The 56,221-nt window shown below is 50.6% G+C and carries 61 protein-coding genes (1 of these 61 running past the window's edge); 45 read left to right on the plus strand and 16 right to left on the minus strand.

The window, feature by feature from the left end; genetic code table 11:
• Positions 1-539, minus strand: the beginning of a protein-coding gene (locus PGL01S_RS06305) for a low temperature requirement protein A (RefSeq protein WP_127492590.1). 676 nt of this gene lie to the left of the window's left edge; only the first 539 of its 1,215 coding nucleotides appear in the window; the start codon lies at positions 537-539; its stop codon lies beyond the left edge, outside the window.
• A gap of 143 nt (positions 540-682) precedes the next feature.
• On the opposite strand from PGL01S_RS06305, the gene PGL01S_RS06310 reads away from it, so the two are divergent.
• Together PGL01S_RS06310 and PGL01S_RS06315 are read left to right on the plus strand one after the other, a co-directional pair.
• Positions 683-1,102, plus strand: coding sequence for an organic hydroperoxide resistance protein (locus PGL01S_RS06310; RefSeq protein ID WP_127492592.1), 420 nt, complete (start codon positions 683-685; stop codon positions 1,100-1,102).
• 232 nt (positions 1,103-1,334) lie between these two features.
• Positions 1,335-2,072: a hypothetical protein gene (locus PGL01S_RS06315; protein WP_127492594.1), complete on the plus strand. Its 738-nt coding sequence runs from the start codon at positions 1,335-1,337 to the stop codon at positions 2,070-2,072.
• A 4-nt stretch (positions 2,073-2,076) separates the two neighbouring features.
• Here PGL01S_RS06315 and PGL01S_RS31220 read toward each other — a convergent pair whose 3' ends face one another.
• From PGL01S_RS31220 to PGL01S_RS06330, 3 genes are all read right to left on the minus strand, one after another.
• Positions 2,077-2,463 (minus strand): hypothetical protein, encoded by a 387-nt coding sequence (locus PGL01S_RS31220; protein WP_244935525.1) that lies wholly within the window; start codon positions 2,461-2,463, stop codon positions 2,077-2,079.
• Between the two features lie 141 nt (positions 2,464-2,604).
• A complete protein-coding gene (locus PGL01S_RS06325) occupies positions 2,605-3,120 on the minus strand; it encodes an SRPBCC family protein (protein ID WP_127492596.1) in 516 nt (171 codons plus the stop codon).
• Positions 3,117-3,497 (minus strand): ArsR/SmtB family transcription factor, encoded by a 381-nt coding sequence (locus PGL01S_RS06330; RefSeq protein ID WP_127492598.1) that lies wholly within the window; start codon positions 3,495-3,497, stop codon positions 3,117-3,119. The genes PGL01S_RS06325 and PGL01S_RS06330 overlap by 4 nt, the downstream gene beginning before the upstream one ends.
• Positions 3,498-3,656: 159 nt before the next feature.
• Here PGL01S_RS06330 and PGL01S_RS06335 point away from each other — a divergent pair, with 159 nt between their 5' ends.
• Both PGL01S_RS06335 and PGL01S_RS06340 read left to right on the plus strand, forming a co-directional pair.
• Complete coding sequence (locus tag PGL01S_RS06335) at positions 3,657-4,076, plus strand: YhfM domain-containing protein (protein WP_127492600.1); 420 nt, start codon at positions 3,657-3,659, stop codon at positions 4,074-4,076.
• Positions 4,077-4,184: 108 nt separating this feature from the next.
• Positions 4,185-4,892, plus strand: a complete 708-nt coding sequence (locus tag PGL01S_RS06340) for a phosphatase PAP2 family protein (protein ID WP_164775390.1) — start codon at positions 4,185-4,187, stop codon at positions 4,890-4,892.
• A 29-nt stretch (positions 4,893-4,921) separates the two neighbouring features.
• Here the strand turns inward: PGL01S_RS06340 and PGL01S_RS06345 are convergent, their stop codons facing one another.
• Entirely contained in the window at positions 4,922-5,110 is a 189-nt protein-coding gene (locus PGL01S_RS06345; protein WP_127492604.1) for a hypothetical protein, read from the minus strand.
• Between the two features lie 123 nt (positions 5,111-5,233).
• Here PGL01S_RS06345 and PGL01S_RS06350 point away from each other — a divergent pair, with 123 nt between their 5' ends.
• Complete coding sequence (locus PGL01S_RS06350; RefSeq protein WP_244935526.1) at positions 5,234-7,018, plus strand: SgrR family transcriptional regulator; 1,785 nt, start codon at positions 5,234-5,236, stop codon at positions 7,016-7,018.
• Between the two features lie 50 nt (positions 7,019-7,068).
• On the opposite strand, the gene PGL01S_RS06355 is transcribed toward PGL01S_RS06350, so the two are convergent.
• Genes PGL01S_RS06355 through PGL01S_RS06365 form a run of 3 tightly spaced genes read right to left on the minus strand, consistent with a single transcriptional unit; the run spans position 7,069 to position 9,029 of the window.
• A complete protein-coding gene (locus tag PGL01S_RS06355; RefSeq protein WP_127492606.1) occupies positions 7,069-7,527 on the minus strand; it encodes a hypothetical protein in 459 nt (152 codons plus the stop codon).
• Positions 7,524-8,297, minus strand: coding sequence for a hypothetical protein (locus tag PGL01S_RS06360; RefSeq protein ID WP_127492608.1), 774 nt, complete (start codon positions 8,295-8,297; stop codon positions 7,524-7,526). Before PGL01S_RS06360 ends, PGL01S_RS06355 begins: the two co-directional genes overlap by 4 nt.
• A gap of 3 nt (positions 8,298-8,300) precedes the next feature.
• Positions 8,301-9,029 carry a hypothetical protein gene (locus PGL01S_RS06365; protein ID WP_127492610.1) on the minus strand — a complete coding sequence of 243 codons (729 nt, stop codon included), beginning with the start codon at positions 9,027-9,029 and terminating at the stop codon, positions 8,301-8,303.
• Between the two features lie 566 nt (positions 9,030-9,595).
• Here PGL01S_RS06365 and ybaK point away from each other — a divergent pair.
• Both ybaK and PGL01S_RS06375 read left to right on the plus strand, forming a co-directional pair.
• Positions 9,596-10,069 carry a Cys-tRNA(Pro) deacylase gene (gene ybaK / locus PGL01S_RS06370; RefSeq protein WP_127492612.1) on the plus strand — a complete coding sequence of 158 codons (474 nt, stop codon included), beginning with the start codon at positions 9,596-9,598 and terminating at the stop codon, positions 10,067-10,069.
• A gap of 69 nt (positions 10,070-10,138) precedes the next feature.
• Complete coding sequence (locus PGL01S_RS06375; protein ID WP_127492614.1) at positions 10,139-10,600, plus strand: hypothetical protein; 462 nt, start codon at positions 10,139-10,141, stop codon at positions 10,598-10,600.
• A 3-nt stretch (positions 10,601-10,603) separates the two neighbouring features.
• Here the strand turns inward: PGL01S_RS06375 and PGL01S_RS06380 are convergent, their stop codons facing one another.
• Positions 10,604-11,023 (minus strand): GNAT family N-acetyltransferase, encoded by a 420-nt coding sequence (locus tag PGL01S_RS06380; RefSeq protein WP_127492616.1) that lies wholly within the window; start codon positions 11,021-11,023, stop codon positions 10,604-10,606.
• Between the two features lie 151 nt (positions 11,024-11,174).
• Between PGL01S_RS06380 and PGL01S_RS06385 the strand changes: the two genes are divergently transcribed.
• From PGL01S_RS06385 to PGL01S_RS06485, 21 genes are all read left to right on the plus strand, one after another.
• A complete protein-coding gene (locus PGL01S_RS06385; RefSeq protein WP_127492618.1) occupies positions 11,175-11,981 on the plus strand; it encodes an alpha/beta fold hydrolase in 807 nt (268 codons plus the stop codon).
• Positions 11,982-12,052: 71 nt separating this feature from the next.
• Positions 12,053-12,487 (plus strand): YciI family protein, encoded by a 435-nt coding sequence (locus PGL01S_RS06390; protein WP_127492620.1) that lies wholly within the window; start codon positions 12,053-12,055, stop codon positions 12,485-12,487.
• Positions 12,484-13,752: an RNA polymerase sigma factor gene (locus PGL01S_RS06395; protein ID WP_127492622.1), complete on the plus strand. Its 1,269-nt coding sequence runs from the start codon at positions 12,484-12,486 to the stop codon at positions 13,750-13,752. Before PGL01S_RS06390 ends, PGL01S_RS06395 begins: the two co-directional genes overlap by 4 nt.
• Positions 13,752-14,174 (plus strand): YciI family protein, encoded by a 423-nt coding sequence (locus PGL01S_RS06400; RefSeq protein WP_127492624.1) that lies wholly within the window; start codon positions 13,752-13,754, stop codon positions 14,172-14,174. Before PGL01S_RS06395 ends, PGL01S_RS06400 begins: the two co-directional genes overlap by 1 nt.
• An 82-nt stretch (positions 14,175-14,256) precedes the next feature.
• On the plus strand, positions 14,257-14,631 hold the full coding sequence (locus PGL01S_RS06405) for a VOC family protein (protein WP_127492626.1): 375 nt from the start codon (positions 14,257-14,259) through the stop codon (positions 14,629-14,631).
• Between the two features lie 115 nt (positions 14,632-14,746).
• Positions 14,747-15,148 (plus strand): hypothetical protein, encoded by a 402-nt coding sequence (locus PGL01S_RS06410; protein ID WP_127492628.1) that lies wholly within the window; start codon positions 14,747-14,749, stop codon positions 15,146-15,148.
• 42 nt (positions 15,149-15,190) lie between these two features.
• Entirely contained in the window at positions 15,191-15,559 is a 369-nt protein-coding gene (locus PGL01S_RS06415) for a hypothetical protein (RefSeq protein WP_127492630.1), read from the plus strand.
• Positions 15,560-15,726: 167 nt separating this feature from the next.
• Positions 15,727-17,277, plus strand: coding sequence for a spore germination protein (locus PGL01S_RS06420; RefSeq protein ID WP_127492632.1), 1,551 nt, complete (start codon positions 15,727-15,729; stop codon positions 17,275-17,277).
• Positions 17,278-17,289: 12 nt separating this feature from the next.
• Positions 17,290-18,471: a Ger(x)C family spore germination protein gene (locus tag PGL01S_RS06425; RefSeq protein ID WP_127492634.1), complete on the plus strand. Its 1,182-nt coding sequence runs from the start codon at positions 17,290-17,292 to the stop codon at positions 18,469-18,471.
• Positions 18,472-18,489: 18 nt separating this feature from the next.
• Positions 18,490-18,714, plus strand: a complete 225-nt coding sequence (locus PGL01S_RS06430; protein WP_015847063.1) for a hypothetical protein — start codon at positions 18,490-18,492, stop codon at positions 18,712-18,714.
• 28 nt (positions 18,715-18,742) lie between these two features.
• A complete protein-coding gene (locus tag PGL01S_RS06435) occupies positions 18,743-19,915 on the plus strand; it encodes a GerAB/ArcD/ProY family transporter (RefSeq protein WP_127492636.1) in 1,173 nt (390 codons plus the stop codon).
• A gap of 104 nt (positions 19,916-20,019) precedes the next feature.
• Positions 20,020-20,811, plus strand: coding sequence for an NUDIX domain-containing protein (locus PGL01S_RS06440; protein ID WP_127492638.1), 792 nt, complete (start codon positions 20,020-20,022; stop codon positions 20,809-20,811).
• A gap of 81 nt (positions 20,812-20,892) precedes the next feature.
• Positions 20,893-21,819, plus strand: a complete 927-nt coding sequence (locus tag PGL01S_RS06445; RefSeq protein ID WP_127492640.1) for a cysteine hydrolase family protein — start codon at positions 20,893-20,895, stop codon at positions 21,817-21,819.
• A gap of 26 nt (positions 21,820-21,845) precedes the next feature.
• Positions 21,846-23,345 carry a nicotinate phosphoribosyltransferase gene (locus PGL01S_RS06450; RefSeq protein WP_127492642.1) on the plus strand — a complete coding sequence of 500 codons (1,500 nt, stop codon included), beginning with the start codon at positions 21,846-21,848 and terminating at the stop codon, positions 23,343-23,345.
• Entirely contained in the window at positions 23,342-23,968 is a 627-nt protein-coding gene (gene nadD / locus PGL01S_RS06455; RefSeq protein WP_127492644.1) for a nicotinate-nucleotide adenylyltransferase, read from the plus strand. The genes PGL01S_RS06450 and nadD overlap by 4 nt, the downstream gene beginning before the upstream one ends.
• A 22-nt stretch (positions 23,969-23,990) precedes the next feature.
• Entirely contained in the window at positions 23,991-24,830 is an 840-nt protein-coding gene (nadE, locus tag PGL01S_RS06460; protein ID WP_127492646.1) for an NAD(+) synthase, read from the plus strand.
• A gap of 187 nt (positions 24,831-25,017) precedes the next feature.
• A complete protein-coding gene (locus tag PGL01S_RS06465; RefSeq protein WP_127492648.1) occupies positions 25,018-26,100 on the plus strand; it encodes a LacI family DNA-binding transcriptional regulator in 1,083 nt (360 codons plus the stop codon).
• Positions 26,101-26,359: 259 nt separating this feature from the next.
• Positions 26,360-29,137 (plus strand): beta-galactosidase, encoded by a 2,778-nt coding sequence (locus tag PGL01S_RS06470; protein WP_127492650.1) that lies wholly within the window; start codon positions 26,360-26,362, stop codon positions 29,135-29,137.
• Positions 29,138-29,188: 51 nt separating this feature from the next.
• Complete coding sequence (locus PGL01S_RS06475; RefSeq protein WP_127492652.1) at positions 29,189-30,154, plus strand: ABC transporter permease; 966 nt, start codon at positions 29,189-29,191, stop codon at positions 30,152-30,154.
• An 11-nt stretch (positions 30,155-30,165) separates the two neighbouring features.
• Positions 30,166-31,080 (plus strand): carbohydrate ABC transporter permease, encoded by a 915-nt coding sequence (locus PGL01S_RS06480; RefSeq protein WP_127492654.1) that lies wholly within the window; start codon positions 30,166-30,168, stop codon positions 31,078-31,080.
• Positions 31,081-31,153: 73 nt separating this feature from the next.
• Positions 31,154-32,773, plus strand: coding sequence for a DUF3502 domain-containing protein (locus PGL01S_RS06485; protein ID WP_127492656.1), 1,620 nt, complete (start codon positions 31,154-31,156; stop codon positions 32,771-32,773).
• A gap of 59 nt (positions 32,774-32,832) precedes the next feature.
• Here PGL01S_RS06485 and PGL01S_RS06490 read toward each other — a convergent pair whose 3' ends face one another.
• The gene (locus PGL01S_RS06490) at positions 32,833-33,297 is read right to left on the minus strand and encodes a GyrI-like domain-containing protein (RefSeq protein WP_164775391.1); all 465 of its coding nucleotides are present in this window, start codon (positions 33,295-33,297) and stop codon (positions 32,833-32,835) included.
• A 204-nt stretch (positions 33,298-33,501) separates the two neighbouring features.
• Here PGL01S_RS06490 and PGL01S_RS06495 point away from each other — a divergent pair, with 204 nt between their 5' ends.
• Entirely contained in the window at positions 33,502-33,924 is a 423-nt protein-coding gene (locus tag PGL01S_RS06495; RefSeq protein ID WP_127492660.1) for a universal stress protein, read from the plus strand.
• Between the two features lie 270 nt (positions 33,925-34,194).
• Here the strand turns inward: PGL01S_RS06495 and PGL01S_RS06500 are convergent, their stop codons facing one another.
• On the minus strand, positions 34,195-34,989 hold the full coding sequence (locus PGL01S_RS06500) for a Nif3-like dinuclear metal center hexameric protein (RefSeq protein ID WP_127492662.1): 795 nt from the start codon (positions 34,987-34,989) through the stop codon (positions 34,195-34,197).
• A gap of 3 nt (positions 34,990-34,992) precedes the next feature.
• Entirely contained in the window at positions 34,993-35,589 is a 597-nt protein-coding gene (locus tag PGL01S_RS06505; RefSeq protein ID WP_127492665.1) for a YdeI/OmpD-associated family protein, read from the minus strand.
• Positions 35,590-35,736: 147 nt separating this feature from the next.
• On the opposite strand from PGL01S_RS06505, the gene PGL01S_RS06510 reads away from it, so the two are divergent.
• Together PGL01S_RS06510 and PGL01S_RS06515 are read left to right on the plus strand one after the other, a co-directional pair.
• Entirely contained in the window at positions 35,737-36,177 is a 441-nt protein-coding gene (locus PGL01S_RS06510; protein WP_127492667.1) for a GNAT family N-acetyltransferase, read from the plus strand.
• A 22-nt stretch (positions 36,178-36,199) separates the two neighbouring features.
• Positions 36,200-36,724 (plus strand): hypothetical protein, encoded by a 525-nt coding sequence (locus PGL01S_RS06515; protein ID WP_127492669.1) that lies wholly within the window; start codon positions 36,200-36,202, stop codon positions 36,722-36,724.
• Positions 36,725-36,767: 43 nt separating this feature from the next.
• Here PGL01S_RS06515 and PGL01S_RS06520 read toward each other — a convergent pair whose 3' ends face one another.
• Both PGL01S_RS06520 and PGL01S_RS06525 read right to left on the minus strand, forming a co-directional pair.
• A complete protein-coding gene (locus PGL01S_RS06520; protein WP_127492671.1) occupies positions 36,768-38,579 on the minus strand; it encodes a vWA domain-containing protein in 1,812 nt (603 codons plus the stop codon).
• Positions 38,580-38,586: 7 nt separating this feature from the next.
• Positions 38,587-39,645, minus strand: a complete 1,059-nt coding sequence (locus PGL01S_RS06525; protein WP_127492673.1) for an AAA family ATPase — start codon at positions 39,643-39,645, stop codon at positions 38,587-38,589.
• 121 nt (positions 39,646-39,766) lie between these two features.
• Between PGL01S_RS06525 and PGL01S_RS06530 the strand changes: the two genes are divergently transcribed.
• Positions 39,767-40,291, plus strand: a complete 525-nt coding sequence (locus tag PGL01S_RS06530) for a hypothetical protein (protein WP_127492675.1) — start codon at positions 39,767-39,769, stop codon at positions 40,289-40,291.
• A gap of 108 nt (positions 40,292-40,399) precedes the next feature.
• Positions 40,400-41,638 (plus strand): NO-inducible flavohemoprotein, encoded by a 1,239-nt coding sequence (gene hmpA, locus PGL01S_RS06535; protein WP_127492677.1) that lies wholly within the window; start codon positions 40,400-40,402, stop codon positions 41,636-41,638.
• A gap of 14 nt (positions 41,639-41,652) precedes the next feature.
• On the opposite strand, the gene PGL01S_RS06540 is transcribed toward hmpA, so the two are convergent.
• Positions 41,653-42,156 (minus strand): Crp/Fnr family transcriptional regulator, encoded by a 504-nt coding sequence (locus tag PGL01S_RS06540; protein ID WP_127492679.1) that lies wholly within the window; start codon positions 42,154-42,156, stop codon positions 41,653-41,655.
• A gap of 150 nt (positions 42,157-42,306) precedes the next feature.
• Between PGL01S_RS06540 and PGL01S_RS31535 the strand changes: the two genes are divergently transcribed.
• On the plus strand, positions 42,307-43,452 hold the full coding sequence (locus PGL01S_RS31535; protein ID WP_307719631.1) for a nucleotidyltransferase family protein: 1,146 nt from the start codon (positions 42,307-42,309) through the stop codon (positions 43,450-43,452).
• Entirely contained in the window at positions 43,449-43,889 is a 441-nt protein-coding gene (locus tag PGL01S_RS06550; protein ID WP_127492681.1) for an NUDIX hydrolase, read from the plus strand. Before PGL01S_RS31535 ends, PGL01S_RS06550 begins: the two co-directional genes overlap by 4 nt.
• A gap of 66 nt (positions 43,890-43,955) precedes the next feature.
• Here PGL01S_RS06550 and PGL01S_RS06555 read toward each other — a convergent pair whose 3' ends face one another.
• Positions 43,956-44,405, minus strand: coding sequence for a MarR family winged helix-turn-helix transcriptional regulator (locus tag PGL01S_RS06555; protein WP_127492683.1), 450 nt, complete (start codon positions 44,403-44,405; stop codon positions 43,956-43,958).
• Positions 44,406-44,527: 122 nt separating this feature from the next.
• On the opposite strand from PGL01S_RS06555, the gene PGL01S_RS06560 reads away from it, so the two are divergent.
• The 10 genes from PGL01S_RS06560 (at position 44,528) to PGL01S_RS06600 (ending at position 56,197) form a co-directional block, all read left to right on the plus strand.
• A complete protein-coding gene (locus PGL01S_RS06560) occupies positions 44,528-45,886 on the plus strand; it encodes a UDP-glucose dehydrogenase family protein (RefSeq protein WP_127492685.1) in 1,359 nt (452 codons plus the stop codon).
• A complete protein-coding gene (locus PGL01S_RS06565) occupies positions 45,883-46,920 on the plus strand; it encodes a GDP-mannose 4,6-dehydratase (protein WP_127492687.1) in 1,038 nt (345 codons plus the stop codon). Before PGL01S_RS06560 ends, PGL01S_RS06565 begins: the two co-directional genes overlap by 4 nt.
• On the plus strand, positions 46,913-47,620 hold the full coding sequence (locus PGL01S_RS06570; RefSeq protein ID WP_127492689.1) for a glycosyltransferase family 2 protein: 708 nt from the start codon (positions 46,913-46,915) through the stop codon (positions 47,618-47,620). The genes PGL01S_RS06565 and PGL01S_RS06570 overlap by 8 nt, the downstream gene beginning before the upstream one ends.
• Positions 47,621-47,664: 44 nt before the next feature.
• Entirely contained in the window at positions 47,665-47,946 is a 282-nt protein-coding gene (locus tag PGL01S_RS06575; RefSeq protein WP_164775392.1) for a lipid-A-disaccharide synthase N-terminal domain-containing protein, read from the plus strand.
• Between the two features lie 351 nt (positions 47,947-48,297).
• The gene (locus tag PGL01S_RS06580; protein ID WP_127492693.1) at positions 48,298-52,392 is read left to right on the plus strand and encodes a galactose-binding domain-containing protein; all 4,095 of its coding nucleotides are present in this window, start codon (positions 48,298-48,300) and stop codon (positions 52,390-52,392) included.
• Positions 52,393-52,550: 158 nt separating this feature from the next.
• The gene (locus PGL01S_RS06585) at positions 52,551-53,777 is read left to right on the plus strand and encodes a sensor histidine kinase (protein WP_127492695.1); all 1,227 of its coding nucleotides are present in this window, start codon (positions 52,551-52,553) and stop codon (positions 53,775-53,777) included.
• Positions 53,774-54,436, plus strand: coding sequence for a response regulator (locus tag PGL01S_RS06590; protein WP_127492697.1), 663 nt, complete (start codon positions 53,774-53,776; stop codon positions 54,434-54,436). The genes PGL01S_RS06585 and PGL01S_RS06590 overlap by 4 nt, the downstream gene beginning before the upstream one ends.
• Positions 54,437-54,456: 20 nt before the next feature.
• Entirely contained in the window at positions 54,457-54,603 is a 147-nt protein-coding gene (locus PGL01S_RS30765) for a hypothetical protein (protein ID WP_164775393.1), read from the plus strand.
• Positions 54,600-55,712 carry a peptide-methionine (S)-S-oxide reductase MsrA gene (gene msrA, locus PGL01S_RS06595; RefSeq protein ID WP_127492699.1) on the plus strand — a complete coding sequence of 371 codons (1,113 nt, stop codon included), beginning with the start codon at positions 54,600-54,602 and terminating at the stop codon, positions 55,710-55,712. Before PGL01S_RS30765 ends, msrA begins: the two co-directional genes overlap by 4 nt.
• Before the next feature lie 29 nt (positions 55,713-55,741).
• Complete coding sequence (locus PGL01S_RS06600; protein WP_127492701.1) at positions 55,742-56,197, plus strand: DinB family protein; 456 nt, start codon at positions 55,742-55,744, stop codon at positions 56,195-56,197.
• Positions 56,198-56,221 lie beyond the last annotated feature (24 nt).

The raw sequence follows: 56,221 nt of genomic DNA on the forward strand, positions 1-56,221 counted from the left end.
TATTCAATGAATAACGCGATGCACCACAAAGCAAGTCGGTTCTCTTCATGCGCAATTCCTCCGGCAACCCAGAAAATTCCCGAAAAAGCCAGCCAACTGAATATCCGGATAAAATTAATCCGAAGCTCGGTTGAGCCATGCCGGAGAACCCAGACGGTATAAGCGGTTCTTCCCACCTGGAACAAGGTATAGGCACATGCAAAATAAATTCCCGTTTTCTCAAAAGCTTCCGGCAGCGATGACGACATAATAAGTCCCACCAGCATAAGCGCAATAAGCATAAACCGGACGCGTTTCGTTTCTGGATTAAGCCAGTTCAAGACCCAAGCTGTAAAAATCCAGACCCACCAGATCGCCATCGTCAGAATACCGAGATGAATGGCTCCTTCCAGAGTGAAATTTTTCAGAAAGGAATGGGATAACTGGGTAACGGCGAAGACAAAAATCAAGTCAAAAAACAATTCGATAAAAGATACTTTCCCGGAATCAATACTGCCCCTGCTTCGGAACAGCATCGAATCTGCTGCCAACCTCTTCATTCGTTCTCTCCTTTGTCCTGTATTTCCATAGTTTTCGTAGATTGTATCACGGTAGGCTTGAAAAGTCTTGATACAACGATGAAGAAATTGGGTAAATTTGTTCTGAATAGGCAATACTACCGCATGGATAGGAGGGAATACGAATGATATCAAAAGAGCTGTACAAAACTAGCGTAAAAGCGGTTGGAGGCCGTAACGGCCGTCTCGAATCGGATGATGGTCTGCTGGCCGTCAACGTGCTTCATCCGAAGGAGCTCGGAGGACCGGGAGGAGCAACCAATCCGGAGCAGCTGTTTGCGGGCGGTTATGCCGCATGCTTCGAGAGTGCGCTGAATCTGGTGTGCCGGGAAAGAAAAATCAAGCCGGACAGCACATCCGTAACGGCGCATGTGACGTTGGGCAAGGATGCGGAGGATAATTTCGAGCTTGCTGTTACGCTTGATATTACCTTGGCTGGCGTGGAACGCGCCCAGGCTCAGGAGCTTGCCGAAGCGGCGCATCAAGTGTGTCCGTATTCGAGAGCAACCCGCGGCAATATTAATGTTCAACTCAACGTGATTTGACCTTGCTTTGATGACGAAGGGCCCATCCGATCATAATATCGGACGGGCCTTTTCGAAAAGGAATTTTCGTAAACGGCATGAATGATTAACCATCATAGATCTTTATGGAAGCAGGGACATAGGTTGTCCCTGTTTTTTTAGTGAATAGACTTCATTCTGTAACAAGGGCTTCAAGGAATTAGCGATACGGCATGGAATAGGAGAAAGATAACGATGCTGCGAGGTGTTCTCTGTGCAAGATTGGCTGCGGTTCCTGCCTGTCATTGAATTACTCCTGATTGGCTTTGTGGTGTACTCCATTGTTAGAGCGGCCATCCGTTACAGGAAATCCGCTCAGGGTCATGACAGTCTTGAGTCGATTAGAGCGGTGCTTGAATCAAAGCTGGGAAAAGGCTTGCTTCTGGAAATCGTCATGGCTGAAATCAACGTCTTGTACTTTTCTGTCGTGGTTTGGTTCCGGAAGCCTGAGGAACGGCAGGGGGTCTTTTCCTATCATAAAACCTCCCAAATCAAAACCTTTATTATCGTATTCTCCATCCTTATCCTCGCAGAGGGGTTGTTTGTTCATTTCCTTCTTGCGCAGTGGAATAAAGCCGCGGCATGGATTTTTACCATCTTAAATTTGTACGCGCTGCTCTATATGACAGGTCTCTATAATTCGGTTAGATTCAAGCCTCACAGACTAAAGGAAGGATCCCTTAAAATCCGCCTTGGCTTTCAATATGATGCGGCAACAGAGCTTTCGAACATTATGACAGTGAAGAAAGCGACGGATAGGGGATTGGGCATTCCGAAGGATACCTGCTACGCGTTGTTAAAGATTGATTCGCCTCAGGTCGAGCTTACTCTGAAAGAGCCGGTGCTAATGAAAGCCTCCTATGGCAGAAGCAAATATGTCACAACAATTATATTCAGGGCCGATGAGCCCGGACGCATGATGGAAGAGATTAAATCGAAGATGGATCGTTAGGATATCATTTAATCATCTTCCGAATCTGAATTAATTCATTGATATAAAAATCAACCTGCTGCTGGATGTTTTCGGTTTGTCTGAATTGATCGACCTCGGCCCGCGTTTCGGCGAGGTTCTGCTCTTCCAGCTGCCGAAGGGCGATGCCTGCTGCTATTGTTTGCACGCCGTCCCCTATTGTAGAGATAATGGTACCGATATACCCTAGCCGGGCGGCGATAAGATCCAAGGAGTCACCAATTTGATTGCCGTTACTGTTAGTTGTGCTATTGCTTTTGCTATTGCTATTACTTTTGCTATTACTTTTGCTTTTGCTACTGCCTTTGTTGCTTCCGCTTTGACCGTTGTTGCTATTGTTGTTGTTGTTTTTGTTGTTTTTGTTGTTCCCCATGAATAGTGCTCACCCCGCCCAAGCGTTCATCACTTTCCCCCGATATTAGCCTATGCAGAAGGGGAGGGCAGGGTATGGGCGGTATACGGACGAAAAGAAACGCGTTGAACCAAAGGTTCAACGCGTTTTCCTCTATACGGCTTATTTCGCTGCTTGCAATGCTTCTTCCAGACGATCCCAAGTTTCCGAAATGCCTTGCAGCATCCCCATGTCCATAACCGTCTTCAGGGCGTCGCCCGAAGCATACACGGCACGGTTGATCAGCTTTGTTGTGCCATCTCCCAGATCAACAAATTCCAAAACGATATCGGTAGCAGGCAATTCTTCATTAATATTGCCTTCCGCATCGGAGAAATAATCCGTGTAGCTGAAGCTGTTCGGCTCATCGATTTCTTTGTATACGCCTTTGCCCCACGATTCCATGCCGTAGAAATCGCCTTGGCTTTGATCCATGCACTTCATGCAATAATGCCAAATGCCGCCCGGACGGAAATCGATTGTACATACAGGCACCTCCCAGCCGCGTGGTCCCCACCAGCGCTTCAGATGCTCCGGTTCCTTGAACATCTTGAACACCAGCTCGCGCGGTGCTGTGAATACGCGCTCAAGCACCAGTACATTGTCATTCTCTACTCTTGATACGATTGCATTTGTCATTTTAATTCCTCCTCAATATGGTTGTTGGGACTTGGTAACTGTTCTTTGCTTTGCAGCTCCCGCAGGTAGTTCTCCAGGTTATCGTAACGCTCTTCCCAGATCCGGCGGAAGGAGTTCACCCATGAATCAAGCGAGTGGAAGGGCTCTGGCCGGAGCTTGTAAAACCTGCGGTTTGCCTCCGCCTTCACTTCTACAATGCCGTGTTCGCTAAGCACTTTCAGATGCTTCGAAGCTTGAGGCTGCCTGATCCTCAGCTTGTCGGCGATTTCTCCTACTGTCAGGGGACCGTCACGCAGCAGCTCGACAATAAGCTTCCGATTTGGTTCAGCTAATGCGCTTAACGTCGTCATATCCAAGCCCGGATTATGTCCTGACATGCCTTTCACCTCTTTATGCGTCAGTCTCTCCGGTTGTTGATTTAAATATACACCAAAGGGAATATTCCTGTAAAGGAATATTTAAAAGTTTTTTCGAAATAGGCTTTGCAACATAATCCCGGATGTCCCCGTCAACATCATTAAGAGGGAGGGAATGCTATGAAAAAGCTGTTGTTTGCTGTCTTGTTGCTCGTAACGATGATCTTAGCTGCTTGCCAGGACAAAGAAGTAACCGAAGCTCCGGCAGAGCCTGACCTGATTCTTCATCTCAGCAAATCGGAAGGAAAAGACTACTCGCTTTATAAGAAAATCGAAGATAAAGAAACGGTAACGATGGTGATGGATCTTTTATCTCATGTCGATTGGGAAAACGCGGAAGTATCCATGTCCCGGCAGCCGGATTACAAAATTCGAACCATTAATAGGGATTCAACCGTCAGTTACGAGCAAGCTACATACGCGATATGGATTTCCCCGCAGAAAGACCGCTTGGAAGCAGTAATTGAAGGGCAGTCCAAATACGGAAAAGTGACAAAGGAGAATACGAAAAAACTGCTGCCTATTCTGGAATCTCCCTGATACCTAATGGACCGGCATACTTTTACGGTTTACCGTGCTACCCGGCACTTGATCCTGGCGTATAAGGGGTATACTAGGAATAAAAGGGAAGGGAGCAGAGCGATTGGGATGAGTTCAAGTTCAATTAAGGAGCAGAACAAGGTACTATTGAGGTCCTTTATATTCACGGTCCTGATTCTGTTCGTGTTCGGATGGATCGCGCAGCTTGTGAGCGGACAGAGGATTGCTGCTTTTGATAATAAAGTGACGGACGCCATTCGAAGCGTGCGTTCCGATGCCATGACGGTCGTTATGAGAGTATTTACCGAGCTCGGGTCGGAATATCTGGTCATCCTTATTGTAATTGCCTTTTCAACGCTATTTGCGTTTATCGGCTACCGGAGAGAGCTTATCTTCTATTTAGGCGTGATCGTGAGCTCGGCATTGCTGAATCTGGTGCTCAAGACGATCTTTCATCGTGCACGACCGGACATTAACCGGATTATTGAGGCGTCGGGCTTCAGCTTTCCAAGCGGGCATTCCATGTCGGCCTTTACGTTATACGGCATTACGATTTATTTCCTGTGGAAGCATTTGAAGCATGGATGGATGCGGGCGGTTGTGATCTTGGTTGGAATCGTGATTATAGCCATGATCGGGATCAGCAGAATTTATCTTGGGGTACATTATCCAAGCGATGTGGTTGGCGGTTATTTGGTCAGCGCGGCGTGGCTGATGATGAGTATCGGGTTATACGAGCGATTTCTGGAGCAGCGATGGCTCTCCCGGAAGTTTCGGCTTGGCGGCGGCAAAAGCGAAGGACCCTCCTCGGTATAGGATGGTCCTTTTTCATTTGCAGCAGGGAATCATCTTTTCCTCCAGGTGAGCGGCTTCATCACATGCAGCAGCGGAGTAAGGAATCCTTTGCGGCGGTCTTTTTTTAAATCGCTGTCGTATTTGACGTAACGTCCGGAGCGAATGGCGTGGTCGAGCTCAGCCTGGCGCATTTTATGCAGTTGGTCGACGGTGTGATAATCGTTGTAATTGTACGGCATTTCAACATCCCCTTTAAACGGTTGAAGTATTTGCTTTCTTGTTTTCATTATGCAGGTGAAACAAAGAGGTAAAAAGTGTAGAATATTTGCAATAGATTTCCCCTTTTAGCGAGGTGAGGAATAGTGCTGGCATTGGAACGTTATTTGACCCTATACAACCGGTTTGCCGGCGCGCCCGGAGCAGGCGCTACGGCAGAGGCGTCCCTGGAGCAGGTGGCAGAAGCTTTATTTTGCACGGAGCGTAATGCCAAGCTGGTAATCCGGAAGCTGACGGAAGAAGGACTGATCGATTGGCAGGCGGGACGGGGCCGAGGCAACCGTTCGCAAATTACGTTTCGGGAAGATCGGGAGAAGCTGCTCCTTGACCTGTCGAGGCGGTATGCGGAGGACGGCGAATACAATAAGGCGTTCCATCTCCTCCAATCCTATGGAGAAGGGACAGGAGCGAACGAGAAGTTTATGGAATGGATGAGCGGCAGCTTTGGCTTCCGAAGACAGCCGGGGAAGGAAGCGGATGTGCTCCGTCTCCCGATTTTCAAGACGATTATGACGCTTGATCCGGCTGATTTTGTCTATTCCTTATGCTCGCATATGATTCAGCAGATTTTCGACCGGCTTGTCCTGCTGGATGAATCGACCGGACAGATTAAGCCCGCTATCGCGCATTATTGGGAGCATAATGAAGACGCAACCGTATGGACCTTCCATCTGCGGAAAGGCGTCCTTTTTCATGGCGGACATGAGCTTACGGCGGAGGATGTTGTATTTACGGCGGAGCGTCTGAGGAACGGAGGCAAGCGCAACAGCTGGATTATGCGTTCCCTGGAGCAGGTGGAAGCCGTATCAGAGCGGATAGTAAGGTTTCGTCTGGTTCGGCCAAATTGGCTGTTTCTGAAATATGCGTCTTCGAATGTGATGGCGATACTGCCAGCGGGCTTGCTGGGGTTAAGCGAAGAGCAGTTCTGGAAGCTGCCTTCCGGTACCGGACCGTTTCAGATTGACGAGTGGAAGGACGGCAGGCTGCTGCTGGGAGCAAACCCGCATTATTATCAATCCCGTGCCCATCTGGATCAGGTAGAGATCGTTCATGTGCCGCAGACGGAAGCTATAAAAGCCGGAATGACCAGCTGGCAGCAGTTGATCTGCGACCCGACTCTTAGGGATGTAACGGCGGAGAACGGCTGGATTCAAATCGAATCGAGGAGCTTATGCACCAGTCTGCTAAGCTGGAATATGAAGAAGGCTGGTCCGCAGAGGTCCGAGACCTTCCGCCGTATCGTTAACCGGCTTATTGACCGCCATGCCATGATCCGGGAATTGTCCGGTTATAGGGATTTTCCGGCAAGAGGATTTTTCCCCGAGCTAATGACCGCTTATGAACCGGATAAGGATAGTCTGGAACCGGAGGAAGCCAGCAGACTGCTGCTTGAAGCAGGGTATGCCGGAGAGCCGATGTCCTTATGCTCTCATCCGGGTCATGCCGAGGATGTGAATTGGATTGCGGATCGCTGCCGCCGCGCGGGTATTCCCGTCGAGGTCCGTATTGAGGCGCCTTATACGATTCATCATGTCCTGGATGAGATTGATCTGCTGTTCCATGCGCTTGTATTTCCGGAGGAGGACGTAAGTCTCATTGAGGGCTGCGAGCAGGAGGGAAGCTTTCTGAAGGAGCTGATGAGCCCGGAGCTGTCGATCTGGACGATGGAAAGCTTCGATCAGGCGCTGGCAAGCGAAGATCCGGCTAGCCGGAAGGCGATTTACACGGCTATTGAGGAGAGACTTAAAGGCGAAGCACAAGTGCATTTTGTCCTTCATATGAAATTTCATACCGATTACCATCCTTCGTTAAAAGGTGTCCGGATCAATTCGCTTGGATGGATCGATTTCAAGGATATTTTCCGTACCTAATTATTAACGCGATTGACGGTCTGCCACCGGCAGGCTGTTTTTTGCGCTTACTATTCGGGTGAGGCTTGCGTAAGGCCAACCGTTAAAGCCCGGCTTGCCCACATCACTTGTTGAACCTCGTCGGCTTGCTTGGCTTGGCATTGTACGATGACGGTAACCTCCGCTTTGTGCCTATTGTGGGTTGCGTGCTTGTTTAAGAAAATAGCATTGATTCCGAACCCCAGACCAAAGCCGATAAAGGCAAAGATAAGCCCCCATATAACCGGTCCCCATGTCCATATGAATCCCAGGCTGGTGCCAATGACCGACAACGCCGTGGCGCATGCCAAGCCAATCTCGACCCCCGTGGAAAGGGAACTTGCTTGGCTCTGCTGTTCGGATCGATAGGTATTGGATTCCTTGTCCATGCATACGACCAGAAGCCTTTCTCTGGCAATGCCGATACTCTCCAGTTTGGTTAGCGCATGCTCAAGCTCGATGGAATGCGTGAAGGTACCGATAATAATCATTTGTTTTCACCTGGCCTGCCAAAGATTTGTACAGCGGAGGAGCGATAACGTTCTGCCAGATGCTGGCGCTGCTCCAGGCTGAAAAGCAAACTATACTCTTTAGCTTTTATAAAGGCATGATAGACGGAACCGCCAATTACGGAAGGCATGAATAAAAGCCAGTGCGCACGCAAAACGGCGATTGACTCCGAAAGCCTGCCGGTCAGGAGATAGACTAGCGATTCATGCATATGAGACAAAACAACATAAAGCCACCACCAGAACATCGCATAGAAGGCAAGACCAATCCGATGAATATACAGTTGGCCCATGCCCGGAAAGAACAGCGAAATGACGGCTGCGGCTAACGGACTTTTAGGCTGGAGATATTGAACCTCGGACGTAAACAGCTTCATGCTTGGCAGAGGCGCGTCTTTTAGCTTGGCAATCCGGTAGAGCTTGTTCTGATAGACCGCGGAGCAATAGCAATCCCACATCGCGACGAAATAAATAATAATATACCCAATCACATACCTTGGTTCGAGAACCGCTGAAGCCTCCGCGAAATTCCCGCATAACGTATAGACGATGGCGTCGTTGACATGGCCAAGCGTGTTGAATATCACTTCCGATAACGTGAGGAAGGTTCCTCTTAAATACTGGTTCAGCAAAAAATGTCCGAAGCCGGGAAAAGCCGCCGACCACCACCAGACCATATAGGGATTGCAGGAATGTATGGAAGTAATGCCAAACGGGCTTAGCTTGGCAATTGGCCTACGTGAGGGGTTCAATGATCAGTTCTCCCTTCGCAATCGCATGGAGGATTTCTCGGCAATAATCCGGTGAAGTCCGCCAAGCAGCTGAATAACTAGAATTTGCAGCATGAGCATAAGGACAACCAGTCCCATGCCGGATGTATATAAAATTTCCCGCCGGTTAAGCCACCAGTAGCCGCAGCCGAGCAAACCAATGACGATTGCTTTCCAGATCCAATGGCTCCGCAAGGAAATTAACAGGGCAAACAAGACAGAATCGATATGGACAATTAAGGTAGCGAAGGCCAGATTATCTCTTGCGGGATCCTCAAACCATCCGGGCCTGAAGCCAATTTGGTGAAAAAGAAGCAGAAAGCCGGACATGAATGTTCCTTGCAGGGATACATTAATGATATAAAGCATAATCAGACGGAACAGGTAGGGCTGATTCCCTTGGCTTAGCCTTTTCCAGAGCCATTTCCCCATAATGGGCAGCAAAATTAAACCTATTCCCGTATAGATGAGTTTCCACCAACGATGCATGAAAACCCCTAAATAGATAAAGGTTTGTTCAATTCCCATAAACCCCACGGCAATAAGCAAAACCCACCGAAAGCGAATGCCAAAAGCGGCAATTAAGGTGCAGATAGACGGCACGATAAACCCGTTCGATACAATAGAGCCTATCGCGCTGTCATAGAACGAATTACGGAGTAGCCCGGGCTTATAGCTATAGCTGTTAAGAAGTACAAAGATGACAAGCTCCAAGATGTAGACCGCTCCGGCTATGCAAATATAGAAGGGAATGATCTTTAAGCTTTTTGTTCTGAACCAGGAGAGCGCGATAAACACTAAACTAGCAATAATAAGGAGCAAATACGGGATAAACGATGGAATAAAATCATCTCCGGGTCGGCAGAATGTAGGGGTTGGAATTATTTTTCCAATTTTGCTCTAATTTATTCCATTGATAATATCTTTGCAGGTAAGCTGGCGTCATCGACTCTGTTAGCTGAGTTCTGTAGACGTGTTAGCTCAGCGGCTAACGAAACATTGACACGTTATCTGCCCGAAATTGCGGCTTTTGTCATTGTAACGAAACACAAACACGTTATTTGTGACATTTCAGGCTAGTTCGCCCGATTTTAGTAGAATAGCGTTACGACGTTTCGTTAGCGCTCTGAATCAGCCGTTTAGCGCGAAATAAGGATATGACGTTTCGTTAGCATGACGGCAAACCGAGTGAAAAGGTAATGCCGAATAAGCTTGGTTTCTGCCTCAATTCCTTGGTATAGTCAATCTATGACTATATGAAGAAATTGAGGTTTTTTATCATGTCGAACAAAACAAATGCCTGCCGCAAACTGGATTCTTTACATATTAAGTACACGCTGCACGAATACGAGTGGGACGAGGAGCATCTGGACGTCGATACCGTTGCGGACAAGGTTGGTCTTCCTTCTAACCAGCTTTACAAGACCCTCGTGCTGAGGGGAGATAAGACCGGCGTTATTGCGGCCTGCATCCCGGGAGATAAGGAGCTGAATCTGAAAAGCCTGGCGCAGGCCAGCGGCAATAAGAAAGTAGAGATGGTCGCGGTAAAAGAGATTCAAGGCCTAACGGGGTACATCCGAGGTGGCGTATCGCCGCTTGGAATGAAGAAGAGCTACCCGTTTTATTTGCACGAAACCGTGATGGGTATGGAGCTCATTAGTATTAGCGCGGGAAAACGCGGATTGCAGATATTCCTGAGCGGTGCCGATCTGGCCGCAGCTTCTGAAGGCAAGCTGGTTGATATCGCGCACTAAGCGGGATGAATGTCCTTTAATCCGGCAAGTCTAGGACTATACTTGTCGGATAATGGATGGTGACCCAGGATGAAGATGGTTGGAAGGCTTGGCGGTTTTATTGTGTTGTTCATTTTATTGGCTTGGATGGTGCTGTTACTCGGTTATTACGGAAAAGTAGAGTTGCAGAAATGGAAAGCGGAGCGGAATACCGCGCGTTTTTTCAAGGCTGTTCAGTATCAACGGTACGATGAAGCAGTCCGGTTATTCGGAGAGCCCCTTGACCAAGAGAGTCTGCGGAAGCTCCAGCCTTTTCGGTTAGTGAAATATACCCGGGTCAAAGCCGAATACGACGATGGCTGCGTATGCAAGGGTCACGCGCAGCTTACGTTTCAGTCAGACGGCCCGCCGATTACGGTACCGGCAGCGTTCGTGCTTCGGGAAGGTTATAAGCCGGGGCAAGTTTGCGCGTTGACCAGCCGCGAGACACAAACGGTCATGCCGCAGCTAGGCAAGTGGAATATCACGTTTTGCGGGAGCGACTCCTTCTAAAAGCTAACGCTCCAGCCTCATATAGATGCTCCTCTCTCGAAAACCAAGCGACTGCCAGAACGCATAAGCGGCTTCGTTCCCGTACATCACTTCTATATCGAGCTGGTCCGCGTCTAATAGAGCGGCCAGCTTCCCGAACGCCAATTTCCCAAAGCCGTTCCGCCTCTGGTCCCGGCAGATAAAGAACTGCCGTACATACAAGGGCTGCCTTGTATGGTCAACGAGAGCATAACCGACAAGCGCATTACCCTGCTCAAACAGGTAAGCCTTGTATGCGGTCCCCATGAAATGCCTCATTCGCTCCTTAAGCTCGCTTACGGTCATGGTATTATCATGACGTTCATCTTCGATAAGCTGTTTGTTCATCCCGGCAAGCAGCTCCCAATCCGCTTCACAGCCTATCCGTATTGTTAATTCGCTCATCCCCAATCACCTCATGAGAACGATTCGTTAACCGCCTCAATTTCCCTGCCGAAAAACTTTTTTGAATTTTTTTATAACCGATGTCGATTATCCCGTCTGGCGTTCGTCGTTATAGTAAGAAGCACAAAAACAATGGTTAGGAGAGAATGACATGAACACAGTGATCTCGAAGGACGGCACCAAAATTGCTTACGATAAAACAGGGCGCGGCCCGGCGCTCGTATTGGTAGCGGGGGCGTTTAGCTACCGGAAGTTCCCGGGGCAGGTGGAGCTTGCGAATGCGTTGTCCGGCCGTTACACCGTCTACAATTATGACCGGCGCGGCCGCGGCGACAGCGGAGATGCTTCCTCTTATGCGATCGAACGGGAGATCGAGGATTTGAACGCGATTATTGAAGCAGCAGGCGGTTCCGCTTATGTCTGGGGATTATCCTCAGGAGCGGTGCTTGCGCTCGAAGCGGCAGCAAGCGGTTCCAGCATTACAAGGCTGGCGCTGCATGAACCGCCGTTTATCGTGAAAGCGGAGGACCGGAAGCCGCCAAGCGATTTTACCGAGCAGGTTGGCAAGCTGATTAAAGCCGATCGGCGCGCGGAAGCGATCAAATATTTTATGACCAAAGGCATGGGGGCTCCATCCTTCGTTATCCCGATGATGAGAATGATGCCCGGCGTATGGGCGAGGCTGATGGCGGTAGCGCACACGCTTCCTTATGATGCGGAATTGCTCAAAAGCTACATGAACGGCCAATCGCTGCCGAGGGACAAATGGAGAGGCGTTGCCGTTCCCACCGTCGTGCTGGAAGGCACGGAAAGCCCGGTATCCCTGCGGCACGCCGCGCAGCAGACGGCAGAGGTATTGCCTAACGCGAAGCTGATCAGCAAGAAAGGTCTTGGACATACGAAAAAGCTGCACACGGACAAAATCGCGAAAGAGCTTACTTCTTTCTTTGCGGTTTAGTTTTCAGGCAGGTAATGGCAATAAGGCGAGAGAAGAGATAAGAACAATACCAATACCAGGAGGGAATTACAATGAGATTTATGATGATCGTAAAAGCAACCACGGATTCGGAAGCAGGCGTTCTGCCAAGCCAGGAGCTGATTGACGCTATGCAAAAGTACAACGAGGAGCTTGTAAAAGCAGGCGTATTGCTCGCCGCCGACGGTCTGCATGCCAGTTCCAGCGCTGTCCGGATTTCGTATCCGGAGCCAGGAGGCAAACCGAAGGTGGTAGACGGTCCTTTTACGGAGGCAAAAGAAATGATCGCCGGTTATACGCTGATCGAAGTGAAATCAAGAGAAGAAGCGATCGAGTGGGCACTGCGCATGCCGGATCCGCATGGCTACGGCCAAGGAGAGATTGAACTTCGCCAAGTATTTGAATTTGAAGAGCTGATGGAGGATCCGGAATCGATTGCCAGAGAGGAAGCGCTCCGCAAGCAGATCGGGGAGTCCAAAAACGCGTGAGCGTCTCCCAAACGCATCGCGCCATCGAAACGATATGGCGAATGGAGTCGCCTAAGATAATCGCAGGCGTAACGCGGATCGTTCGTGACGTCGGGCTAGCCGAGGATATTGCCCAGGATGCGCTTGTCATCGCGCTCGATCGATGGCCCGGCACGGGCATTCCGGAGAAACCGGGTGCCTGGCTCATGACTACGGCGAAACGCCGGGCATTGGATCTGCTGCGGCGCAACAAGCTGCAGGATCAGAAATACGTCGAAATAGCCCGGGAAATAGATACGTATACTGAGGACGATGTGGACCGCGCCTTAGACGGCGAGATTGAAGACGATCTGCTGCGGCTGATCTTTATGACCTGCCATCCGGTATTGTCGCAGGACGCAAGAGTCTCGCTGACGCTGCGTTTATTATGCGGCCTCACAACTGATGAAATTGCCCGTTCCTTTCTTATCGCGGAGTCTACGGTTGCCCAGCGGATCGTCCGGGCCAAGCGCACGCTGAATGCGGAGAAGGTCCCGTTCGAGGTGCCGGTCGGCAAAGAGCTTGAAGAGCGGTTATGCGCTGTTCTTGAAGTCATCTACCTGATGTTTAACGAGGGGTATTCGGCGACCTCCGGACAGAACTGGACGCGCCCGCTGTTATGCCAGGAAGCGCTTAGGCTCGGAAGAGTACTTGCCGCCATTGTACCGGGAGAACCGGAGGTCCATGGGCTGGTGGCCTTGATGGAGCTTCAATCCTCAAGACTCAAAACCCGCGTGAATGCACAAGGCGAGCCCATTCTTCTGATGGATCAGAACCGGGCATTATGGGATCAGTTGCTGATCCGGCGCGGGCTTGCTGCCCTGGAACGGGGGCAAAAGCTGGGCCGGACGTTAGGACCGTATGCGCTCCAGGCAGCAATCACCGCTTGTCATGCGGTGGCGCGTGCGCCGGAGGATACCAATTGGATTCGGATTGCCGCGCTTTACGAAGCGCTCTCGAGACAGATGCCGTCTCCAATTGTGGAATTGAACCGCGCCGTTGCGATCGGAATGGCTTTTGGCCCGGCCTATGGCCTGCAGCTTGTAGATGCCCTTTACGCCGAGCCTTCGCTAGCGGGATACCACTTGCTGCCTAGCGTTCGGGGGGATCTGCTCGAGAAGCTTGGCCGTTATGAAGAAGCCGCGGCTGAGTTTGAACGCGCGGCCGCGATGACCCGCAATGAAAAGGAGCAGGCGTTATTGCTGAAGCGGGCGGCAGCGTGCAGGCAGGAAGGAGGGCAGGCATAATGCGTTATTTAATGATGGTGAAGGCGTCCGGGTTTACCGAAGCGGGTATTGGTACAAGCAGGGAATACGCGGCAAAAATGCGGTTATACCGGCACGAGCTTAAACAAGCCGGCGTATTTCTTGCTCATGAAGAGCTGCAGCCAAGCTCGGCCGGTTTAAGAGTCGACTATCCGACAGGCGGCGGCGAGGCGGAGGTCTGGCCGGGTCCTTTTTCAATAGACCAGGGTCTTCTTGCGGGGTTTATCTTAATGGATGTCGATACGGAAGAAGAGGCTCTGCAGTGGGCGCTGCGCATGCCGGTTCCGGCGGGGCAAGGCGCCTATGGCATTGAGCTTCGCAGGCTTGAAGAGCGGTTAGAGCAATCTCGCGATGCAAGACAGGCCGCCATGGAGCTGGAACTGAAAAATTACTTGCAGCTGTAGGACCTGCCGGCATGTTAGAGGACCGTCGTTTGTGGTAATATAAGGCTTGGCAATTACTCTACTCTAAGGAGTGTAGAAATCAATGATTAATCAGCTTGGACAAGTGATGCTGTACGTGAACGATCAGGAAAAAGCGCGGGTGTTTTGGACGGAAAAAGCTGGTTTTAAAGTAATAGCCGAGGAAGAAGCCATGGGCCAGAAGTGGATTGAGCTTGCTCCGGAAGGCGCGCAGACCTCCATTATTCTGCATGATAAAGAAGTAGTTGCCAAAATGTCGCTTGGAGTAAACCTCGGCACGCCATCGTTAATGTTCTTCTCCGACAAGCTGGATGAGCTGTACAGCGAATTCAAGAACAAGAATGTAACGGTAGGCGAGCTTGTTGAGCTGCCTTTCGGCCGGGTATTTAACTTCGCGGATGAAGAAGACAATTATTTTGCGGTAATGGAACGGAAATAAACGATATGCCCGCCTTGGTGGTCTTCGATCATCAGGGCTTTTATTTTGCGTGAATAAGCAACTTCTCAATCCCTGGTCACGTTGTAGGTATAAGTGGATAAGGGAGGAATTTCTAGTGAAATTAGGCATAACTCTTATGCTGGCGGTTGTTTTATTGCTAGGGGGCTGCGGGAACGGAAACGGAAACGGAAACAATAGAGGGAGTACTCCTCCGGAAGAGAAAACGGTAAGCTCGGCTAGCTGGGTGACGGACCGGATGATAAAAATTCAGGAAGGCATATATGTTGGCACGGAAGAGAAGGTAGAGTCGGTAGACGGGAAGTTGGGAGAAATTAAACATTATCTGACTGAAGAAAAGTTTGATGAGCCTGACTCATCCTCCAACTATTACAAAAAAGGGACCGCGCTCTATCGGATTACGGGGGTTCCCGTAGAATCCGGCATTGCCGTTGAGATGAGGCCCGGTCAATACGTCAAAGCCGTACCCGTGGAAGAGATATTGGGAGGAAGCCGTTAGAATGAGTCATATAGCAAACTCAAGGAAGCGGAACAGAGACTCTTGCAGATTAAACCGGAGCAGCAGCGTCTTGCCATGCAGATTTCAGTTGATTACGAGAAGCACAATCTTACTGCCCTGCCGCGTCATATCGAGAAAGTAAAAAGGCCTGAAGTAAAGCTCTATTACACCGGGCTTTTGGCTATTTTGGAAGACGACTGGCGCAAGGTGGAAGCATGCAAAAATCAACTGAGAAGCAAAGTGTTTCGTTCTGTGCTTGATGCGGAAATGGCTTTCAAAACCGGCAGGTATGACGATGCGAAGAGGCACGGAGATCAGGCGATTGCCGACTCTGCGGGCATGCAGCGTTACATCCTGATCAAGATGATGGATCGGCAATCCCGCAGCGAGCAGCGTATCAGTTATTTCTAGGGGGATGCTGCGTTTGTTTACTAAACGGAATATGGTTTTGCTGGTTTGGAGCAAGAAAAGCTGATCGCTTTTCCTGCTCTTTTTTTCTGCCCGCGTCCAAGTTTAACCACCCTCCGCGGATGGTCATAATGGGAATAACAGACTTTCATCCTGGAGGTAGCTCGCTTATGCAACGGCAACCATTCACGAATCGTTCGAGCTCCAATGACAACCAAATGCTGCCCGAGTACGCCAATATTCCGATCGATCCTTCGGTTGAAAATAATTTAGTACGGCTTAAACGCGATATGGGCGGCAGTGATGATCTCATTATGCGGCAGATCCACAATGAAGGGATAAATACGGCGGCTGCGGCGGTCGTCTATATCGACGGACTGTCCAACGCGATGGCCATAAATCAATACATATTCGATGTGCTGGACTATTCCTTGCCCCGCTATGACGGGGAGGACATGATGACGCTGGATGCGGGCTCTCTTGCGAAAAAGCTTCTGAACGGCATGGGGCCGGTTCGAACCGTAACCGACCTTGGCTCCCTTTACAAAAATTTGTTGTCCGGCCAAGCCATTATAATGCTGCGAGGGCATCAGTATGCTTACTGTGCAGATATCCGGGAATGGAAAGGCCGGGACGTTACGGAATCCACAAACCAGACGTCTATTCGGGGGCCACGGGAAAGCTTTACCGAGACGCTCCGAACCAATACTTCGCTCATTCGGCGAAAGATCAAGGACCCGCGTTTATGGATGGAGACGGTCACGATTGGTCATATGACCAAAACCGATGTGACTCTTATGTATATAAATGGGCTTGCGAAGCCGGATGTTCTTCAGTTGGTTCGCGATCGTCTGAGCGCAATCAAAATCGACGGCATTCTCGACAGCGGCTATATCGAGGAACTAATTGAGGATAACAAATGGTCCTTGTTCCCTACGATATTTAATACCGAGCTGCCGGATAATGTGGCGGGCCAGCTGTTGGAAGGGAGAGTAGCCATTCTTGTAGAGGGGACGCCTAACGTTCTGATTGCGCCTACCCAGATGGTTACTTTTTTTCAATCGACGGAGGACTATTACCAGCGTACCTTCTATGCCAGCTTATTGCGTATCTTGCGGTTCGGAAGCGTCTTTATCTCGCTTCTTTTCCCGTCCCTGTATATCGCCATTACGACGTTTCACCGGGATATGCTGCCCGCGTCGCTTCTAATTTCTCTAGCGGCGCAACGGGAAGGCGTACCGTTTCCGGCCTTTTTCGAAGCGCTGATTATGGAAATTACGTTCGAGATTCTGCGGGAAGCGGGTCTTCGGATGCCGCGCGCGATTGGTCAAGCCGTATCTGTCGTGGGTACGCTTGTAATCGGTCAGGCGGCGGTAGAGGCGGGAATCGTGTCCGCGGCAATGGTTATCGTGGTGTCTATTACGGCGATCTCCACGTTTACGCTTCCGGCCTACAGCATGTCGATACCGGTGCGCATTCTCCGGTTTGCCTTTATGGGCGTGGCGGCAAGCTTTGGACTCTTTGGCATCATAATGGGCTTTTTTGTCCTTATGCTCCATCTGTGCGCGCTGCGTTCCTTCGGAGAGCCGTTTATGGCCCCGTTGTCGCCATTTATAAAAACGGATATGCAGGATGCCTTATTCCGCTTGCCTAGATGGCTTATGTTCAAAAGACCGGAAACCTCTCTTAAAACCGACTCGAGCAGAATTCGAAAGAATTAGGAGGCCGACATCATGCTCTACAAGTTTGCCATTTCGATGTTATGCCTTCTTATGCTGACCGGCTGCTGGAGCAGGAGGGAGCTGAACGAGCTTCTGATTGTGCTTGGCGTAGGAGTGGACTGGGAGGACGGACATTATCTCGTGTCGTTTCAAGTCGTTAACCCGAGCGAAATCTCCAATCAGCAAAAAAGAGGCGACCGTCCTCCAAGTACTTTGTTTCAAGGGAGAGGGAAAACGCTGTTCGAAGCGGCAAGAGCGGTTACGGCGGAAGCGCCGCGCAAAGTATATGCCGGGCATTTGCAGATTTATGTCATTGGAGAAGAAGCGGCAAGAAGAGGCATAAACGAAATCATTGACAATGTTGCCCGCGATAACGAAGCAAGAATGGATTTTAATATTATCGTGGCCAAAGGAACGAAAGCGGAGAATGTTCTTAAGCTATATACGCCCGTAGAGAAGCTGCCTAGCTACAGCATGCAGCAGTCGCTGCAGACCTCGGAGAAAAACTGGGCGCCTACGATTGCCGTAACGCTGGACGAAGCGATAAACAAGCTTTCTTCGCAAGGAAGCGAGATTGCGTTAACCGGCATACGGGTCATCGGCAGCCCCGCAATTGGAGAAACGAAACAAAACGTAGAAAAGTTTTTGCCGCCAAGCCGCTTCCGGTATTCGGGCATTGCGGCTTTTAAGGAAGACAGGCTGATTGGCTGGCTGAACGAGAAGGAGAGCAGGGGCTATACCGATATTACGAATAATCTGGATAGTACTTCGATCGCTGTACCATGCGGGGAACAGCGATATTTAGGAGTTGAAGTGACTTCCTCGGATTCCAAAATCAAAACCAAGGTTGTAAACGGAAATCCGGAGGTTGAGGTATCTATCCGAACGGAAGGAAATATCGTCGAAAGAACGTGTACGGACGTTGATCTATCCGATCCCGCCACCATCAAGAAGCTGGAGGGACAGACCAAGCAAGCCATCCTAGGTAATGTGGAAGCCGCCGTGCAGCGGGCCAAGGAATTAAAGTCGGATATTTTCGGCTTTGGCACCCAGCTGGAGAAGGAGCATCCCGCCTACTGGAATCAGGTAAAGGATCAGTGGCGCGAGGAGTATTTTCCGCAGCTTAAGGTAACGTACAAGATTAAGATGTTTATTCGGGATACCGGCACGATAGAGAACAGTACGATCAGATAAGAAAGGGAGGGGGATCGAATGACATCCGTATTGGCGGTTCTGGCTTTGGCGGCAGGCGCTTTTTGGTTGGAGGCTCCAGGGCTTATTCGGCGTCAGCAATTCCGGGAGCTTTCTGCATTCCTTGTCCTTCTTCTTATCGGAACTGTTTTGTACAGTCTTTTGATGCTTCAGCTTTCGCTCCCTAACCCGTTTATGCTTGTCAAATGGATGTTCCGCTGGATGGGGACTGCAAAATCATTCTAGAGGAAAAGAAGGGAGGAGGAGGTTCGAAATGTCTATTTACTCGAATGCGAAAATATCGGTTAGACAGTTCGCGATTTTGATTATGATCGGTACCGTTGGAGACTCGATTCTGATCATGCCCACGATTACGGCCGCCTCCTCCAAACAGGATGCCTGGCTGTCGATGCTGCTTGCCTTTTTTGCCGGAATTCTCACGGGAGGAATATTTGCGGCTATTGCCAACCGGCTGCAGCGGGTAAGCTTGTATGAAGCCATCCGGCAACGATTAGGCTTATGGTTCGGAGGCTTCTTTTTTCTTCTGTTTATCTTCTCCTCGTTTATGTGCATCCTGACGCTGCTTAGCGAAATGAGCCAATTCATGACGACGCAATTAATGCCGGAAACGCCGGTTAACGCGATTATTTTGTTTTTCGGGGCTGTCATTATTATTGCTTACCGTTATGGCATTGAGGCTTATGCGAGAATGGGAGAAATACTGTTTCCGGTCATGATGGGACTGTTTGTGCTTCTTGTCGTTTTGCTGATGCCACAGATTAAATGGCCCAATATGCTCCCTATTATGGCGAGGGGGTTCCTGCCTATTATCAACGGGGCGCTTCCCGCGTATTGTACGGGTTTTGTTGAAATGGCTGTACTGCTCATGCTGGTTCCTTACGTTGAAGGCAACGGCAAGCTCACGAAACATATACTGAAAGGATTTATAGTTGGGGGCATCATCCTGTTTCTTATTGTTCTCATTAGCGTACTCGTATTAGGTCCAGCTCTCATGGAGACCAAATATTATCCGACCTTTGTGCTTGCCCAGAAAATTATGATTGGCCATTTCCTGGAGCGGATTGAGGCAGTGATGGCCTTTTTGTGGGTCATTACCGTATTTTACAAAACGCTGATTCATTTCTTTACGCTCACAACGGGTCTAGCGCAAGTGTTTCGGTTAAAGGAAAGCAAGATGCTGACTATTCCGCTTGGCATGATTCTACTTGTCTGCACGGTGGTTGGGACCCCAAACATTACAACCTACAATCAGATCCTGATTGATTATTACCCTTGGTTTGATTTGACCTTTTTCCTTGTTCTGCCGCTCATCATGCTATTTCTTATCATAGCTGTCAAACAGAAGCCGCCAAAGGTGCAGGGACAGCAACCGCAAGGGCAGCAGCCGCAGGGCCAACAACAGCCGCAACAGCCGCAGAAAAATTAGGCAAATGATTTTCCAAAAAACACTTGTTCCTTCCGCGGGATCATGTTAATATGACACTATAAATAATAAAACATGAAATATGAAATATTATTGAGGTGACAGGAATGGCCCGTTACAACTCCGAAGAAGAAGTCCTCGCCCATTACGATCCGAAGAAATACCGGACACCGGATGGCTATACGAGCGATATAGCGGTATTTACGATCATTAGCGAGCCAATCGCGCCTAATAAGCCGCCGAAGCGGACGATGAAGCTGATGCTGATCCGCCGGGCACGGCATGACCGTGACGGAAGTCCGAATATTGAAGGCGGGAAGTGGGCGCTGCCGGGAGGTTTTATCGATCCCGAGGAGGTTGCCTACGAAGCGGCGAAGCGCGAATTGTCCGAAGAAACCGGCGTAGAGGGGATTCATATCCGGCATTACGGGGTCTATGACAAGCTGGGCCGGGATAAGCGGGGATGGATCATCTCCAATGCCCATTACGCGATTGTGCCGGAGGATTATCTCGAGAAACGCAAGGCGGCCGACGATGCGGAGGAGGTGGCGCTCTTTACGATCGAGGAGATTAAAGAGCTGAAGCTTGCCTTTGACCATCGCGAAGTGATTGCGGATGCTTACGAAATGATTCGAAAGGATATGCTGCTCTCGACGGTTGCGCGCAGCTTCCTGCCGCAGGAATTTACGTTAAGCGAGCTGCAAAGCGTGCTCTTAACCGTTACGGACAGTCCGAAGGTAGCGAAGTATTCGACATTCCGGAACCGTGCCGAACGCCTCCCGTTTATCGAAGTCGTTCGAATCGACGGCGAAGCCAAAACCACATCAAGAAACTCCAAGCGACCATCGATTTTGTACCGTTTCAAAGAGGGAGAACCTCTGGAGTCGATCTACTTCTAAAGGTATTGTCACAATACCTGTTCTTTTTAATTTTATTATTTCATAAAACATGAAATAAGGAATAAGAGGAGATGGCTAGCAATGACTACGAATAATGAGCTTGTTACCTCGTTTAATCGTTTGTTCCGGGAGGCCGAGATTGGCGGGAAAAGCAGCGCCACTATGAATGCTGTACTGGCAGAAGCGGCAAAAGAGCAGCTTCCGCCTTCAGAATCGGATCAAGAGAAAATGCTTCTGCTGGTCATCGACCAGCAGAACAGCTTCATCGAAGGCGGAGACTTGGGGGTTCCCGGGTCGATTCAGGATACCATTCGGCTTGGAAAATTTATGTATAGAAATTTGCATAAAATCACACAAATCGCATTGACCAAAGACGTCCATACGCCGCTGCAGATTTTTCATCCTTGCTGGTGGATAGACCGGAATGGCAAGCATCCCGCACCCGTTGAAACGGTCATTACGGCAGAGTCGGTCATAAATGGGGAGTGGACGCCAGTCTTTTCGCCGGCGAGAAGCCTTGCGTATCTTCATGAGCTTAAGGCGGGAGGGAAGCGAGAACTCCGGATCTGGCCTTACCATTGCCTGGAAGGAACAAACGGCGTGGAGTTCGAGAGCCAATTCATGAATCTCGTCTACTTCCACACGGTGGCAAGAAGAAGCACGCCGGTTATTTTGGAGAAAGGGCAAGATCCGTTAAGCGAAATGTACGGCGCGTTCTATCGGGAGGATGGCGTGGCGAGCGACGCCAACCGGGCTTTTCTGGACAGCCTCACGGATTATAACAAAATTTATATCGCGGGTCAGGCACTCTCGCATTGCGTACTCGATACGCTGAAGCATATTTTGGAGCATCATGCCGAGAACCGGGCATTAACCGAAAGCATTCATTTGCTGACGGATTGCTCGAGCCCGATACCTGGTACGGAAGCTTTAACGGACACGGCGATTGAGGAGCTAGTTAAGCGATACGGCATTCAGCTTGCGACAGCGGAAGGCCTGACGATATAAGCATAAGTTTACGGAGGTAACGGGACATGGACAACGTACAGCAAATCAACAAATACGCGGACGACAGCCTTGCGCTGCACACGGACTTATACCAGGTTAATATGGTGGAGACTTATTGGGCGGAAGGAATGAGCGAGCGCCGTGCGGTATTCGAACTCTTTTTCCGCAAGCTGCCTTTCGGGAACGGTTATGCGATCTTTGCGGGACTGGAACGGATTATCGAGTATGTGCAAAGCTTCGGGTTCACCGATTCGGACCTGGCCTATCTGCATGATGAGCTTGGTTATGAAGAGGATTTCCTTGCTTACCTGAAGCAGCTTCGCTTCACCGGCAAAATTACCGCGATGCGCGAAGGAGAGCTGGTCTTCGGCAATGAAGCGATCCTCCGGGTGGAAGGCACGTTGGCCGAAGCCCAGTTTATCGAGACGGCGCTGCTTAATATCGTAAACTACCAGACGCTGATCGCGACAAAAGCCTCGAGAATCCGCAATGCCGTTGGAGATGCGCCGCTTCTCGAATTCGGCACGCGCCGCGCTCATGAAATGGACGCCGCGCTATGGGGCTCGCGGGCTGCTATCATCGGCGGCTGCGATGCGACCTCGAACGTGCGCTGCGGCAAACGGTTCGGAGCAAAGGTATCGGGCACGCATGCTCATGCGATGGTGCAAGCGATGCTGGACGAATACGAAGCGTTCCTTCGTTACGCGAAGCGGCAGAAGCAGATGAACCGCAAATGCGTCTTCCTGATCGATACGTACGATACGCTTAAATCGGGCATTCATAACGCGATCAGAGTCGTGAAGGAGCTTGGCATCAAGGATTTGTTCGAAGGAGTCCGGCTTGATTCGGGCGACCTGGCCTATCTGTCGAAGGAAGTCCGCAAGCTGCTGGACAAAGCGGGTTTTAAAGAGACCCGAATTTATGCCTCGAATGATCTCGATGAATATACGGTCCTGAATTTGAAGTCGCAGGGCGCGGTTATCGATGCATGGGGTATCGGAACAAAACTGATTACGGCGTATGATCAACCGGCTTTAGGCGCAGTCTATAAAATTGTGGCGATAGAAGATGATCATGGAAAAATGGTCGATACGATCAAAATTTCGGGCAATCCCGAGAAAGTGACTACTCCGGGAAGGAAAAAGCTGTACCGGATCATTAATCTGGTGAATCACCGCTCGGAGGGCGACTATATCGCGCTGGAAGAGGAGAAGCCGCAGGAGGAAGGACGCCTCAAGATGTTCCATCCGGTGTACACCTACATCAGCAAATTCGTAACGAATTATGAAGCGAGAGAGCTTCATGCGGATATTTTCGTAGATGGAAGGCTGGTTTACGAGCTTCCCGGGCTTTATGAGGTGCAGGCTTTTGCCAAAGGAAATCTGGAGCTGCTCTGGGACGAATACAAGCGGAACCAGAATCCGGAGGATTATCCGGTTGATCTAAGCCAGCGCTGCTGGGACAACAAAATGAATCTCATCCATGCGATGAAGGAGAAAGCGGAAGGAGTGGCCAAGGAGACATGACGACAAAACCTCGGAAAATCGGCATCTACGGATCTTCTTTCGACCCGATCACGAATGTGCATTTATGGACGGCTTCGACGGTGGCGCACCGCAAAAACCTGGATTTAGTGATCTTTCTGCCTTCCTCCAGCATGCGCCATGACAAGAAAACGAACACTAGCGACGAGCATCGGGTGAATATGATTAAGCTTGCGATTCAGGATAATCCGAAGTTTGTTTTTGATCCTTACGAGCTTACGGTGCTTGCGGGCATGCAATACACATTCCATACGATGAGGCATTTCCGCGAGCAATATCCGGAGGATGAGCTGTATTTTATTATGGGCGCGGATCTTCTGGTCGATATCGCGGACGGCAAATGGTCGCATGAGAAGGAATTGATTGAGGAAAATAAGTTTATCATAATGGCACGTAATGGAATCGACATGACGGAAGCAATCTCCCGTTCGCCGCTGCTCCGCAATCATGACGACGGACGGTTCCAGCTGATGAGCAAAGGGCTGGCCATGGAGATCAGCTCGACCTACATCCGGGATGAATTCAGCCGGGGCGGGGAGCCGAGATATTTGCTGCCGGATTCGTGTTATGACTATATTAAGCAAAACAGCTTGTACCGCATTTAACGATCAAAGGAGGCGCTTGGCGATGACCTTGCAGCAGCAAATTATTGAGAAATTGGGAGTAAAACCGCAGATTGACGCGCAGGAGGAAATCCGGAGAACGGTGGATTTTATTAAAGATTACGTAACCTTTGCGCGAAAAACCGCCTTGGTTCTCGGTATTTCGGGCGGACAGGATTCGACCCTTGCCGGCAAGCTTTGCCAAATGGCGATGAATGAATTAAACGACGAAGAGGGAGTAAAGACCTATCGTTTTATCCCCGTCCGGCTGCCTTACGGCAACCAAAAGGATGAGCAGGATGCGCAGGATGCGATTGCTTTTATCGGGGCCGAGGGCTTCATCACGATTAATATCAAGGCAGCCGTTGACGCCGGAGCAGCGGAATACGAAGCCCGGACAGGGAAGAAGCTGAGCGACTTCACGAAAGGCAACCGGAAGGCTAGAGAGCGGATGATCGCCCAGTTCGAGATTGCGGCGGAGGAGAACGGGCTGGTTGTCGGAACGGATCATGCGGCCGAGGCAATCACGGGCTTTTATACGAAATTTGGCGACGGCGCGGCGGATCTGACTCCGTTATACCGTCTCAACAAGCGGCAGGGAAGACAGATTCTGAAGGAGCTTAACTGCCCGGAGCATCTGTACCTGAAGACCCCAACCGCAGACCTTGAAGAGGATAAGCCGCAGCTTGCCGACGAAGTGGCTCTGGGCGTAACTTACGACGATATCGACAACTACCTGGAAGGCAAGGAAATTGGCGAAGACGAGCGGCAAAAGATCGAAAACTGGTATATCCGGACGATTCATAAACGGGAGCAGCCGGTGACCGTATTTGACCGTTGGTGGAAAAAGGTTGACGGAAAATAAGAGCTTCAAGGCACGAAGCCTATCCGGCATTCGCAAGAGTGGCGGGTAGGCTTTTTGTCATGCTGAGCGGCGTTAAAGGTATAGGTCATTAATACTAAATCCAAATAATTGCAAGAGATTGTTTTTATTTTCGAAAAAATCTGCTATTCTACTGGTGATCAGCTAATGGATTGGGGAGTGATAACTTTTGAAACCGGTTACAGTGTATGATATTGCGAAGGAAGCGAATGTATCGGTTGCAACGGTATCGCGGGTTTTGAACAATACGGCCCCTGTAAAAAAGTCAACGAGAGATCGTATCGTGGAATTGATGAACAAGTACCAGTTTCAGCCTAATGCATTAGCCCGAAGCCTGTCCAAGAAGGAGACGGGGATGATCGGGATTATTTTGCCGGACATTACCAATCCGTTCTTTCCGTCCGTACTGGCCGGGTTTGAGCAAGAGGCGAGAAACAAAGGCTACACGTTCTTTCTATGCGATACCGTTTCGACAAACGGGGATTCGAAGGAGCAATACGAGCGCGAATCGCAGTATCTCAGCCTGCTTATGGAGAAACAGGTAGACGGCATCGTGATGATTGGCGGCCGGATTAACCTGGCCAAGCCTAGCGAAGCTATGGTCAGCGAGGTTGTTGATATCAGCAAGCGCGTGCCGACTTTGCTTATAAACGGCCATTTGCCCGGGCAAAACATTCATTCCGTTTGCGTTGACGAGCGGGAGGGGGCTGAGCTTGCCACGCAGCACCTGATCGATCTCGGCCATCGGGATATTGCGTTTGCCGGCGGCTATCAGAGTATGGCGAATACGCTTCAGCGTGTTCAGGGCTTTGTGAAGACGATGCAGAAAAATGGGCTTAAAGTACGGAAGGAATGGCTGCTGGACGGCGGCTTTACGGTGGAGAAGGGCAAGCTGTTCATGAATTATTTGCTTAGCTTGCCGGAGAGGCCAACGGCTGTGTTTTGCGCGAATGATCTGGTGGCCATTGGTGCTCTTAAAGCTGCCTATAATGCCGGCTTGCGGGTACCGGAGGATCTGTCTTTGGTCGGTTTTGACGATGTTCCGTACGCATCCAACAGTATTCCGGAGCTGACGACGGTGTCCCTTAAGTGTTATGACATCGGGAAATACGCGGCCGAGCAGCTGCATAAGATGATTGCCAAAAGCAAGGTAAGCAGGAAGGCAAAGCTGAGACCGGAGTTGGTCATTCGGGAATCAACGGCTCCTCCAATAGGCTCAAGGCTACATGGGCCAAATGGAATATTTAGATAAATATTTCAAAAAACTTTCTTGACAACGCTTTCATGTCTGATTTATTATCAAGGTGTCAAAGCAATGCACGGTTCGAACAAAAATGAAACCCGTTTCAATGCAATCGGCTATCATCATATTTTCCCATGAAATGCACGTAAGAATACCGTAAATATGACAGTTCATGTTGTTTCGGATCGAATGTGTATTTTATTTTTATCAAAAAATGAAACGGGTTTCATGAAACGGGATACATGTTATCGATCGGGGGTCGTCTAGAATGGGTTTGGATACACAGGCGATATCGGCAGTTCAGTTCGAGGCAGATGCAGTACGTATACACGGAGAACCCAAGCTGCTCTTAAGCGCCTCGCTCTTTTACTTCCGGATTCCGAGGCTGCTGTGGAAGGAACGGATGGAGCAGCTGAAAGCTTATGGCTACAACAGTATCGATGTTTACTTCCCTTGGAATTATCATGAACGACGGGAAGGCGAATGGGACTTCAGCGGTGAGCGCGATGTCGAAGCCTTCCTCGAAGCGGCAAGAGATGCGGGGTTATGGGTGATCGCAAGACCGGGACCGTACATTTGTTCCGAATGGGACGGAGGCGCGCTTCCTGCTTATCTGCCGGCACAAGGCGTCGAGATTCGGCAGAATGATCCCGTATTTCTATCCCGGGTAGCTGCCTGGTTCGACCGGATTATCCCTCTTCTGAAAGCCTATCAGGCTGACGAAGGCGGAACGGTTATCGCGGTGCAACTGGATAACGAGCTCGATTTCTATGATTGCAAGGATCCAAAAGGGTATATCGGCGCATTAAGAGATTTGGTATTGGCGCATGGGATTTCGGTTCCGCTGTTCGCCTGCGCCGGTCAAGGCGGATTGCTCCAAGCCGCAGGAATTGCAGAGGGAGTAGCCCCAACCTGCAACTTCTATCCGGATGACCGGGATCCCGAATTCGAGCAGAAGGTGCTCCATTACGGCGGGCTTATGGAGGAGCTTGGTTATCCTCTCCTCGTAACCGAGACAAACCGCGCGCATTATCTGCTTCGCCGATTGCTCGGCTGCGGCGCTAAGCTGCTGGGACCTTACCTTCAGGTATCGGGTACGGATTTTGGCTTTACGAACGCTACGAACAATTGGGGTAAGCCGCTTGCTTTTATGACATCGGATTATGATTTCGGCGGAATGATCTCGCCGGAAGGGCATATCCGGGAGGAAGCTTACGAAGGCAGGCTGCTCGGCAGACTAATCGAAGCTTACGGAAGCAAGCTGGCAGAAGCGATAGCAACCGGAGCAGCGGATGAGAATCTCATTCTCGCTGGTCAACGGAATAACATTGCCGGCCCGTATGTGCTCGAATTGAAGGACGGCGGCCAGCTGTTGTTCCTGACGAATCTGGATGATGAGGATAAGGAGCTTGCAATTGCCGGTTCGGATTCGTTTGTCCTGCGGGGAGGCCGATCGCTGGCTCTGCCGTATCAGGTTCCGTTAGCAGGCTGGGGATTGGAAGGAACATTGGAGCTATCGACAGCGGAGCTTTACTATGCGAAGCAAACGACAAGCCGCCTGGTACTTGCTTTCCATACCGAAAGCGCCGGTCAAATTCGACTCAGCAGCGAGGAGATAGCTGCCGTTGAATCCGAGAACTGCGCGACAGACATGCAGGACGGTCAGTTAAACATCAAGTTTGATGGAACATCGGATGCCGTATGCCGGATCAATACCCGCAGCGGAGACATTTTGACAATTGCGATCCATGATAAAGTAAAAGCGCTTTATATGGATGAGCTGGATGAAGAAGGGTTATTGCACACCTGTTCATCAGAAGTTCAATCTGCTGATAAAAAGCAAACGGAGGTCAGCAATTGGCAGCTTAGCTCCTTGAATGGAGCGGAGCCGATGACCCTGCCGGGGGCAAGGCAATCGAGATCTCAAGCCGCATACCTGGAACAAAACGAAATTTATCGAGGGTATGGCTGGTATGAAGCAGCTGTTCCGGCTGATCGAGCGAATGCGGCGGAAGGTGTACTGATTCAAAACGGCAGCGACGTCATTTCGCTTTACGCGGATGGCCATTACGTTGGAACTACGGTTCCCGGCGGCAGCAGCAGTTATCTTCCGTTAACGGAAGGGCTGAAGCAGGGCAAGCTGGTTGCCCGAACGGAAATCTGGGGACATTCGAACTTCGATGATTCCAGGCTGCCGGGCTTAAAGCTTAACGCTTTAAAAGGTCTTACAGGCATGACGCTAGTAACAGGGCAGCATGAGATGAGCCGTAATTGGAGCGTGTACCGCGCAACGGACCGAACGATTCGGCCTGAACTTACGGCGGAAGCTGACCGGAAGCTGTGGCCGGTTGTGAACCTGGGCGGCTGGTTATCGCCAGATCATCCCGCCTTCGAATATTACCGGAAAAGCTTTATTCCCGGAGAACAAGCTGACAGCTGGATCCTTCACTTCGAAGGGATGCAGTCGACGGCGAAGGTGTTTGTAGATGGGAAGTGGGCTGGAGATGTGGGACCATTTGATCCTTATCTTGACCTCTCCGATCAGCTCACAGCTGGGCAGCCGGCAGAGCTTGCGATCTTCCTCGAGAGAGTCATTGGGCTTCCTGCAGGAAGAAGAGCGGTTATGTATGAAGGAGTCAAGGCAGTGAACTGGGTGATCAGCGGGGCGGAAGAGCCCGAGCTATCGGCCCATGCGAATGCAGCTCGTTCACAGTCGCAGGTTACGGAGCTTCCCGTGCAGCTCGAGGCGGGTCAGACGGCATGGCTGTACAGCACCATTCCGAATTCGGATAACGGCAAGGGATGGCGCGCAGCGGTTTCCGGATCGGGACTTAAGCTGACAGTGTTTCTCGAAGGACGAATCGTTGGGCGGATTTGGACGCCAGGCGAAGAAGGGCGGCCGGTTATTACCGGAGGCAGTCCGCAGTCGGTTTACTTGCCGGGCGTTTGGTTTAACAAGAAGGAAGGCGAGCTTGTCATCCTCTTGGAAGCCGTAGATCAAACAGCACCTTGCAGGCTGGATGCCATTAGGCTTCAAATGGTCTAGCCGGAAGACACAGGCTAGAAATTAATTAGTAGTGGGTAAGGAGGTCTTCACATGGAAAAGGTTATACAACCCGTTGTCCATAGTAAACCGCGTACGGAGAGCTCGGGCCGGATGAAACGGTTCTGGAACAACAAGACTTTGCTTCTGATGTGTTTGCCGGCAATTGCATTCTTCATTGTATTTGCTTATCTGCCGATGCCGGGCGTGTATCTGGCGTTCATTCAGTACAATTACGCGGACGGCATATTCAAAAGTCCGTTTGTTGGCTTAGATAACTTCCGCTTCCTCGTTATGAACGGCGACTTGTGGCGGCTGACCTTTAATACCGTAGCTTATAACCTTGCCTTTATCTTGCTTGGCAACGTGCTGCAAATATTCGTAGCTATCCTGCTTAACGAGCTGCGCCGCAAATGGTTTAAGAAAGTAGCTCAAACCTTATTGTTTCTTCCGCATTTTATCTCTGCCGTACTGATCGGTCTGATCGCGTACAACATTCTCAGCTATGATTACGGCCTGTTGAACCATGTGCTTGCATCCATCGGCATGGATCCGGTTAAAGTCTATTCCAATTCACATGTATGGCCGTTCATCATCGTATTAACCTACTTATGGCAGTCAACCGGTTATGGCTCTATCGTCTACTTCGCAGCCATCATGGGTCTGGATAATGAAATTATTGAGGCTTCTGAAATCGATGGTGCAAACGCTTTCCAGCGGATTATCTACATCGTTATTCCATGGCTTAAGCCAACGTTCATCATCTTGCTGCTGTTCTCGCTTGGCGGCATTATGAAAGGCAACTTCGGTTTGTTCTACAACTTGGTTGGGGCAAACAATACGGCATTATACTCGACGACGGATATTATCGAAACTTATGTATTCCGTTCGCTAATGACGAACTTCAACTTCTCTATCGGCAGTGCGGTTAGCTTATATCAATCGGTGTTCGGCTTCGTAATCGTTATAACGGCCAACTGGCTCGTTAAAAAGACGTCGCCAGAAAACTCGTTATTCTAGGGGGTGCTGACATGGAAGAGAATATCGTAGAATCCAGAAGCATTCGGACTGATGCGAGCGAAGTCATTGTCAGAACGTTTGGCTACGTCGTGATTTCCATCTTTGCGCTTTGCTGCTTGCTGCCATTCCTTCTCATCTTAGGTACATCGTTTACCTCGGAATCGGCTATCAAGAAATTTGGCTTTAACTTCTGGCCGAAGGAATTCAGTACCTTTGCTTACAAAATCGTATTCGAGAATCCTGACATCATCGTAGGTTCTTACATTGTAACAATTCTGCTTACCGTGGCCGGTACGGCTATTGGCTTGTTCCTTGTCGCGATGACCGGTTACGCGCTGCAGCGTCCGGACTTTGGCTACCGGAACGGAATCTCGTTCTTTATTTACTTTACGACTTTGTTCTCCGGCGGTCTTGTTCCTTTCTACCTTCTTGTCACTCAATATTTGAGCCTGAAGGACAATTATTTGGCCGTCTTGCTGCCAGGGCTTCTCAGTCCGTTCCTGATCATTATGATGAAAAGCTTTGTCCGCTCCATCCCGCATGCCATTACGGAATCGGCCAAAATCGACGGAGCAGGGGACTTTACGATTTTCCTGCGGCTGATCTTGCCGATGACGACTCCGGCTCTTGCGACAATCGGTTTGTTTATCGCGCTTGGTTACTGGAATGAATGGTATAACTCGATGCTGTTCCTGTCGCCGAACATGGAATACCGTCCGCTCCAGCTCTTCTTATATAACGTTGTTACCAGCGCCGACTTTGTCCGCAACTCTGCGGCAGCCTCCAACGTCTCGCTTCGGGATGTGCCGCTTGAGTCCATGAAGATGGCAACGGCCGTTGTTGCAACCGGACCTGTTATCTTGTTCTATCCTTTCGTGCAACGCTACTTCATTAAAGGTATTACGGTAGGCGCAGTTAAAGGTTGATGTGCCGAAGGCCACAGGGCCTCTTCACATAACGGGCAAAGCCCAAATTATTAAAAACAAAGGGGAGACGTGCATGTTTAAGAAAAGTTCCGCAATCTTGCTGTCTATCTTGATGGCTTCCAGCTTGGCAGCCTGCTCCGGTAATAACAACAAAGATAATAAACCAGCAGACTCCGCTAAACCAAGCAACAACGCAAGCACCAACACGGAAGGATCAACAAACACTGGCGGCGATGCCGCGGTTGACACTTCAAAGTTCGTTAAAATCACTTATATGGTGCTTGGCAACAAGCCGACAAACGGCCAATTCGAAAAAGTTCTTGCTGAAGTGAATAAAATCATGAAGGAAAAAATCAATGCCGAGCTGGAATGGAAATGGATCGAATGGACGGACTGGCAGACGAAATACAACCTTGCGCTTGCTTCCGGCGAACCAATCGACCTGATTACGATCGGTACCGACTGGCTTGATACATGGGGCAACGCTCAACGCGGCGCCTTCATGAACCTGGATGATCTGCTTCCAAAATACGCGCCTCAGACCTGGAATTCGATTCCGGAAAAAGATTGGTCTGAATCCAAATACAACGGTAAAATCGTCCTTATTCCTGAAGATCAATATACGCAATGGGTTAACCACGGCTTCTTCTACCGCGGTGACTGGGCAAAAGAAGCCGGTATCACGGAGCCGATCAAAGACTGGGATGGCATTGGCAAATACCTGCAGTACATTAAAGACAATAAGCCGGATGTGATCCCATGGGACGCTACCTCGGGAGTAAGTACGTTCGGCGGCTTCGATACTTCCTACACGGATAACCTTGAACTGCCAATCTCGACAGGTTACCTGCCGGTATTCACGACCAAATCGTATGACGAGAAATATACCGTTAACAGCCCTGTCTTCGAAGATACCATGGTGAAATACGCAACGATGATGAAAGAATGGGCAGACAAAGGCTTCTGGCGCGAAGACGTGCTGAACAACAAAAACGATACCCGTGCATCGCTGCGCGCCGGCCTGACAGGTATGGACCAGCATCATACGCAAACGTTCGGCGGTCTCCGCGTTCAAATGGATAAAGACCAACCGGGCTCCGATCTGCAAATGTTCCCGTTTGCCCGCCAAGGCGGCAACAACCTGCTTGAGCTGTCCATCACTCACGGCGGTACTTCCGTTGGCGCACACAGCAAAAACCCTGAGCGCGCACTGATGGCTTACGACCTGATCCGCAACGACGAGCAAATTTACCACCTGCTCAACTATGGTATTGAAGGCGTACAGTACGAAGTGAAAGATGGCAAACGTCAACAACCAGCCGGCTATGACGAAACAAAAGACGGCTTCTACTCCGACTTCTGGGGCGGCCGTGTCGACAAATTCGAGATTCCAAGCGTAACAACTTGGGATCAACTCGAAGAAACTTATTATGCTGAATATGACAAAATCAAAAAACCTTACCCTTACGGCCAATTCGTATTCGACAAAACGCCGGTTGAAGCCGAGCTGACAGCGATTACGCAAGTAACGGGCGAGATGGGTCCAGCTATCGCTTACGGTAAAGCAGGCGACCCTGTCAAAGCGGTTGAACAATTCCGCAGCAAGCTGAAAACAGCGGGCTACGATAAAGTTCTTGCCGAGCTGCAAAAACAAATGGATGCATTCAAAGCAAAAATGGAATCCGGTCAATAAGCAAGGAAGGAAGCCGGGATTGGACGCGAAGCGTCTGATCCCGGCTTTTTTAACTTTGCTTAGCCGGGAATAAGGATATCGATACGGGAATCATGCCGGTCCAAGGAATAGATGTCTTTCCAATACTCGATATCGATAGGCCTAGCACCAAGCGTGTTATTAATATAATCATACGTATCGCCAATCTCGGATTCCGGGCCTTCATGAATGATCTTCGTATATTGTCCTGAAGGTAAAGTATAAGTGGTCATGTCGGCGGGAATATTCTCAAAAGCGTTTACTTCGAAAGCAACCACATGCTGGTAGGGAGTGTCATGCGTCCATTGGCCATCCTGGTTATAGATCTGAATCAAATAAATGCCTTCCTTATTCCGATTCGGCAGCTCTTTCCTGCGTTCGGCCAGCTGCTCGCGTAATACGCCAACCATTCGCGACTGCAGAACGTTGTTAAGGCTTTCCCTAATGGAATAGCCAACCAGCTTGAGCTCTTCCTGATCAATCCTGTCGATCTGATAAGTACGCAAAATGTATACCTCCCATACATGGTAAATATAACCATAATTAGGATAACGAATATATGTTCGCTTGTAAAGGATAAGTTTTGATCATAACGTTTACGTTGACGTTAATATTATTGAGGAGTATGCTAATTATAGAAAGAAGGTTTGAACAAGCTTGGAAGTGGGTATTAAAAAGTTAGGGATTACATTTTGAAGGAGGCATCTCTTATGTACAATCATATCCTTGTTCCCGTCGACGGTTCGCAGCAGGCCAGCAAAGCTCTTGATCACGCGATCCATTTGGTGAAGGCGATCAATGCGCCGATACGGCTGTCTGTGATTCACGTTACGGGACGCGTCGCAATAAGTCAGGCTTTTGTTTATGTGGATGTGGGGGAGATGCTGGAGAAGGAAGAGAATGAAGTGCTTTCCGCGGCCGCTGCTCAGCTCAGAGACTCGGGAGTAGAGTACACGCTGCTTAGAGCAGACGGCGATCCGTCCACTCTCATCTGCAATACCGCGAAGGAGCGCAGTTGCGACCTGATTGTCATGGGCAGCCGCGGCGTGGGACTTGTCTCGGAAATTCTGCTTGGCAGCGTCAGCCACGGAGTATCCCAGCATGCTCACTGTCCGGTCCTGCTTGTAAAATAATAGATGTTAAGCTAAAAAGGCTGCCCGCGGGCAGCCTTTTTTCGTATTTGGTCCCTTTACGATGTGGCACATCGTTAAGAGATCGGAAGATGAGCTTTCGTTGATGCTTAACGATGTGGCACATCGCTAAGCCGACGGAAAATGACCGAATTCAATCCATATCGCATAAAAGCAGCTCTCTTAACGATGTTTCACATCGTTAAGGCGCCGAAAAAGTAGCAGTAGTCAATGTTTAACGATGTGGCACATCGTAAAGCACTAGTCTCTCTACTACACAATCCTGAAAATCGGCTGGATCGGGAAAAACTCCACCGGGACTTCCGGGTACCGCAGCTTCAATTCTTCGCTTAACGCGCGCATGCCGGGCTCTTCGCTTTCCGCGTGGCCCAGTGTCAGCAAGGCTTTTGCCCGGCCCTGATGCGCGGCATCCCGGATATATTCCGGCGTTTCCCATTCCGGACCTTCCCCGACGATAAGCAGTTCGAGATTATGGTCTCGCATAAACGGAATAGCGGTTGAAGCGCCTCCCCGGTAACCAACCAGAATGCCCGCACGGCTGACCGGGGTGGAGAGATCGCCCGTTATCCGGAGGAAAGGCATGCCAAGCTTTTGCTTCACATGCGCGGCAACCTCCGCGACCGTCATAGACGAAAACTCAAGAATGGCGGCGATAGGCAGCATTTCGGCCAAGCGGGATTCCCATTCCAACGCGGACAATAAGCCTGTCATAATCATGTCCGGCTGCTTGCGGTGACAGTAATCATGGTATCGGAAAATCGCGATTCCGCTCTCATCAATAAGCTGCAGCTTTTGCGCAAAAACCGGATCGTTCCCGATCAGCTGTTTATCATGCCGGTGATTGTAGGAGAGAGGTTCATGCGTGATCAGAAGATTAGCTCCCGCCGCGGCCGCTTGTTCAATCACCTGTTGGGTTGGCATGAAGGACACGGCTATACCGGTTACTTCGGTATCGGGCCTGCCGGCCATCAGAACATCCACTGTGTCAGGAATGGGGGGGACCGATGCTCGTAAGGCGTCTATTACGGTCTGAACCTTTATCGGCATAATTTATTTTCCTTCCTTTTTGCTTGGATATATTTTTTCGCCCTTCTCCAGCATTTCGATAAACTGCTGAATCTTCTTCACCCGAGTCTCTTGCTTTTTGACATTGTGAATGCGGAACAATATCGCGTACCGGTTCTGCTTGTCCAACGTTTCGAAAAACTGCCCAGCCCTCTCGTTGCGCGCCAGCTCAAGGGCGAAATCCTCCGGAATGGCAGCGTTGGACTGCGATTCGTACGCTTTGTCCCATAAGCCGTTCTGCTTCGCCGCTTCGATGGCCTTAAGACCGCTTGGCTGCATTTTTCCCGCGGCGATAAGGACTTCGACTTTATCTTTATTGATCTGCGACCAAATGCTTTTTGCGCCTCTTGGCGAAAAACGCTGAATCCAGCTTTCTTCGTCATGCTTTCTTTTATGGCTGTCGATCCAGCCGTAGCATAAGGCAACGTCCAGCGCTTCATGGTAAGTAACCGAGGGGAGGGACGCATTTTTTTTCGAAATATGCAGCCAGATGCCGGATGACTGATCGTATTGCTCGGCGAGCCATCGCTCGAAAGCCGGCTGATCCGGGAAGTGGAGAATAGGCAGCTCTTTTGTGCTCATTGTACAAAACTCCTTTATGCCGTTTCCTTCCAATATTATAGCATTGCTGAAGCAACCGTATAAGTCTTGAGTTTACAAACTTTTCCTATAAAATGAGGGTACCACCCGCGTATATGGCGGGGATGAGCGAAAGCGGGGAGCGGACCAATGAGCCAAGTTAGAGCTATTCGGGAGCATGAACTGCAGGAGCTTCTGGATTTATACCGTCATTTGATCCCGAACGATCCGGAGCTCCAGGCTTCGGATGTTCAAGAATTGTGGAGTCGGATCCGGGAGGATCGCAACATGCATTATCTGGTTGTAGAAGCGGACGGTCGGATAGCGGCAGCCTGCGTGCTGGTTATTATTCCGAATTTAACAAGAGGGGCAAGGCCATACGGACTGATCGAAAACGTGGTTACCCACTCCGATTTCCGCAGGAAGGGCTACGGAACCGACGTATTGCGGGAGGCGCTTGCTATCGCCTGGAAGCAAAATTGCTACAAGGTGATGCTACTGACAAGCTCCAAACAAGAGGGTACCCTTACTTTTTACGAAAAGGCCGGTTTTGTAAAAGGGATTAAAACGGGATTTATCGCGAAGCCGTAACCAGAAGGTTAGGAGGGTTAAATTGAAACCCGCTAAACGATTAACGAGCATGATCGTGTATGGCTGCCTGATCATCATAATCGGGATGGCCGCTGCAGCAGGCATATGGTATCAGCAAACGGAGCCGCTTAATACCGACGGGCTGTCCACCTTTACGCCCCCTGACGGAAAACCTCCGGAGTATGTTGTTGGTCTGGTGAACAAGGGGTTCCGGAAAATCGACATCGTTAGCGTAACGATTAACGGAGCTTCCCCATCCGTCCCCGTGCAGTTAGGCATTACTTATGATTCAGGACAGTTTGTGCAGGTGATGCCTGAGCCTGTTCCGGAAATCGAATTTATGGGAATACACGATTCATCCATTTACCCGGCTCTTGCCGGTGACGAGTTAAAGAAGGCTATTATGAAAAAAGCCCATACGCCCATTCTTTACGGAATTCGTTTTTCCGCTGAAGAGGGGTCGGTTCACAGCGTTACGGTTAAATATAAGTATCTGGGATTTACGAAAAAGCTTACGGTTACGAGATGGTTTGATAACAACCGCTAAGCTTATCCGAGCTACGTACGGTTTAGAAAGAAGTAAGCTAACGTTAATCAATCCGGAACACGGGGCCTTTCGGATAAAAGGGCAGATGCTTGCCTTTCGGCAGCAGATAAGCATGATCCCGCTTAACGCGCAGCCGGTCGCATTCGCCGTCGGTGATGATCAAGATCGGGCCGTTGTTCGGAAAATCCTCGGCACGCTCCAGAAGATCGATAGCCGGCTGCAGAATGGTGCCACCGCGTCCCTTTACCTTCACCCTGTCGCTGATCAGATCCGGAGACATATAACCGGCGTCATACGGGGCGGCATCGCAGAAGACAATGCGGGCCATCGGCACGTCGCGGGCTGCGGAATAACTGGCAATGGCGCCAAGGCATTTGGCAAGCAGCTTTTTATCCATAGAGCCCGAGGTGTCCAAAATAACGCCAAACGTCCGCCCGTCCTCGGCGCTGCCCGAGTCGACCCATAGCGGCCTTGGAATATCCGGCGTGGAAGACTGGCGCCTCGAAACGCGGGAGTAGGTCCGCTTCTTCTCGAGCGGCGTGAAATAGTGGTCAAACCATCTGGCGAGCTCAACATCCCATTTGATCGGGGGCTGGCCTAAGGCGCGGATCTCCTCCACCAGACCGGAAGGAAGATAACCGCGGCTCTGTTCTTCGTGATAGATCAGGCCTTGCTGCATCGCATTGCGACAGAAATCGTCCAGACGTTGTCCTTCGCGGGCATCCCGGAATCCGGGCGACCCGTTATCTAAAATATCGCCTAATCCGTTTCCGCGCAGCGTCGCCAGCTTGCGGTAAACCCGTATGTCGGCGACCATCCGGTCATAGATCGATTCGGCGCTAAGCCCCTTCAGCTCAGGATCCAGCATTAAACCCACGCGCGGATATTCCCCGATCTTCATCTCGACAAGCCAGAGATTAATAACATAATCGCAGGCGATATTCCATAAATAATGGTCGCGCCCCATGCAGCGCTCATGATGCTGGAGTCCGGCGTGCAGAAGCTCATGCGCCATGACGAAAAGCGTCTCATCATCGGTAAGTCCGGCAGCCGGATTCATGTAAATAACTTGGTCAACGACATTAATCGCGGCAATAGAGATTTGGAGCCGCTGGCAAAGCTGTGCATCCTCAATAAGCTTAAAACCGGCGGCAAGCGCCCCAAGAAGCGGATAGTGATCGATAAACCAGCGCTTGGCTCTGGCTGCGGCGGTAAGCGAAGCCGATTCCGAGGTGATCGAGTCCAGGTGTCCGCCGGCCACGCTGACCGCTCTCGTCACGGCATTGGCCAGACCTTTTGCCAAATAAGCTTCCCAATCCGGTTCCTTGCCGGAGTAATGATAGGAATAGGATTCTTTATCGTTATACTCCATATCACCGACAGAAGGGCCGGCCGTGCCAACGAAGTTTAGCGCCGGAGGCAATCCGCGCTCCATGAAATAGGAGTACAGCTGCTGCTCATCCCGTACCGGAAGATCGAACCTTGTTTCCATATCGGCAGGCGGAGTTCCTATTTTCAAATCTTGAAGAAAGCGGGCTACATAAACATCGCAGGCGGCATTCCAATAATGCGGCTTTTCGTGTTTGACCTTGAAATGCCCCAGTCCGAGATGCAAAAGACAATGGGCGAGCACATAGATCCACTCGGAGGTTTCCCCGCGTCTTTTGGGATGAAGGTAGATCGTTCCTCGGAGTGTAACTTTAGCCCACCCTGTCTCCGGGTAAGGGGAGCTTTCTTGACGGATGATGCGGACGCGGGAAGAGAGCGGCGAGAAAATCGGATGATCGGATATGTACTGAATAGCCTCGTTTACCTGTTTTGTGGCCGGATCTGCTATTTTTGTTTTTTTGGGCATCGGGCAATCACCGGTCCTTCACGGCAAGTCTAGGCAAGTCCCGGACGATCTCAACCATCAGCCAATCCGGAATATTGTCCTCCTGCTCATGCTTGGCTACGACCATTTGGGCAATTTCAAACGAGATCATGCTCAAATCCTTGATCAGCTTTTTGGCGTTATGCGCAAATTGACGATGAGACTCTCGAATTTGCTCTTTATGAGCCGGCAGCTCTTTGACGATCTGGGAGCGGAATGCCTGGGCAAGGAAATAGAGAACATCGCGGTCCTCCGGATCAGCAGGGAAACCTACTTTTCCTTCTATAATCTGATTCAGCTGATATTTGCTGCTCCGATTTTTGTAAAAGGCTTTAAATTGTACGGCGTGCGCGGGAGTAAGCGCACCGCTAGCCAAAATGCCGACAAGCTCGGGCGTAATCGCATCTCCGAATTCATGCAGCGCATCCGAGAGCATATGCCAGGAGCGTGGCGTCGAGAAGGTCTCTTCACTCTTAGGCGGAGCGCTCCATAAATGATCGGGTCTCGTCTCCAAGTACTCGATCACGGTCGGATGCAGGGATGCTTCGTAAGCCCAGCCGATCCAATCTTTGAACGAGACATTTAACTGAACATGGAACATCCGGTTAATCAGGGCGGAGCTCATCGGTTTGACAATGGCGCTGTCCTGGGCGCGGTTGCCTGCACCGATTACGATCGAGCCTGCGGGCAAATGGTAATCTCCAATCCGGCGTTCGTGGATCAGGCTGTAGAAGGCTTTTTGCACTTCCTGCGAGCAGGCGTTAAGTTCATCGAGGAACAAGCAATAGGGTTCATCGCGAGCAATCATGGCCGGAGGACAGAATTGGCTTTTGCCGTCTCTAATTTGAGGAACGCCGATAATATCTTCAGGCGCCAGCTGCGAACCAAGAAGGGATACGCAGGGGAGACCCACTTGCTTTGCGAATTTTTCGACAAGCGAGGATTTTCCGATACCGGGTGCTCCCCAGATAAAGACGGGGCGGATAACGGAGACATTAAGCAAAACATCCATCAACTGCGTTGCAGTTACGGGTGAGGCAATATTCATAGACAACTCCTTGCAGCGTTTATTTTCTAAACCGATTATAGCAAAGAGGGGTTGTACCCATAAGAGAAGAAACAGTTATACTTGTATGTTATTTAATTCCAATAAGGAGGTTAATTAGAAGTTGAGAGGAATCATTGTTTTATTAGCCGTATCATTCATGCTGTTAAGCGGCTGCTCGAACGGGGGAGCGGGAGATTCACCGTTAATGGACGAGATTAAGAGCAGTATGGACAAGGCTAAGGTGAAGGCTGACGAGATCGTTCATGTGGAAGTCGTACAGGACGGTTACCAGGTTTTTTATCGCAATGGCGAAGGACTTAACACGGGATTTGTGGAAAATGACGCTGCCGCAAAATGGACACCATTTTCACAGGAAACAAATAATCTAAACCCTGAAACCGGCTTATCCTGGAGCGCGAATAATAAAGAAAACCTGCATTTGTACTTCTTCTATGGTGCTATCACCAATCCGGATATTGCCCGGGTGATCACGAAGAAACCGGACGGATCGCTTGAAAAATCAGCCAAAATCGTAACAACCGAAAGCGGCGTAAGACTGTGGTTCAGCTACTACGATAGGCAGGTCGACGCGCCGATGGACATCATCGGACTAAACAAGGACGGAAAGGCGATCTACCCTGATTGATTCCTTTCACATATCGTTCTGATTTAGTGTGATTGGAATCACACCAATGGGCTGCCATTCTTCCGTATACTTTGAACATAACTAGTTGAAGAAAGCGGGGAGAGCTTCATGCTGAATGAAAACACGATAGCCATTATTAAATCGACTGTACCGGTGCTTGAGGTTCATGGGACGGCAATTACGAAAAGGTTCTATCAATTATTGTTTGCCAGTCAACCCGAGCTTATGAATGTATTTAACCATGCTAACCAAAGACAGGGCAAACAGCAGACCGCGCTTGCGAATACCGTTTATGCCGCTGCCCTCTATATCGATAAGCTTGAAACCATTCTGCCGGCCGTGAAGCAGATCGCGCACAAACATCGGAGCCTTGGCATTACGGCAGACCAATATCCGATTGTCGGCCAAAACCTGCTGCAGGCCATTAAAGAGGTGCTGGGCGATGCCGCAACCGATGAGATTTTGAATGCATGGGCCGAAGCTTACGGCGTTATCGCGAATGTGTTTATCAGCGTGGAAGCGGAGATGTACAAGGAAGCCGAAGAGCAGCAGGGAGGCTGGGCGGGTTACCGCGCTTTCCGCATCGAGCTCAAAGTTCAGGAGAGCCATGTGATTACCTCCTTCTACCTGGTGCCGGAGGACGGCGGAGCGATTGCAGCATTCGAGCCGGGTCAATACGTAAGCGTAAAGATGAGCATTCCCGATCAGAAGAACACTCATATCCGTCAATACAGTTTATCGGATGCGCCAGGCAAGCCGTATTACCGGATCTCGGTCAAAAGAGAGGATTCGCAGCCAGGCAAGGATGCCGGCGTTGTCTCGGTCTACCTGCATGAGCAGGTGAAGGAAGGCGATGTGCTCTGGCTGTCCGCACCGGCCGGTGATTTCACGCTTGATCTGAAGGATACGCGTCCAGTGGTATTGATCAGCGGCGGGGTTGGCTTGACGCCGATGGTCAGCATGCTCAATACGCTTGTGGATACGAACTCCGACCGTCCCATCACATTCATTCATGCGGCGCAAAACGGGCAACTCCATGCCCTTAAGCAGCAGGTAGAGGAGAAGATCGGTCAAGCAGCGCAAGCAAAAGCTTACTGGTGCTATGCGCAGCCAACGGAGCAGGATGCGGGAACGTACCACAAAGAAGGTTATGTGGATCTTCCGTGGCTGCAGGAAGTTATTCCGTCCAAGGATGCCGTTTACTACTTCTGCGGACCAACGCCGTTTATGGCTCATATCAACCGCCAGCTTCTCGAATGGGGAGTTCCTGCGGCAGATATTCATTACGAATTTTTTGGACCAAAGGGCAGCCTGGATGAGGCGGAAAAAGAACCCGTTGCCAAGTAACCGGCTGCTTCCAATCAGCTTTCCTTCTTGGCCCGCAGCAATCGGTTGATCGTCTCCCGGCGGAGACCGATAAACTGTCCGATCTCGTCCTGGGTCAGGACATCGGTCAGCTTCTCCGGAGAAATGTACTGATCGAACCAGGCTTCAAGCTTTGACAGCTTGTCCGCCGGAGCAATCGCCGTCAACTGATCGATCCGCTGCTGCATCATGCGAAGCTTATCCTGCAGCTGCAGCCCGATTGAACGATAGCGCTCGGGGTGCTGTTCAAGCTCCTCGTACCAGGCGGCAGCGGGGAAAATATCCACTTCACTTGTGACGATTGCGATAGCGGTGCCGAAGTAAGGGTTAGGAGTGATGAGGGAATGATGCGGGATGATTTCGTCCGGCACGATAATATTGACCAGAATCTGCGAGCCGTCGGGGTGAACGCGTACAATTTTGAGCAGCCCGCTGCGCAGATGGAAGAGAGGTCCCGACTGGCCCTGCAGAAATAACGTTTCGCCTTTATGCAAAATCATAAGCGGTAAAGCCTCCATATGAACAAGCGAAGCCTGAAGCAGGGCTTCGCTTTTTTCATTTCATTATACGACAGTTTGAATTTTCATGTTGCATTGCCTTCCAGTTCTTGTATCCTAATAGGAGAACCTGCGTTCGATAGGAGGGATGGCTTGCGACAGTTGGAGAATGAACAGGACATCATAGATCTCGTGCTTGAAGACGAATGGATGATGAAGGTGCTGCATACGGCGGGATCGTTGAACTTGCCGGACTGGTGGGTATGCGCGGGCTTCGTAAGGTCGAAGGTATGGGATTATTTGCATGGTTATACGGAGCGGTTCGCGCTGCCGGATGTGGATCTGATTTATTATGATCCTTCCCAAACGGATGAAGCGGAAGAAAAAGCGCTCGAGCAGAAGCTGAGAGACGTCATGCCGGATGTGCCTTGGTCGGTGAAAAACGAAGCGAGAATGCATCTGGTGAACGATATTGAGCCGTACACATCCGCCGTTGATGCCATGTCCAAGTTTCCCGAGACGGTTACCGCTCTTGGTCTGACCTTGGACGGGCAGAATGGCGTCGTGCTGTCGGCACCTCACGGAATCCGGGATTTGCTGGGCTTCGTTGTCCGGCCTACGCCGCATTTTAAGCAGTCGCCAGCGCTTATGGCGATCTATGAGAAGCGTCTTCTACAGAAGAATTGGAAGAGCAGATGGAATAAGGCAGAAGCTGCGCTCACTCAGGTTTACATGGTTCGGCATGCGCACTCCGTCTATAAGGCAGACGAAGAGTTGTACCGGCCGTTATCTCCTCAGGGAGAGGAAGCGGCAAGAAAAGTCGCCGATCTTCTGGCGGACGAACGGATTTCGGCGATTATCTCCAGTCCGTACAAACGGGCGCTTCAAACGGTCGAGCCGTTAGCGTTGCGTAGAGGTCTTACTATTCAAGTGGAGGAAGACTTCCGGGAACGGTTATTGGCGGACCGGCCGCAGGATGATTTTCATTATGCCATCCGGAAGGTATGGGAAGAGGAAGCCTTCTCCTGGCCGGGTGGCGAATCCAATTTTGTCGCGCAGCATAGAGGGGTAGAGTCTCTACAAAGCGTGCTTCGGCGTTATCAGGGAGATACAATCGCTATCGGGACGCACGGCAACCTTATGGCCTTAATGATTAAGGCCTTTAAGCCGGAATACGGCTTTGCATTCTGGCAGCAGCTGAGCATGCCGGATATTTATAAGCTTAGCTTTAATGGCCTTGCGTTCACGCATATCGAGCGGGTTTGGGCGGACTCCGAGAAAGAGGTGCAGCAACAATGAGCAGTCTGCTGCAGGTCAGGGTTACCGGAATTCTGGTTGAAGAAGGCCGCCTTTTATTAGTAAAACAAAAAGTATCGGACAGCCGGGCATGGTCATTGCCGGGAGGTCGCGTCGAGCAAGGGGAAACACTGGAGCAAGCGATCATCCGAGAGCTGGAGGAAGAGACGGGATTAACAACGCGAATTATTAAGCTGCTGTACCTTTGCGACAAACCGGATGCGTCACTGGTGCATATCACCTTCCTGCTCGAGAGAGCCGGCGGACAGCTGCGTATGCCAACCAATGAATTCGATCATAATCCGATTAGCGACCTAGCGTTTATTCCGGTGTCGGAACTCACGGAGCATGGATTCTCCGCGCTTTTTCAGCAGCTTGCGCAGCATGGTTTTCCGGATGCCGGGAGCTACAAGGGACTCAAGACTAATATCGGATTGTAAATCAAAGTCATACTCTATGAAAAATCTTAATAATATGTAAGTAAGAGAGGGATATCCCTCTCTTTTTCAATCTTTTTCGTTAAAGTAGTTGTAAGCTTTCGTTAATAAGTCGGAGAGCATCAACGTTTGCTCCTCGCCCAGGTGCTCGACCAGGCCGCTGAGATGCTGGTTCAGCTGCTCGTCCGCTTCCTTCGCAATCTGCTCTCCTTTTGGAGTTAGCTCAATTCCCACGGAACGCCTGTCATCCGGATCTACGGTACGTTCGACAAGCCCGTCGGCAATCAGTTTCTTGAGAAGCTGGGTGACGGTGGGGGTAGTGACAAGCAGCTTGCTGCTGATTTCGGATACTCTGATTTTAGGATTATCGACATCGGTATTCATCATGATGCAGAACAAAATGCGAAGCTCGCTCTTGTTAAGACCGTTAACCGATCTTTGTCTCCACTCGGCTTTCGCAAAACGGGTAAATGATTCCCTCAAACGTTGGATGGTCTCCTGATGGTTGTCTTTGTTCATACCTACTCCCAATTCCTAAGTTGTTAATTGTTTATACTTGAAATATATCATACTTCTCATTATTATGATTATAGTTAAGTTGGTAAACTAATTATTTAACGCCAAAATAATGGGGTGGAACGATGGTTAACGTAGGAGTAATGGGTACGGGTTACGTTGGGCTTGTCCATGGTGCCGTGCTATCCAGTTATGGTTTCCGGGTTACCTGCATGGACGTAGACGAACAGAAAATCGAGCGTCTGAACCAGGGCATTTCTCCAATCTACGAGCCAGGGCTCGAAGAGCTGCTCCAAAGCGGTCTTCGCGCCGGTAATCTCGTCTTTACGGCAAGCGCGCAGCAAGTCGTTCAGACAAGCGACGTTCTGTTCATTGCGGTGGGAACGCCCGCCAAGGAAGACGGCAGCGCGGACCTATCGTATGTCTGGGATGTGGTGCAGCAGATCGGCAAACATATCAACGGTCATAAAGTGATTGTCAGCAAATCAACGATGCCCGTTGGAACAAGCAGAAGCATTGCCATGTATCTTGACGGTATGCTCAGAGGCACCCCGTACCGGGCTCACGTCGCTTCTAATCCGGAATTCCTGAGACAAGGCAAGGCCGTCAGCGATTCGTTGTCTCCATCCCGGGTTGTGATCGGCGCGGAGAGCGACGAGGCGGTGCAAATGCTGAAGAAGGTTTACGCTACTCATCTTGAGCAGGATGTCCCGTTTCTATTCACGAACCGGGAAACTGCCGAGATGATTAAATACGCGTCAAACTCCTTTCTGGCGGTCAAAATTTCTTTTATTAACGAATTGGCATTATTATCCGAAAAGGTTGGCGCGAAAATTCAGGACATTGCGACGGGCATGGGCATGGATGACAGAATTTCGCCGCATTTCCTGCAGGCAGGCCCCGGTTATGGAGGCAGCTGCTTCCCGAAAGATACGCAGGCAATCGTGGATGTCGGCAGGAAGAACGGCGAGGAGCTGTACGTCGTGCGTGCGGCCATAGCAGCCAATGAAAAGCAGAAGGCAAAGATGGTGAGCAAGATCGAAGAGGCGTTATCCTTTGACGGGACTTTGAAAGGAAGAACCGTTGCGGTATGGGGGCTTACCTTCAAGCCGGATACGGATGACATCCGTTATTCCCCCAGCTACGAGATTATTCAGGGACTGCTCGGCAGAGGAGCTACCGTTAAGGTCTATTGCCCGCAAGGGATGAAGCAGGCGAAGCTTTATTGGACGGATTTGAACGGCCGCATCCAATATTGCGGCAGCGAGGCGGAATGCTCGCAGCAGGCGGACGCGATTGTGCTGATGACCGAATGGGAGCAGTTCCGCGCTGCCAATTGGGAGAAAATCGCCCGCGGCATGCGAGGGAACGCGTTTTTTGATATGCGGAATATGTTTGCGGGGGACGCTTCCGTCCTTCAATGGTTCAAATACTACCCGGTGGGCGCAAGCGAGCACGGGTATCCATTGCGGGAGGCACAATGAAGACGTATTGCGTAACCGGAGGAGCGGGTTTTATCGGCTCCCATCTTTGCGAGCAGCTGCTGGCTCAAGGCCATCGTGTCGTCAATATCGATAATTTCAATGACGTCTACGACTATAAAACCAAAATCAGGAATATCCTGAATAGTACAAGGTCGGATTTTCCTTTCACCTATTCGGGGGATAAGGATGGCGATTTGGCCAAGCTTCAGGCGGTTGTCGAATCGGATGGTTACCGGCTGGTTATGGCGGATATCCGCAGCATGGACGAGCTTGAAGCCGTATTTGCCAGCGAGAGAATCGACGCCGTTATTCACCTGGCGGCAATGGCCGGCGTTCGGCCGTCGATTGAGGATCCGCTTCTGTACGAGGATGTGAATGTGAAGGGAACTCTTCATATCCTGGAGGTGATGCGTAAGCATGGCGTGCGCAAATGGCTTTGCGCCTCTTCTTCGTCCGTGTACGGGAATAACAGGAAGGTGCCATTTTCCGAGGAAGATGTCGTGGATTACAGTATTTCGCCTTATGCGGCGACCAAGAAAGCCTGCGAGGTGCTGGGACATACGTATCATCATCTTCATCATATTGATACGATTATGCTGCGCTTCTTCACGGTTTACGGAGAGCGGCAGCGGCCTGACCTTGCCATTCACAAATTCGCGGGGATGCTGGACAAGGACGAAGAGCTGACGATGTACGGTGATGGCTCCTCGAGGCGGGACTACACCTATATCGGCGATATAATCGCGGGTATTCTTGGCGCCTTGTCGTATGTGGAACGGATGGAAAATCTCTATGAGGTTGTGAATCTGGGCACGAACCGAACCATCACGCTCCGGGATTTGATTACCAGCTTGGAACAGGAGTTTGGCAAAAGAGCCCTTATTCGTACATTGCCCAACCAGCCGGGAGATGTGGAGCAGACCTATGCCGACGTATCCAAGGCGAATCAGCTGTTCGGCTACAACCCGCAGACCGATTTTGCTGAAGGAATACACAAGTTTGTTACATGGTACAGGGGGAATAGACATGGTTAAGTTATCGGTCGTTGCGCCAATCTATAACGAAGAAGAAAATATTAAGCTGCTGCACGAGGCGATTACGAATGCGGTTAAAGATAAAGTAGAGAGCTACGAAATCGTCCTCGTCAATGACGGCAGCAAGGATCGCAGCGCGATGCTGCTCGATGAGCTGGCGGAGCAGGATTCCAATGTGAGAGTGATTCATTTCGAGAAAAACTGCGGTCAGACCGCGGCGATCTACGCCGGCCTCAAAGGCTCGGCCGGCGAGCTGGTTGCGCTGATCGACGCGGATCTGCAGACGGACCCGCGGGATATTTTCAAGCTGATGCCTTATATTCCGAATATGGATTTCGTGAACGGCAAGCGTGTGCGGCGCAGAGACACCGTCGTGAAGAAGGTATCTTCCCGCGTAGGCAACGGCGTCCGCAACTGGCTGACAGGCGATCAGATCTACGATACCGGCTGTCCGATGAAGCTGATGAAGCGTGAGGTGGCGGACAGCTATTATTTGTACGAGGGCCAGCATCGTTTTCTCCCGACTCTGGCGAAGATTAACGGCTTTAAGGTTATCGAGGTAGCCGTATCCCATCAGGAAAGACAGCATGGCGTATCCAAATACGGCGTATTTAACAGAGCCTTCGTGGGGCTTATGGACGCGATCGTCATTGGCTGGCTCCGCAAACGGGTCATTCGCTATCAGATCAAAGGCCATTAATTATGTGGTGGCATTCGATTATAGGCAATGTGTCGGCCGGCAACATGGGATGGATAATTTTTGGCTTTATCGGGCAGATCATGTTTACGATGCGGTTCATTACCCAATGGCTGGCGAGCGAAAAAGCGAAAAAAACCGTCATTCCGCTATCCTTCTGGGTCTACAGCATCCTGGGCAGCGCGGTCTTATCTATTTATGCGATATACCGCAAGGATCCTGTCTTTCTGCTGGGCCAATTGCCCAGCGTTTTTATCTATTTCCGCAACATTATGCTAAACCGCAAGTCCGAAGTGCAGGCCGCGAACAGCAATTCGGTGGATATGTAGTTAAAGCTTTGAATGGAGAAGCACTTAAGCCCCTTTGGGGACCTTAAGTGCTTTTTTATTGGCGGCATAGAGCAGGTTAAAGTCCTTGAGGGATCTTAACCTGCTCCAGAAAGTGAAATAGGACATCACCTTTATTGATAGGACAAGCCCAAGATATCTTGGCATAAATCGCTAAATATTGGCATGTTCTTCCTATCGCTTGCGGCATTATACTAATCGGTGCATGGCGATGAAAGCGTTGCCAGTAATCGTTGATTGAGGAAGGAGGACTGAAGGGGGCAAATCACGCGATTGGCTAGAGCTCAAGTACGGCCATGAACAACTATTGCGAATTAGGGAGGAAATAGACGAATGTATACGGTTTATCGGGAAAGGGCGACGAGAAAGCTGCTGGTCTTGACGCTATGCGCGGTCATGCTGGTCTCGCTTGTATCGTCCGTATTTATCCGTGAAGTACATGCGGCGGGCTCATATTTATTATCCCAGAATAAAACGGCATACGCCTCTTCCGTGGAAGGAGGCAACGCGGCGAATCTTGCGGTGGACGGTTCTACCGGCACGCGCTGGGGAAGCCAATGGGGCGTGGATCCGCAATGGCTTTATGTCGATCTTGGCGCAACCGCCACGATTGACCGCGTGAAAATCCAATGGGAAGGTGCTTATGCAAAAGCTTACAAAATCCAGGTTTCCAGCGATGAATCGACCTGGAACGACGTTTACTCGACAACAACGGGAGACGGCGGCACCGATGACCTTGCGTTAACGGGAACCGGCCGCTACGTACGGGTATTAGGCACGCAGCGTGCCCTTGCGGCTTACGGTTATTCCATTCTGGAATTCGAAGTATACGGGACTGGCGGCTCTACGGCCCCACCGGTGGATTACGGTCCTAACGTTGCGCTGAACAAACCGGTAACGGTATCATCGACTGAAAATTCCGCCTATTTGCCTCCGGGCTCAACCGCTGCGTCCAATGCGGTTGACGGCAATGCGGCTACGCGCTGGTCGTCCAACGCAACCGACAGTGAATGGATCTATGTCGATCTGGGCTCCGCCCATCAGATCGGCCGGGTGGTCCTCAACTGGGAAGCGGCAGCCGGACGGGCATACGATGTTCAAGTATCGAATAACGGCACGCAATGGACAACCGTCTATCGCGAGCTTCACTTTGCGGGAGGCAAACAGGAAATCCCGCTATATACGAACGGGCGTTACGTTCGGATGAACGGGATCGGCCGCGCGACAAGCTTCGGCTATTCGCTTCTCGAATTCGAGGTTTACGATTATATCGCCGGCCAGCCGCAGCCGACGTATTCCATTCCGGCGCTGCCAACGCCAACAGCCGTGCAGTCGGGCTCCGGCAGTTATCTGACCAACGATATTCATATGCCGCAGCCGAAATATCCGGCTAACAAGACGTCGAACATCTCGACTCCGATCCCTTCGAATGACTGGTGGCAGTCGATTCTGATCAAGCCATACGGCGATTATCTCGTAACGCTGCCGCTCAAGTCGAAGTACTTCCAGCAAGGGCTTGGCATCCTCAATCCGGGAGCGGGCTGGCTGTCCTCGGACGGCAGAGCGGTAAATGCCGACGGCAATCCCGATCTGTACGTCATGTCAAACAGCATTAACACGTCCAAGCTGCAAACGCGCGTGACGGGTTACGGCGACTGGTCGGTAGACGCGGTTGTAAGCGACGATGCCACGGACAAAATGAAATCGACCTTCGTCAAAGGCTCGCCTTACGTGTACAATACCTTTGCCGATCCAAGCTCGGTTGAGATTTATTCCTCGCTGATTACGCAGCTGTTCGACGACAACGGCAACTCCGTCCTGACGACCGAAGGAGCTACGCTGACAGCCGACCATATCGGCGTGAAGCTGGTGAACACGGACGGCAGCGGCGCATCTTATACGCGTTACTACGGAATTTTTGCGCCGGCGGGAACGGTATTCAAGAAGGTTGGGGCTAAGGTCAAAATCCAGCTCGGCAGCGGAGGCAATTATCTGTCGGTTGCCGCTTTGCCGTCCGCTTCAAACCTAAACTACTACTACCAGCATGCTTATGCCTTCGTAACGGACACGAAAGTGAATTACAGCTATAACGAATCGACTTCGCAGGTGACAACGGATTACACGCTGACAACGGCTCTGAAGCGTACCGGGTTCTCGAATCAGGCGCTGACAACGCTTCTGCCGCATCAATGGAAGGTGTCTTCGACACCGCTTACCGCACTGTCTTATCCTTCGGTCCGCGGTACGTTGAAAGTGCGCGAAGGCAATACCTTTACGACGGTCGACCGCTTCTACGGCATCGTGCCTCAGTTCACGGAGCCTACGGATTCGGCTTACGACAAGTCGCTGATGGTCTCTTACCTGAAGGCTCTGGACGAAGAAACAACCAGTAACCTGATGGCTGCCGACGCTTATTGGCAAGGCAAGAAGCTCCATCCGCTTGCCATGGGCGTTCTTGCGGCTAATGAGCTTGGCGAGACGGCTTACCGGGATAAATTCCTGTCGCGGATCAAGACGATCCTGACGGACTGGTATACGTACACGAACGGCGAACCGGACTATTTCCTGTACTATAACTCCGATTGGGGGACAACGTATTACAAGTCCAGCGAGTTCGGCGCGAATAACGGCATTACCGACCATCACTTCACGTACGGTTACTACGTATTTGCATCTGCCGTGCTTGCGACCTTCGACAATGATTTCAAGACGCAATACGGTCCGATGATCGATCATCTCGTCCGCGATTACGCAAACCCTTCGCGCACGGATGCCATGTTCCCGTTCTTCCGCAGCTTTGACCCTTATGAAGGCCATTCATGGGCAGGCGGTTACGCGGATAACGACAACGGCAACAACCAGGAAGCGGCAGGCGAATCGCTCTTCGGATGGGTTGGCCAATACATGTGGGCATTAACGAACGGCGATACGGCTTTCCGCAACGCCGCGATTTACGGCTTCACGACGGAGCTTAACGCGGTGATGCAATATTGGTTCAACTATGACGGCGACAACTGGATTCCGCAATATACGCACAAAACGGTAGGACAAGTGTACGGAGCATCCAACTTCTTCGGCACCTTCTTCAACGGAGATCCGGTATACGTGTACGGGATCCATTGGCTCCCGACATCGGAATATTTGACAAGCTACAGCCTTGTTCCGGGCAAAGCAGCAGGACTGTACAGCGGTTTTGTAGCCGATAACGGCGGTCCGGAGACGGATTGGTATCATATCGTGTGGCCGATTCAGGCGTTAAGCGATCCGCAGGCGGTCATTAACAAATGGAGCGCAACCAACATGCAGAAGAACGAAATCTTTAACACGTATTGGTTCGTTCACAACATGCAGACGCTTGGCACGCGTACGAAGGAGGTCTGGGCAACGGGCTGGACGAGCGCTACGGTGTACAAGAAAGGCAATGCGTACACCGCTCAAATCTGGAACCCGACGGCAAGCCCCGTGACGGTAACGTTTAAAAATGCCGCCGGCACAACGGGAACGGCGGTTGTAGCCGCGAAATCCCTTGTATCGGTGAACCCGATGGTGAACACCAATTCCGGCGATAGCTGGCCTCCGGTCGGCAGCGGCGGAGACAACGGCGGCGGTGATAACGGCAATGGCGGCAACAATGGCACGGATACCAACGTAGCGCTGAACAAAACGGTAACGGTATCGTCGACCGAGGCTCCTTTTGCCGGATCGAATGCCGTCGATGGCAACGCGCAGACCCGTTGGGCATCCATTGCGGGTGCCGATCCTCAGACCTTAACGATTGACCTCGGCTCCTCGCAGCAGCTCAGCCGAGTGAAGCTGAACTGGGAGACGGCATACGGCAAATCGTATAAGGTTCAAGTATCGGCTGACGGTAACAGCTGGTCCGATATTTATGCAACAACAACCGGTGACGGCGGTATTGACGACTTCAACGCAACCGGAACCGGGCGTTACGTCCGGATTGCTATGACGGAGCGCGGTACGATTTACGGCTATTCGCTGTATGAGGTTGAGGTTTACGGTCATGCCGCAGCCTCCTCGAATGCAACGCTACTGTCCGTAGGCAAGACGGCAACCGCTTCTTCCTACCAGGATCCGTTTGTCCCGGCTTCGGCCGTGGACAATGATCCCGGCACGCGCTGGGGTTCTGTGACCGGCACCGATCCGCAGTGGATTACCGTTGATCTTGGCGCAAGCCGCACGGTAACCAACATTAAGCTGAAATGGGAGACCGCTTATGCCAAGTCGTTTAAGCTGCAAATCTCGGCGGACGGCAACAGCTGGACGGATTTGTACAGCACAACGACGGGGACGGGCGCCGACCTTGACCAGAATGTAAACGGCAATGGCCGATACGTGCGCATGCTGGGAACGGAGCGCGGCACGCAGTGGGGCTATTCGCTTTGGAGCTTTGACGTATACGGCTATTAAGAATGATCAGAAGGAGACTGTCCCACCTGGGGACAGTCTCTTTGCCGTGTTACGGCGCTAAGTTGATATAAGAAGTTTGATAAAACCTTTCCACTGTTCTATGATTTGAGAATACTTGCCGGTGCGGCTCTCGCGGAGGAGAAGGAGGAGCAAAAGTAATGGTTCAAGACGTGGACCTGTTTGGGCAAACCCCACGTTTTTGGAAGTGGTTTTTTGGCGTAAAGCTTGTATTTGATCTTGTCATATCGGGTGTTTTTTATTTTGAACATTCCATCGCGCTTTTTTGGAGACTTAGCTTTATCGTCTTTTCAACGGCGGTATTTCTGCTGGTCTACCTGTCTTACTCCAATACGAACAAAAATCCCAACTGGCTGATTTATCTTCTTATTCTCGATTTCTTGGTATCAGCCTCTTACGGATACATCTTTATTGCCGGGAATTTCCCGAATCATCTGTTTATCGGAATAACCGCTTTAGCCATTCTGATGTTTATCCGGAGCACCCGCGTTCTTATTGCCGCAGGCTTTGTGCTGCTGCTGCTCTACGTGGCCACGATGGGCAGCATCGATTGGTATTTATATAAACGGCTGGATGCGGACAGTTATTTCATCACTTGTTCCTTTATCGTGTTTGCATGCATTGTAAAAGCGCTCATCCATTTCTACCAGCGTGCCCGCAGGGAAGCGCTGGAGCTTTACGCAAAGCTCCAGCAATCGCACGAGCAGCTGGAGGATTACGCTAGCAAGGCCGAAGAATGGGCGGCTTCGCGGGAGAGAGTGAGAATTGCGCGGGAAATTCACGATACGGTTGGCCATAAGCTGACGGCAGCGCTTGTCCAGATGCAGGCGGCACGCAAGTTAAGCCAGGTTGACCCATCTCGCAGCGACCAAGCTTACTTGGACAGCGAAGGGTTGATTCGGTCCTCTTTGCAGGAGGTTCGCCTTTCCGTCAGAGCTATCCGGGATGAGCCTATCCAGTCGACCTCCTTGAACGAAAGTCTGGAAAGACTTTCTCGGGAGTTTACGAAATTCGCAAACGTGTCCACGAGCTTCCAATCGAACGGGACACCCGTTGCATTGCCAAGCAATCTCCAATTGACGGCTTACCGAATCGTGCAGGAATCCCTGACGAACGCGCAGAAGCATGGACATGCGAGTCATGCCGAAATTTTATTATCTTATTCCGAGAGCGGTTTTGCGCTTGCCATCCGCAACGATGGAGAAATGCCCGGTGAATTAAAGCCCGGCTTTGGATTAATCAATTTGCAGGAACGCGTGAAGGAGTGGAACGGTCAGGTGCGGTTTCAATTAGACCCTGCGTCAGGCTTCGCCGTGGAGGCTCGTTTTCCTTATCCTGCGACAGATATGGAGCGTGGTTATAGATGAAAGTCCTTGTTGTGGACGATCAACGGATTATGAGAGAAGGGCTGGCAACCATTATCGGCCTCGAACCCGGCATGGAAGTCGTCGGAACGGCGATGGACGGTCAGGATGCTTATGCTAAAGTGTCGGAATGGCGGCCGGATGTGGTGCTGATGGATATTCGAATGCCGGGAATGGACGGAATCGAAGGCTCCGCGTTAATACGCAAGCATTTTCCCGAGACGAAGGTGCTGATCCTGACGACCTTCGATGATTCGGAATTAATTATCAAAGTTCTTGAGAATGGCGTTCACGGTTATCTGTTGAAGGACATGCCTTCCGAGGCGATCATCGGGGCCATCCGAACCGTCTACAATGGCGGTACCGTGCTGCAACACGATATTACGTCCATGCTGATCAAAGAGTTTGTCAAAATAACCGAATTGAACCCGGAGAAGTCGCATCCTCTGGGCGCGCAAGAGCCAGCGGAATTGAAGCAGCTGACGGAGCGCGAGAAAGAGGTGCTGGCTTTATTGGGGCAAGGTTTAAACAATAAGGAAATCGCGGGCACGCTTTTTCTGACGGAGGGAACGGTAAAAAATCACGTATCCAATGTGATCGCCAAGCTTGGGCTGCGCGACCGGATGCAAGCTGCTATTTATGCGGTTCGTCATCTTTCATAAAAACCCTGGAGGCATGACTTTTGGCACGGGGCATGAAAATATTCATGCTTCAGCTGTCCGAAGTGATGCCTTTTCTATTGCCAGATCATGACTTTCCACAGATTTATGGACAACGGCCTCTTGCTAAAATGGGTTTACAAGTTGAAGAGGAGGTGCGTTGGCAATGAAGCTGATGAGGTATGCGATTCCGATTGCCGTACTTGCTGTCGCGGTGTTTTTCTTTAAAGGTTCTTTTAGCAAAGCAGAGGCTCAGGATATTCAGAAAACGATCGTTGAAAACGCGAATACGACTTACGAGAAGGCGATATTTTCCGGGGGCTGCTTCTGGGACATGGAGGAGGTTTTCCAAAAGCTTGAGGGCGTGACGGGCGTGGATTCCGGCTATACGGGCGGACATACGGATAATCCGACTTATGGAGAAGTCAGCTTGGGAACAACGGGACATCTTGAATCGGTTGAGGTGTATTATAACCCCCATATCATCTCGTATGACGAGCTTCTCCAAGTGTTCTGGCGAAACGTTGATCCAACGGACTCGACGGGTCAATTCGAAAATCGGGGAAACGAGTATCAATCGGCTATCTTTTACATGAATGAGGAGCAGAGGCTGGCTGCTGAGGCATCCGAAAAGGAAGTGGAGGCTTCCAAACGGTTCGATAAACCGATCGTAACGAGAATCGAAGCGGCAGCGGCCTTTTACAAAGCCGAGCCCGAGCATCAGGACTATTACGCGAACCATCCTTACATGTTCAAGATGAATACCCTTTTTTCCACTCGCGACTCATCGCTGGATCAGATCTGGGGCAAAGACCGCGAAGTGAAAATCAGCCCCAAGCAGCCCTACGCGAAAGAATTCAACAAAGCGGAAAAGCTGAAGACGTTAACGGAGCTTCAATACGCAGTAACGCAAAACGGCCAGGATGAGCCTCCGTTCGATAATCCGTATTGGAATAACACGGACGAAGGCATCTATGTCGATATCGTATCGGGTGAACCGTTATTTAGTTCCAAGGATCAATTCGATGCCGGTACGGGCTGGGCAAGCTTTACAAAGCCGCTGGAGCCCAATAACATCGTGCTGCATGAAACGGGCGGATTATATTCCGCGGTTGAAGTGAAAAGCCGCGCCGCGGATTCCTTTCTGGGCCATGTGTTCAAAGACGGGCCGGCGCCAACAGGGCTCCGATTCTGCACAAACTCCGCATCGCTGGAATTCATTCCGAAGTCCGAGTTGGAGCAAAAAGGCTACGGGGAATATGCCTCCCTGTTTAAATAAAAAACAACCTTAATGGAGGAGCGATTAAGATGAGAAAAGAATTTGTGTTACATGTATTTGATAAACATCTTGAGCAATTAATTGAGGTATTTGGACAATGTCCGCCGGAGAAACGGGATGTCATTCCTGAAGGCTTCAAAAATCATATTCATTGGCATTTGGGGCATGTGCTTGCGGTAACGCAATTCCACGTGTTTGGTCTAGCGGAGGAAACCCCGATTTTTCCGGGAAGCTACGATAACATGTTCGCTTACGGCACGAAGCCTGCGGATTGGGACGAGCAGCCGCCGCAATGGGAGGTGCTGTACGCACAGCTGAAGGAGCTCCGCAGAGCGATGCATGAGACGTTCGAAAACCGACTTGACGAATTGGTTCCGGAGAACTTCCTGAAAGCCGAAAATATCGGCGAGCTCATTATCGCGACCTCCTTGCATATGTTTTACCACCAAGGCGTCGTTTACGGCATGCTTAACGCGCTGAAATAATAAAGACAAAACAAAAACCGCCTA

The organism is Paenibacillus glycanilyticus NBRC 16618 (genome assembly GCF_004000805.1).
GTDB lineage: Bacteria > Bacillota > Bacilli > Paenibacillales > Paenibacillaceae > Pristimantibacillus > Pristimantibacillus glycanilyticus.

What these genes read in the sequence shown, in the direction of transcription:
- PGL01S_RS06310 (WP_127492592.1), top strand. Translation starts at nt 683, where the DNA reads ATGATATCAAAAGAGCTGTACAAAACTAGCGTAAAAGCGGTTGGAGGC.
- PGL01S_RS31220 (WP_244935525.1), bottom strand. Translation starts at nt 2,463, where the DNA reads ATGGGGAACAACAAAAACAACAAAAACAACAACAACAATAGCAACAAC.
- PGL01S_RS06325 (WP_127492596.1), bottom strand. Translation starts at nt 3,120, where the DNA reads ATGACAAATGCAATCGTATCAAGAGTAGAGAATGACAATGTACTGGTG.
- PGL01S_RS06330 (WP_127492598.1), bottom strand. Translation starts at nt 3,497, where the DNA reads ATGTCAGGACATAATCCGGGCTTGGATATGACGACGTTAAGCGCATTA.
- PGL01S_RS06335 (WP_127492600.1), top strand. Translation starts at nt 3,657, where the DNA reads ATGAAAAAGCTGTTGTTTGCTGTCTTGTTGCTCGTAACGATGATCTTA.
- PGL01S_RS06340 (WP_164775390.1), top strand. Translation starts at nt 4,185, where the DNA reads ATGAGTTCAAGTTCAATTAAGGAGCAGAACAAGGTACTATTGAGGTCC.
- PGL01S_RS06345 (WP_127492604.1), bottom strand. Translation starts at nt 5,110, where the DNA reads ATGCCGTACAATTACAACGATTATCACACCGTCGACCAACTGCATAAA.
- PGL01S_RS06355 (WP_127492606.1), bottom strand. Translation starts at nt 7,527, where the DNA reads ATGATTATTATCGGTACCTTCACGCATTCCATCGAGCTTGAGCATGCG.
- ybaK (WP_127492612.1), top strand. Translation starts at nt 9,596, where the DNA reads ATGTCGAACAAAACAAATGCCTGCCGCAAACTGGATTCTTTACATATT.
- PGL01S_RS06375 (WP_127492614.1), top strand. Translation starts at nt 10,139, where the DNA reads ATGAAGATGGTTGGAAGGCTTGGCGGTTTTATTGTGTTGTTCATTTTA.
- PGL01S_RS06380 (WP_127492616.1), bottom strand. Translation starts at nt 11,023, where the DNA reads ATGAGCGAATTAACAATACGGATAGGCTGTGAAGCGGATTGGGAGCTG.
- PGL01S_RS06385 (WP_127492618.1), top strand. Translation starts at nt 11,175, where the DNA reads ATGAACACAGTGATCTCGAAGGACGGCACCAAAATTGCTTACGATAAA.
- PGL01S_RS06390 (WP_127492620.1), top strand. Translation starts at nt 12,053, where the DNA reads ATGAGATTTATGATGATCGTAAAAGCAACCACGGATTCGGAAGCAGGC.
- PGL01S_RS06400 (WP_127492624.1), top strand. Translation starts at nt 13,752, where the DNA reads ATGCGTTATTTAATGATGGTGAAGGCGTCCGGGTTTACCGAAGCGGGT.
- PGL01S_RS06405 (WP_127492626.1), top strand. Translation starts at nt 14,257, where the DNA reads ATGATTAATCAGCTTGGACAAGTGATGCTGTACGTGAACGATCAGGAA.
- PGL01S_RS06420 (WP_127492632.1), top strand. Translation starts at nt 15,727, where the DNA reads ATGCAACGGCAACCATTCACGAATCGTTCGAGCTCCAATGACAACCAA.
- PGL01S_RS06425 (WP_127492634.1), top strand. Translation starts at nt 17,290, where the DNA reads ATGCTCTACAAGTTTGCCATTTCGATGTTATGCCTTCTTATGCTGACC.
- PGL01S_RS06430 (WP_015847063.1), top strand. Translation starts at nt 18,490, where the DNA reads ATGACATCCGTATTGGCGGTTCTGGCTTTGGCGGCAGGCGCTTTTTGG.
- PGL01S_RS06435 (WP_127492636.1), top strand. Translation starts at nt 18,743, where the DNA reads ATGTCTATTTACTCGAATGCGAAAATATCGGTTAGACAGTTCGCGATT.
- PGL01S_RS06440 (WP_127492638.1), top strand. Translation starts at nt 20,020, where the DNA reads ATGGCCCGTTACAACTCCGAAGAAGAAGTCCTCGCCCATTACGATCCG.
- PGL01S_RS06445 (WP_127492640.1), top strand. Translation starts at nt 20,893, where the DNA reads ATGACTACGAATAATGAGCTTGTTACCTCGTTTAATCGTTTGTTCCGG.
- PGL01S_RS06450 (WP_127492642.1), top strand. Translation starts at nt 21,846, where the DNA reads ATGGACAACGTACAGCAAATCAACAAATACGCGGACGACAGCCTTGCG.
- nadD (WP_127492644.1), top strand. Translation starts at nt 23,342, where the DNA reads ATGACGACAAAACCTCGGAAAATCGGCATCTACGGATCTTCTTTCGAC.
- nadE (WP_127492646.1), top strand. Translation starts at nt 23,991, where the DNA reads ATGACCTTGCAGCAGCAAATTATTGAGAAATTGGGAGTAAAACCGCAG.
- PGL01S_RS06470 (WP_127492650.1), top strand. Translation starts at nt 26,360, where the DNA reads ATGGGTTTGGATACACAGGCGATATCGGCAGTTCAGTTCGAGGCAGAT.
- PGL01S_RS06475 (WP_127492652.1), top strand. Translation starts at nt 29,189, where the DNA reads ATGGAAAAGGTTATACAACCCGTTGTCCATAGTAAACCGCGTACGGAG.
- PGL01S_RS06480 (WP_127492654.1), top strand. Translation starts at nt 30,166, where the DNA reads ATGGAAGAGAATATCGTAGAATCCAGAAGCATTCGGACTGATGCGAGC.
- PGL01S_RS06485 (WP_127492656.1), top strand. Translation starts at nt 31,154, where the DNA reads ATGTTTAAGAAAAGTTCCGCAATCTTGCTGTCTATCTTGATGGCTTCC.
- PGL01S_RS06495 (WP_127492660.1), top strand. Translation starts at nt 33,502, where the DNA reads ATGTACAATCATATCCTTGTTCCCGTCGACGGTTCGCAGCAGGCCAGC.
- PGL01S_RS06500 (WP_127492662.1), bottom strand. Translation starts at nt 34,989, where the DNA reads ATGCCGATAAAGGTTCAGACCGTAATAGACGCCTTACGAGCATCGGTC.
- PGL01S_RS06505 (WP_127492665.1), bottom strand. Translation starts at nt 35,589, where the DNA reads ATGAGCACAAAAGAGCTGCCTATTCTCCACTTCCCGGATCAGCCGGCT.
- PGL01S_RS06510 (WP_127492667.1), top strand. Translation starts at nt 35,737, where the DNA reads ATGAGCCAAGTTAGAGCTATTCGGGAGCATGAACTGCAGGAGCTTCTG.
- PGL01S_RS06520 (WP_127492671.1), bottom strand. Translation starts at nt 38,579, where the DNA reads ATGCCCAAAAAAACAAAAATAGCAGATCCGGCCACAAAACAGGTAAAC.
- PGL01S_RS06525 (WP_127492673.1), bottom strand. Translation starts at nt 39,645, where the DNA reads ATGAATATTGCCTCACCCGTAACTGCAACGCAGTTGATGGATGTTTTG.
- hmpA (WP_127492677.1), top strand. Translation starts at nt 40,400, where the DNA reads ATGCTGAATGAAAACACGATAGCCATTATTAAATCGACTGTACCGGTG.
- PGL01S_RS06540 (WP_127492679.1), bottom strand. Translation starts at nt 42,156, where the DNA reads ATGATTTTGCATAAAGGCGAAACGTTATTTCTGCAGGGCCAGTCGGGA.
- PGL01S_RS06550 (WP_127492681.1), top strand. Translation starts at nt 43,449, where the DNA reads ATGAGCAGTCTGCTGCAGGTCAGGGTTACCGGAATTCTGGTTGAAGAA.
- PGL01S_RS06555 (WP_127492683.1), bottom strand. Translation starts at nt 44,405, where the DNA reads ATGAACAAAGACAACCATCAGGAGACCATCCAACGTTTGAGGGAATCA.
- PGL01S_RS06560 (WP_127492685.1), top strand. Translation starts at nt 44,528, where the DNA reads ATGGTTAACGTAGGAGTAATGGGTACGGGTTACGTTGGGCTTGTCCAT.
- PGL01S_RS06565 (WP_127492687.1), top strand. Translation starts at nt 45,883, where the DNA reads ATGAAGACGTATTGCGTAACCGGAGGAGCGGGTTTTATCGGCTCCCAT.
- PGL01S_RS06570 (WP_127492689.1), top strand. Translation starts at nt 46,913, where the DNA reads ATGGTTAAGTTATCGGTCGTTGCGCCAATCTATAACGAAGAAGAAAAT.
- PGL01S_RS06575 (WP_164775392.1), top strand. Translation starts at nt 47,665, where the DNA reads ATGGGATGGATAATTTTTGGCTTTATCGGGCAGATCATGTTTACGATG.
- PGL01S_RS06580 (WP_127492693.1), top strand. Translation starts at nt 48,298, where the DNA reads ATGTATACGGTTTATCGGGAAAGGGCGACGAGAAAGCTGCTGGTCTTG.
- PGL01S_RS06585 (WP_127492695.1), top strand. Translation starts at nt 52,551, where the DNA reads ATGGTTCAAGACGTGGACCTGTTTGGGCAAACCCCACGTTTTTGGAAG.
- PGL01S_RS06590 (WP_127492697.1), top strand. Translation starts at nt 53,774, where the DNA reads ATGAAAGTCCTTGTTGTGGACGATCAACGGATTATGAGAGAAGGGCTG.
- msrA (WP_127492699.1), top strand. Translation starts at nt 54,600, where the DNA reads ATGAAGCTGATGAGGTATGCGATTCCGATTGCCGTACTTGCTGTCGCG.
- PGL01S_RS06600 (WP_127492701.1), top strand. Translation starts at nt 55,742, where the DNA reads ATGAGAAAAGAATTTGTGTTACATGTATTTGATAAACATCTTGAGCAA.